Origin of the sequence: Hydrogenobacter sp. (assembly GCA_041287335.1) — a bacterium.
Lineage (GTDB): Bacteria > Aquificota > Aquificia > Aquificales > Aquificaceae > Hydrogenobacter.
Window position 1 is genome coordinate 1 of sequence record JBEULM010000022.1, and the last position, 56,596, is coordinate 56,596.

Sequence of the window (56,596 nt, forward strand, 5' to 3'; positions counted from 1 at the left end):
TTCTGGAAGCTAAAACCACCGCTCACTCTCCAGAATTCCGCAAGTTCTCTGGAAAGTATGAGATCAAGCCCGGTCCTTGATACCGTGTAGGTAGTGTAGTCTATGCGCCTGTCATAGATAGAACCTGTAAGGTCCATAGGCTTATTCATAAACCACTTTCTCGTATAGGAGATTGAATTATCTTTGTAATTACTTCCGTAAGATACAGAAATACCCGCTATATCACCCGTTCCCAAGAAATTACCTTTTCTTATAGAAACAAAACCTGCAACCTTTGTTACTTGGTTGTATCCCAAACCTACTGAGAACTGTCCAGTAAATCTCTCCCTGACCTTCACCTCAAAGTCCCACCTTCTGCCTTCTGAAGGTATGGGTTCTATGGAAACATCTTCGTAGTAACCCAGATTGAATATCCTAGTCTTGGAACGTTCAATTTCCTTTTCATTGGCAAGCTCGCCTTCCTGAACTCTCATCTCTCTCCTTATCACGTAATCACGTGTTTCGTAGTTCCCTCTTATTTGCACCCTATTTATGTAAACAGGTTCTCCTTCATTGATCTTTAATGTAACGGTCACTCCCTTTTTCTCGCTATCTACCTTCTCATCCTTGATAATGGAAACGTTCATAAATCCTATGGAAGAATACTTCTTTTTTATGTTATCCATTACCGCATTTATCACCTCATCCCTATAGTATCCTCCCTTGTTCTTTTTTAGAAGCTTTTCAACAAGCTCATCATATGAGAAAAGCGTATTGCCCTCTATTTTGAGATTTTCTAACTTGTACCTCTTGCCCTCATTTATGTCTATTTCTATGCTGTATTTGGAGTCCTTCTTTGTGACTTTGTAAGATACCTTCACATCAAAAAAACCTTCCGATCTGTAAAAGTCCTCAAGCCTCGTTATATCATCCTTTAGAACATCTTCGCTAAAGGGTGGGTGCAGTCTAAGAGCAAAAAGACTCGGTGGTTTTGTCTCCATACGATCAAGGAGTCTTCCTGACCTGAAGGTTCTGTTGCCTTTAAAAGTTATCGATGATACGTATTCGGGACTTCCTTCGGATATGTGATAAACAAGCTTGGAAGCACCTTTTTTGGGAACAAGTTCGTAAGTGACTGTTACGTTTGGGTAACCTTCTTTGGCATAAGCTTCCATAATCTTCCTCTTTATGTACTCCATTTCCTCTCTGCTGAGGACCCTACCGAGCTTCAGCCTTCTTTGTATTTCCACCTTTTCCTCAATTGCGGGAGATGAGGTATAGCCCTTTGTAAGCTCTTCCACATCTATCTTTCCCACCTCTGTTTCTATGCCTATCTTCTTTTCCAAATCTTCTGACTTTATCTTCCTGTTTCCCGCAAACTCTATCTTGTATATGATGGGAAGGTCCACAACGTCGTAATAAAGGGTTACACTGTCATCTTGCCTCTCTTCATAAACTTCTATCTTGTCAAAAAATCCCGTCCTATAGAGCCTCCTTATATCCTCTCTGACGAGATCCGGTGTGTAGGTAACGCCCTCTTTTGCCTTTATAAGAGCCTTTATTACCTCGTCAGGTACGTACTTTGCACCCCTTATTTCTACCTTATGTATAACCTGGGAAAAGGAAAGACTCACAAACAGTGCTGAAGACAGGATAGCCTTTTTAAACAAGCAAGACATCTCTTTTGCCCTCCTCTATGTGTCCACATACAAAGGCGTCTTTGATAAGGTCTATTACTTTCTGCACCTCTCGTTCTTCCACAATTATCACAAAACCCATTCCCATATTGAAAGTTCTGTACATTTCCTCTTCCTCTATATTACCCAGCCTCCTAATCCAATCAAAGATCTCTTGCTTAGGTATTAAGGATTTTTTTACAATAGCCCTTTTACCTTCTGGTAGGATTCTTACCAGATTTCCTCTTATACCTCCTCCGGTTATGTGTGCCATTCCCTTTATTCTGACTTTGGTTTTAAGCTTTTTCACATCCTCCACGTATATACGCGTAGGCTCAAGTAAAAGTTCGTAAACGCGTTTTCCAAATTCACTCAGCCTATCATCGTAACCTATACCTTTTTGGGTAAGAACTTTTCTTATTAGAGAATAACCGTTTGAGTGAAATCCAGATGAGGGAAGTCCTATGAGCAGATCCCCCTCTTTTATCTCCTCACCTGTTAAGAGATGACTTTTTTCGCATACCCCGACACAAAAACCTGCAAGGTCGTAAACACCATCGGGATAAAAATCTGGCATCTGCGCAGTTTCTCCACCTACCAGAGGTACACCTGCCCTTTTGCACCCTTCTACTATGCCATCAATTACATTTTTGAGCACATCAAGATCTATCATGCCGGTAGCTATGTAATCAAGAAAGGCTATTGGATCAGCACCGGAGGTTAGCACATCGTTTACATTCATGGCGACAAGATCAATACCAATGGTGTCATGAATTCCTACAGCTTGCGCCACTTTGAGTTTTGTACCTACGCCATCTGTGGACATCATGATGACAGGATCTTTATATCCCTCTATCTTCAAACCGCTTGAAAATCCTCCCCAAAGTAATACGCCACTTGAAAGTCCTTTCACCTTTTCCTTTATGTAGTTTACGAATTCTTCGGCTTTTTGCAGATCCACACCTGCATCTCTGTACGTGATCTTATCCATGAAAGTAAAACTCCTCCAAAATAGTGTACACTGGACCTACAGAACTTAGCGAGCTTTTAACTAAAGCTATGCGATCCACCGTATCCTCTCCGAAGTTAGTACTTTCGTATTGCTTCAAAAGATCTTTGAGCTTTCTGCGATCAAAATCCTTTATCCTGCACACGGTTACATGTGGATGAAAGGGTTTACCCTCCTCCTTTATACCTGATCTCTTGTTAGCCTTAGTTATCTCCTTAGCGAGATTCTTTAAGTTGTTAGCACCATCACTCACACCTATCCACAGTACTCTCGCCCTTTCCAGAGAAGGGAAAACGCCCAAAGACTTGTACTTTACCTTTACAGGTTTGTATCTTTGTGCGATCTCCTGTATATTCTTGACTATGTCTATGAGTTTTCCCTCTTCAACGTCACCCAGAAATTGGAAAGTCATGTGAAGATTTTGAGGTTCTACCCATTTGCCTCTTAAGAAGTGTTCCGTTTGTTTTTCAAGTTTTTCTACCTGCTCTTGCAACCTCTTTGTGGTAAAAAAACCTACGAAGGCTCTGATCATTTAGAGGATGATTATAAACCAAAAGGGTTTGCCTTTTCCACTCTTTTGTTCTATCATTATTTGATGTGAGGATAAGTGAGCTTACACAAAAGCAGAGGAAATTCTTAAGAGAAGTGCTTGGTTTTGAAAATCTCCCCGAAGATGAACATCTGGATCCTTTTCTCGGTTCAAGAGGCTTTATGCTTTACAGATGTAACTCCTGCGGAAAGCTTATCATTCATGATGGCTACGAATTTTGGAATTTGAGTGAGTGTTGTGATGACAATTCCAAATTAATGCCCGAAGGCGTTCTCTGTGAAGTATGCTATGCCAGGAGTTTTGAAAACCTTAAAGACTGGATACTTTTTAGACCCTCTTGGGTCAAAGATGTGGATTTTGGTAAAGGAGTGTAGAGTATGCCTCTAATAAAGAACATAGAGGAGGTGAAGGAGTTCATAAAAGGCACATCTGAAAAGACAGCAATTTATGTAGGTTGCGATTCAAGGCAGGTAAGGGAAAAAACGGTTTTTGTTACTGTTGTGGTGGTACATATAGATTCGTGTAAAGGTGCAAAGATCTTTTGGCGTGTGGAAAGGGTGAGCAGGATAAGATCTTTAAGGCAGAGACTTATGGAAGAAGTAAGCAGGGCTGTGTTTATGGCTCTTGAGATATCTGAGGTTATAGGAAACAGACCCTTTGAGGTGCATCTGGACATAAATCCCAACCCCGAGCACAACTCAAGCGTCATACTGAAGGAAGCCATAGGTTACGTGTTAGCTCAAGGGTTAAAGCCCGTAGTTAAACCAAAATCCGTCGCAGCAACTACTGTTGCCGACTACATAACGGGAATGAGCGCCATAGGATAGTCTATACTATAATTATTAGAAAGCCGGAGTGGCGGAACTGGCAGACGCAGGGGATTCAAAATCCCCCGCCCGAAAGGGCGTGCGGGTTCAACTCCCGCCTCCGGCATAAATTAAAGATAATGAAAGGTATAATAGTGCTTCTCTCTGGAGGAATGGATAGTGCTACACTCCTGTGGTTATCAAAGAAAGAGTTTAATAAAGTTTACGCTATCTCTTTTGATTACGGACAGAGGCATAAGGTAGAGCTAAAATACGCCAAAGAACTTGCCAAATTGGCAGAAGTTGAAGAACACTTTTTGGTTGAAGTGCCTCATTATAAGAGCGTAAAAGGTTGTGCTTTACTTGACAATGCTTTGTCAATACCAAAGGGTGATTATCCCGTAAATGAGCCGCCCGTGACGACTGTTCCTATGAGAAATCTCACCTTCCTTTCTATAGCAGCTGCCTTTGCGGATACCTTAGAACTGGAGTATATCGGTATAGGTGTTCACGCCCTTGACACCCCTTACCCTGATTGCAGACCCGAGTTTGTAACTTCCGCAGAGGCTGCTATAAATGCCTCCTCCATCTTCGTAGCAAAAAGCAAGAGTAGAATACATATCTATACACCTTTTTTAGGTATGTCCAAAAGGGATATAGCTCTTCTGGGTAAGAGTTTGGGAGTACCCTTTGAAAAGACTTACTCGTGTTATATGGGAACAGAGCCACCTTGCGGTGAGTGTCCCACCTGCTTACAAAGAAAAGAAGCCCTCTCTTTTTTGTAGAGATCACCTTGTTGTGATGTGTGAAAGGTATTATTATTACTTCCATTATGGTTAAGGAGACATTAGATCAGAAGGAGCTACAGTTTCAGTTTGCCAAAAGATACTTTGAAGAGTTCATTGCCAAAAGGGAAAGTATTTCCTCCTACCTTAGACCAAAGGAGACTCCTTTACTCGTTATGGATCTTGACGGGATAAGGGAAAGATACGCAAATATAGAAAGGCATATGCCCAACTTCAGGATATACTATGCTGTAAAGGCAAACGATGATATAAACATAATAAAGACTTTAGCTCAAAGGGGTTCAGGCTTTGAGGTAGCTTCTTGTGAAGAACTCAAAAAAGTTCTGAGTGCACAAGTACAGCCTGAGAGGATCATATCAAGCAATCCTATAAAGCCTGAGGAGTTTATAGATTACGCCTATTCAGTAGGTGTAAATCGCTTTTCTGTTGATTCTTTTACTGAGGTGGAAAAGATAGCTAAGGTAGCAAATAGGGCCAGGGTTTATGTAAGGCTCGCTGTTCCTAACGAAGGTAGTGACTGGCCACTATCTAAAAAGTTCGGTGTTGATGTGGATACTGCACTTGAGATTCTTGAGTATGCAAGAGAAAAAGGGCTAGTACCTTACGGTATTACCTTCCACGTAGGCTCTCAGTGTAACAATTACAGGAACTGGTTTATAGCCATAAGGAAGTCAGCCGAACTATGGGAAAAGGCGAGGTATAGAGGTTTCAGGCTTCAGATGCTCAACGTAGGCGGTGGTATACCAGTCAAATATACTTACGAAGCGCTAAGGATAGAGGATATAGCTTACTACATAAAGGGTCTTTTGCAAAAATTTTTCCCCAATCCACCTCACGAGCTACAGATAGAACCAGGTAGAGGGCTCGTAGGTGACCAAGGTATTATGATAACGAGGATCATAGGCAAGGCAAAGAGAAACGACGAAAATTGGCTGTACATAGATGTTGGGGTATTCAACGGTTTGGCTGAAGCTCTCGGGGGCATAAGGTATCCCTTTTACTTAGAGAGGGAAGGAGAGCTAAAAGAGTGGATCGTGGGAGGTGTGTCCTGTGACAGCATGGATGTGATCGCCAGGATGGTAGCTCTTCCAGAACCACAGGTAGGAGACTACCTTTATATTCTCTCAACGGGTGCGTATACAACCGTCTACGCTTCAAACTTCAACGGTTTTCCGAAACCTAAGATAGTGTATTTGTGATAATCACGTGAAGTTTTTCCTCTGGGGCTTGTTCCACTTTTATAACAGCTTTGACAATTCTTTTGTGCTTTTCAAAGCTCTTAAATACAGCCTCCTCATTCATGTAAGGAGAGTAAAATATTACTAAGGTGTTGAGTTGTGCCACCTTAACTATGTGAAATACATCTTCATCAGGTAGGATCTCTCCGTATGCAACGTATACTATATCGGGATTTATATAAGCTACATCCTTCAAGCCTTCCTCAAATGTCGGCGTATCTATGCCTACCTCTCTCTGTATTATTACAGACTTGTCGTGCCTCAAAAGGAAGGAAAGAGGTTTTTCAAGGATAAGTATGACTTTTTGATAGTTTCTGGATACGTACTGAAGGGCTGAATATACGAAAGTGCTTACCCTTACAGGATTTGTGCCAAACACAAGTAGTATACCACAAAAGTGTATTCTTACAAGCTGATCCAGATGCTGAACAGTTTTTGGATCGCTACACAACTTCTCTAAGGATGGTACCTCATAGGGTGTCTTTACTATTTTTACCACATAACTACCCCTTTGGGTTATGTAACTCACTCTCAACCTTCCTACGTTATGTATTCCAAAAGAAAAGGTACCTTCGCTACCTAAAGGTCCTAAGGTGGGAGAGGTATAACTTCTCAAAGCCAAAAGTGTATCCCTTACATCTTCAGAAGTAAGCACAGCATCCATAATTCTAATAAGCTTCCCATTTTTCCTATCAAGGGGCGGAGCCTTAGGAACGAGGTATATCTCCGTTATGTCAGGTGTGCCACTTATGTAGCTCAGGATCTGGGATACATAATTCATAGCCTTCCCCCGGCTAATTTGATTATGCTCATATCAACATCCACAGAATAAATTATATTTCAAAAAAGGAGGACAGCATGGCGGTAAAGGACATAATAGATGCACTAAAAGGCATAAGCATAGATAATACCAAGCTTTCGGATCTCATAAAGGATATTAAACTCATAGGTTCATCTCTTGAAGTGGTGTATAGACTTCCCAAAAAGGGTTTAGAAGAGGATATAAAGCAAAAAACGTACCAAGCCCTTGAGAGTGTGCCGGATGTAAAAAGTGTAAATATAAGGTTCATAGAGGGATCACCAGAACCTCCAACTGCCTTTGGACAGCCTGCCTTTACAAGAAGGCGAGTTGAAGGCGTTAAATACCTAATCGCAGTTGGCAGTGGAAAGGGTGGTGTTGGTAAATCAACCGTTGCTGCCAACTTGGCTGTAGCTCTTTTAAAGTCCGGTTACAGGGTTGGTCTCTTGGATGCGGACATATATGGTCCGAGCGTACCTACTCTTTTGGGCGTAAAGGGGGAGAGAATACATGTTGACGAAAGAAACAGGTTAATACCTGTGGAAAAGTACGGTTTGAAGGTACTTTCAATAGGCTTTTTGCTTCCCTCCGAAGACACACCTGTCATCTGGAGAGGTCCCATGCTTATGAAGGCTCTCACCCAATTTCTCTTTGATGTGAATTGGGGAGAGCTTGATTTTCTAATATTGGACCTTCCACCCGGTACGGGAGATGTCCAGCTTACCCTCGCTCAAAACGTTCACATGACTGGAGCGATTATCGTTACCACACCTCAGGATGTAGCCTTAGCCGATGTAAAAAAGGCAACAGCCATGTTTAAAGAAGTTGATGTACCTGTACTTGGTGTGATAGAAAACATGGCATATTTTGTATGTCCAGAAAGCGGTAAAAAATACTACGTGTTTGGTAAAGGTAAAGTCATGGAATTTGCAAGGGCTTATAACCTTCAGGTACTCGGTTCCATCCCCATGGATCCGGAGGTGGCTGAAACTTCCGACGTTGGTATGCCTGTGACACTTGCTCATCCGGAGTCAGAGGTATCCAAAGCGTTCTTTAGTATAGCCAAACTTATATCTGAGAGAATTTTAAGGAGGTAAGGTATGTTTATAAAAAAGGTAGGTCAAAGGGTTGTTTATCTGGATCACATAGCTACTACGCCGGTTGCGCAGGAAGTTCTGGAGGCTATGCTTCCCTACTTTAGGGAGCACTTCGGAAATCCCACATCTCTGCACAGTTTTGGTCAAGTTACAAAAAAAGCCATAAACTCAGCGAGAGAAAAAATAGCTACCCTCATAAACGCTAACTCTCCTGAAGAGTTGATCTTCACTTCTGGCGGTATAGAGGCTAACAATCTGGCGATAAAAGGTATAGCGGAAGCGTATGAGAAAAAAGGTAGACATATAGTTTCAACAGAGATAGAGCATCACTCCATACTTCACCCTCTCAAAACTCTGGAAAGAAAAGGCTGGGAAGTTACCTACCTAAAGCCAGATAGGTATGGTCTAATACATCCAGATCAGGTCAGTGAGGCAGTAAGGCAGGATACTGTCCTTGTGAGCATAGGTCATTCAAACAGGGAGGTAGGTACCATTCAAGACATAAAAGGCTTGGTTCAGGCTGCAAAGGCAAAGAATCCCAAGGTTATATTCCATACAGATGCCGCACCAACGTTAGGTCACTACCCAGTTGATGTAAAAGATTGGGGTGTGGATGCCGCATCTTTCACCGCACACCTCATGTATGGACCTAAAGGTGTGGGCGCTCTGTGGACCAAGAAGGGTGTCAAGATAAGACCTCTCATAGAAGGTGGCACTCAAGAAAGGGGGGTAAGAGCGGGAACGGAAAATGTACCGGGCATTGTGGGTTTTGGTGCTGCAGCTGAACTCACTATAAAGGAGATTCAGGACAGGATGACGAGACTCTCTCATTACAGAGATAAGCTCAGAAAAGCTCTTGAGGAAAGGCTTGATTATATAGAGTTTACTGGACATCCCACTCAGAGGCTACCTCATCACCTTTCGCTTATAGTACATCTGATTGAAGGTGAAGCTATGCTTTTGAGACTTGATCTCATGGGGATAGAAACTGCTTCCGGTTCCGCATGTGTTTCTCTCGCTCTTAAACAATCCCACGTGCTTTTTGCCATAGGTGTACCAAAAGAGGTGGCTAACGGTTCTCTGGTCTTTAGCTTTGGCAGAGACAACACCGAGGAAGATGTGGATTATGTTATAGAGGAGTTTCCCAAGATCATAAAGCTTCTCAGGCAGATATCACCCTTCACCCCGGAAAACTGGGAGCAATACGTAAAGAGTAAGAAGTGATACAAGCATAAGGTTTGAGATTATTTTTTAGCTTACCTGCAAAGAGCTTTATAGGCTGTTCCAGTATCGGATGCATAAGGTTTTCGTCCAGCTCAAGGAGAGGAAAAAGCACGAAGTCCCTTTCAAGCATGTGCTGATGTGGAATTCTTAAGAAACTGAGCATTACTATGCATCGATCGTATAATAAAATATCCAGATCTATCTCTCTGGGACCCCAGCGATAGCGTTCCTTTCTTCCCACACGCCTTTCTATGTCCTTTATTACCTTCAAAAGTTTCAAGGGATCAAGTTCGGTATTAAACTTGAGAACTCCGTTTAAGAAGGTAGGTTGATCCTCAACCCCCCACGGGAGACTTTCGTATAAGGTGGATACAGCTTCTAAGTTCCCCCAATCTGCGAGTAGAGTTAAAGCCTTAAGTATGTTTTCTATTCTATCACCCCAATTACTTCCGAAGGATACGTAACAGACAGACATAGGGTAAAAGATAAACCCCTTTTCTCCGCAGTATAATAATCAGTATGAGGTATTACGTAGTTCTTATCACTACACCGATTGATAAAGCTAAGGATATAGCCGAACACCTAATAAGTGAAAAATTGGGAGCGTGCATAAATATTGTCAATGAGGTAAATTCCATATACTGGTGGAAAGGTAATGTAGAAAAGGATAGAGAAGCCCTGCTTATAATTAAAACAGCTAAGGAAAAACTTCCTCATCTCATAACCAGCGTAAAATCTATACATCCTTACACAGTACCAGAAATAATAGCCTTACCCATAGAATCAGGTAACGATGATTATCTCAGATGGATTGACGAATCCCTTGGGATATCTCAAGGAAGTTCCTAAGTATATCCATACCCGCTTCTGAAAGCACCGATTCGGGATGAAACTGCACACCAAAGACTGGGTATTCCCTATGTTCAACACCCATGATCTCACCATCGTCAGATTCTGCGGTTATCTTCAGTACAGATGGAAGGCTTTCTCTATCAATGACTAAGGAGTGGTATCTCACAGCCACAAAGGGGTTCTTTATACCCTTAAATATCCCCTCGCTCGTGTGGTATATTATGGATGTTTTGCCATGCATGAGATTTTTTGCTCTTACTATCTTTGCACCAAAGGCGTAACCTATGGCTTGATGTCCCAAGCATACACCCAGTATGGGAATCTCGTTGTAGAAGCGCCGTATCACGTCTACGGATATACCAGCTTCTTTCGGACTGCAAGGTCCGGGTGATATCACCACTGCGTCGGGTTTTGATTTCTCTATATCTTCAACTGTGATCTCATCGTTTCTTCTAACAGCTACACTACAGCCAAGAATCTCAAAATACTGCACTAAATTGTAGGTGAAAGAGTCATAGTTATCAATAACAAGAAGTTTCATCCTTATATTATAATTTCCTTTTTCACGTTTCTATTGTATGATAAAAATCATATAATTTTAAAAAATCAACAACTTCAGAAGAAAGCATTTAAAGTAAAAAGTCGGTGTTTTTGAATTTATGTCTTATCCATGAAAAATAAAGTTTTTTAGAATTATAAAGGAATAATCAGTATGATATGTATTATAAAAATTTAGAATTACATTGCAAAAATCGGGAGTTTAATTTATATTTTCAAAAAACTACCTGAAGGAGGTCTAAAGATGGTGGAAGAGAGATCCGAAACATTATTAAAGGTTGAGGAGAAGTATATGCCTCCGCAATCCATAGTAGAATCGGCATGGGTGAGGGATTACGAATCCCTATATCAGGAATCCATTAAGGATAAGGAATCCTTTTGGGCAAATGTAGCTGAGGAACTCCACTGGTTTAAAAAGTGGGATAAGGTGCTTGAATGGAACTATCCGTACGCTAAATGGTTCGTAGGTGGGAAGATCAATATAACTTATAACTGCCTTGACAGACATGTAAAAAACGGCAAAAGGAATAAGGTAGCGTATATTGCTCTTGATGAGGACAACAGGGAAAAGAAGATAACTTATGGAGAGCTTCTTGAACTCGTAAACCGTATAGCCAACGGGCTTAGATCTCTCGGAGTCAGAAAAGGGGACAGGGTGTCCATATACATGCCCAATACCATAGAAGCAGTTGCCTGCATGTTGGCATGTGCAAGGATAGGGGCTATACACAGTCTTGTCTTTGCAGGTTTTAGTGAGGGAGCTTTGAAACTCAGGATAGAAGATGCAAAAGCAAAAGTTCTTATAACCGCAAGTTATACAAAAAGAAGAGGCAGGAAGATAGACCTCCTTGCAACCGCACAAAGAGCTATAGACGGACTTGAATTTGTAGAGAAAGTCATAGTTTGGGACAGAGACGGAGATGTTCTAAATGGGGATAGTAAATTCTTTGTGAGTCTTGATCAGCTAATAAGTTCAGGCTCACCCAACTGTGATCCTGAGGTTATGGATGCCGAAGATCCTTTATACATACTCTACACATCTGGAACAACAGGTAAGCCAAAAGGTGTGCTTCACACTACTGGCGGTTACATGGTCGGTACATACTACACTACCAAGGTAGTTTTTGACGCAAAAGAGAACGATATATATTGGTGTACCGCAGATATAGGCTGGGTAACAGGACATAGCTATATAGTTTACGGTCCGCTTGCTGTAGGTCTAACTTCGCTGATCGTTGAGGGAGCGCCAGATTATCCGGATCCTGGAAGGTGGTGGAGCTATGTGGAAAAATATAGAGTCAACGTATTCTATACAGCGCCTACAGCTGTTAGGATGTTTATGAAGTACGGTGAGCAGTGGCCTGCCAAATATGATCTATCCTCTTTGAGAATCTTAGGATCTGTGGGCGAACCTATAAATCCGGAAGCATGGCACTGGTACTTTAAAAATATAGGAAGGGAAAGATGTGTAATAGTAGATACTTGGTGGCAAACGGAAACGGGTATGCACATGATAACCACCATACCGTCATATCCTTCAAAGCCCGGAAAGGCAGGCAAGCCTTTCTTCGGTATAGAAGCTCTCATCGTGGACAGACACGGTAATGTTCTCCCACCCAACACCATAGGCAATCTCGTCATAAAAACTCCTTGGCCAGCTATGCTCAGAACGTGCTGGGGCGAACCCGAAAGATACGAAAAATACTGGAACACGATACCTGGCTATTATCTGACGGGTGATTTGGCATCTTACGATGAAGAAGGGTATATAATGATCTTAGGTAGGGCTGATGATGTATTGAACGTAGCAGGACACAGGATAGGAACTATGGAAGTGGAAAGTGCCATAGTGGATTATCCGGCGGTTGCGGAAGCTGCTGTCATAGGCAAACCTCACGAGGTGAAAGGTGAATCCATAAAGGCTTTTGTCATACTCAAAAAGGGTTATGCACCTTCTGAAAAGCTCATTGAGGAGATAAAGCACCACGTAAAGCAAGTTTTGGGAGCTATAGCTGTACCTGACGAGATAGAGTTTGTAGAAAAACTTCCCAAAACGAGAAGCGGTAAGATAATGAGGAGGGTACTGAAAGCTCAAGAACTTGGACTTCCAGTTGGAGATATATCCACACTTGAGGATTGAACTTCTTTGGGGGGTGACCCCCCTTCCATCTTACACTCACCATTATAAACAGCCCCTCTCTCTATTACAAGCTCTTCTACATGTATATTCCCGTCAACCCTGCTTCCCGATTTTAGTTCAAGACTTTGTGCGCTTATATTACCCTGGACTCTTCCATACACGATCACTTTTTCAAGGCTTATGTCTCCTTTCACGATCCCCCGCTCTCCGAGTATAAGCCCTCCTTTACCGCTTATGTTGCCCCTTATCTCACCATCTATCCTCATAAGTCCTTCTGACACCGTCAGATTGCCGTCGAACAAACATCCTAAGCCTATGAGCGTTTTTATCTCCTGATTGGTAACCCTTACCTCTTCCCTTTTACCAAACATGTTTAGTATTATAACGCTAAAAAGGGAGAACCCTCCTTTGGAGGGTTCGGAAGTGACACCATGTCGGGCTTTTAAAAGCTGTAAGAGGCATTCACGTAAATAGTCCTTCCCGGTTCTGGCACCTTCACACCACTTCTGAAAGGATCCCTTTGATAGGACAGATAATCATAATATTTCTTGTCCAGAATATTGTCAACTCCTGCTGTGACTGTAAAGCCTTTGTAGTTTAGTCCGGCTTTGAGGTTTACGATCCCGTATCCCGATGTTCTCTGTTCATTGAGATCCTTATCAACCCTGTACTGAGTTGCAGACAAAAGAGACTCTATCTCTCCAAAGTATGTACCTCTATCGTATCTTAGGGCGAGCCTCACTTTAAGGGGTGGTATCTCCGCAACCCTTGAGCTGGTTATGTTCTTGTCCGGTTTTGTGTCTTTCCTCGCCTGTACGTAAGATAACCCCCCAAAGAAAAATATGCTGTCAGTCAGGGCAAGCCTTGAATCAAGCTCACCGCCGAAAAACTGCGCATTTACGTTTTCGTATGAGCGTGCGGTGTTATTCATAACACTCATAACCATATTGACTCTATTCTGATTATGAACCGTTATATAATCCTGGACATAGCTGTAAAATATGGTTGCCTTGGTGAGTAACTTACCTGTAGCGTGTTTTACTCCAAGATCAATCTCCGTGTTTCTTGAAGGCTTCAAGTTAGGGTTTCCCACCCAATCAGTACCTGTCATTCTTTTCATGGCGAAGTATCTCTCCTGAGGATCAGGTACTCTGACTGAGTGACCAAGCCCCGCAAAAAGTTCCGTAGTTTTTGAAAGCTCATAAAAGAGCTGTATATTGCCCGATGGGTATGTATCCGTCCTTGATGTGCTCCTGGTGTTCTTATAGGCGTAGTAAAGGTCCGTATTTGCCTTAGAAGGTTCCGCCTCAGTTTTTGTACTGTCAAGCCTGACACCTGCTATCAATCTTAGCTTGCCTGATAACCTTTTTCTATATTCACCGTAAGCTCCAAAACTGTCAGTATCTACATCGGGTATGATGAACTGAGTGCTTACACCACTCATCATCTTCATGTAATTGATCGCATCCCAATTCCTTTTGTAGGCTTCAAAACCCAAAGTAAAATCTCCGAGATCACTTTCTATCTTGCCTCCGTAAGTTTTTGTTTTTGCATCCGTTGCCATAGACCAGGACATCATACCAGAGCTTATCCTGTAGCGATCATCCATCCAGTGACTCACCTTTGTATAGTAAAACTGAAAGTTTAGACTTCTGAGAAGATCGGATATATGGTCTATCTTGTAATTGAAGTTGAACCTATCCGTTTTGTCGTAAATAGCATCCATCAGAAGGTAAGGGTAAAGCACGTGCCTTGCGTCCTGTTTGGTATAAGAAAATTCTATCTCGTGATTTTCCAAAGGTCTAAAGCCGAACTTTGTCCAGTAAGTGTTTATCTCAAAGGCTTTTGAGTTTATAAATTGGGGTTTGTACCGGTTGGGGCTGGTTGAAGGGTAAACTTCGGTAAACCTCTTACCATCACCATCTTTGTAAGGTTTTGAGTACTTATAAGAATAACCCGCAAGCCCGTAGAACTTCTCATCGGCATATGAGACAACTGGAGAGAGATTTGTGAAGTTGAAAGAACCCAGTCCAGCGTTTAGCTTTAGATGAAAGCCTTTTTCAGGTTTCTTTGTGATGATATTTATAAGCCCAGCCATAGAACCTTGATGTTTTACGTCAAAGGGTCCTTTAATGATCTCTATCTTTTCTACTTCAGAAAAATCCACATGGAAGGCAGGCGGATCCATTCTGTTCGGGCAAGCACCGTACACCCTTTCTCCATCTATAAGTACATTTATGTTATCTCTGTAAAAGCCTCTAAGGACTATATCGTTTGCTATACCACCCTTCCTTATTTTCCAGATACCTTCTATCTTCTGCAAGGCTTCACCTACGTCTTTTGCAGAGCTTTCTCTAACTTCCCTTATATCAAGACTCTCCTGAAAAGGTTCCCTTTTTGCCTTGACTTCTATTTCTTTTAGTAAAAGCTCCTGAGCGTAGCCTACAGATACTATAGCTGATATAAGAAATAGCCCTTTCATAGCTCACCCCCCTTTAGAATGAGATCACTCTCGCCCTATCTTGGGATATGAGTGAAAATATGATGTCTGGGTTTGCCCACTGAGCGCCTTTTATAAGTTCCCTAACTCCCAGTTTCTTTGCGCATATAGGACACACGTAAACCTTTCCACCCTTTGACAAAAACTCTTTGAGCATTTTAACAGCCTGTACCTCTTTTGCTTTTGCATCCGCAAGTTTTACACCCTCGGAATTGATCCACACAACTGTTTCGTATCCCTTTCCCAAGGATATGTTGGCAAAATTAAGAGCCATCTCAGTGCTTATACCTCTGCCGTGTGTCAAATTCACCACAATAACAACTTCCTTCTGATGTGATTGGTTGTGGGAGCTTTCTTCATGCGCCTTTAAGGTATGGGGAAGAAAAAGTAAAAGGGTTGTCAATATTAGCGCTATTAGTCTCATAATTTCACCTCCTTTTAACGTTCATATTAAAATAATATAACAAAATATGATAAAAGTCAATTATTTTATGGAAAAGGGAAAGTTCTCACTCCCCTTTGAATATGTAAGCGTAATCCTCCCTTTCCCTTATCACCCTGTAAGTTCCCTTTTCTACAAGTACTTCACAGGATCTGGGTCTTGCATTGTAATGGGATGACATAGCAAAGCCATAAGCTCCTGCAGAAAGCACTGCCAAGTAATCTCCTCTCTCCACCTTTTGTATCTCCCTGTCTAAAGCCAGAAAGTCCCCCGTTTCGCATACGGGACCTACCACATCCGTCTTTATGTAAGGAGCGTTCTTCTTTAGTACAGGCAGTATATGATGATATGCGTCGTACATAGCGGGTCGCACAAGGTCATTCATTCCAGCATCAACTATTACAAAGTGTTTGTGTCTCTTGTCTTTGAGAAACTGAACGCTTGTAAGAAGGATGCCTGCATTTCCCACAATGGATCTCCCAGGTTCCAGGATGAGCTTAGCCTGTACATCTCTAAGTACAGGAAGGATCGCATCTGCGAGATCTTGTGGTTCAGGACTTGATTGTTCAGGTTTGTACTTTATGCCAAGCCCTCCTCCTATATCCAGATACTTTATCTCAAAGCCAGACTTAATAAGCTGAATATAGAGATCAACCACCTTCTCTACAGCCTCTATGTATGGGGAAACATCAAGTATCTGAGATCCTATATGACAGTGTATGCCTACAATTTCAAGGTTTTTCAGCTTTCTTGCGTACTCGTATTCATCCTTCGCGTGCTTTATATCTATACCAAACTTGCTCTTTTTCATACCTGTAGATATATATGGATGTGTTTTGGGATCTACATCAGGATTTACCCTTATGGCTATTCTGATCTTTTTTCCAAGATCCTTTGCAAGATCGTTTAGGACTTCAAGTTCCATTCTGGACTCTACATTAAACATAAGTATATCTGACCTTATAGCGTACTCAAGTTCTTTGATGGTTTTGCCTACACCTGCGTAAACTATCTTATTTGGATCCACTCCCGCAAGCAGTGAAGCGTAAAGTTCACCTCCCGATACTATGTCCGCGCCTGCTCCTTCTTCCTTTGTAATCTTTATGATCTTTGGGTTGAAGTTGGCTTTCACTGCATAACACACAAGAGCATCAGGAAAAGCCTTTCTGTATGCTCTGATCCTGTCCCTTATGTAAGAAGCGCTGTAAACGTAAAGGGGTGTACCAAACTCCTCCGCAAGGGCTTTTAAAGAGATGCCTTCAAGAAAAAGCTCTCCTTCCACGTATTCAAGATAAGGGTTGTACTCGTGAAGCATTTTATAATTATAACCCGAAGGATGATTATTTTAATATTGCTTATGTTAGCGAATCTCGGTTATGCCTTTTATGAATGCTTTTTTGATGCAGGAAAAAGATACAACGTAGATCCTTATCTTCTTGCCTCAATAGCCAAAGTGGAAAGCGATTTTAATCCTTATGCTGTCAATAGAAACAGGAACGGAACTTTTGACTTTGGCATCATGCAGATAAACTCCTACTGGGTATACTACTACGGTATACCTATGAACTGGATAAAAAACCCGTGCTACAACATACACTTTGGTGCTATGGTTCTGAGAAAGTGTATGGATACATACGAGAGGGATCTTAAGCTTGCTATAGACTGCTATAACAGAGGCTCAAGAGCCACAGGAAACAGCGATTACGTAATAAAAGTTTACAAAAGTTACAGCAGGATAAAGGCTATAGTAAGATAAAATTTCTCACAAAGTTATAAACTTTGAACCCTTATGGCAAAAGCTTGACAAAGTAAGATATATTGGCTTGAAGGTCCTTTGAGGCATTATTAAAATTCCAAACATGGGTGATTTTGTGCATCTGCACCTCCATACCCAGTACTCTTTACTGGATGGAGCTATAAAAGTAAAGGATCTGGCGCTTAAAGCTAGGGAGTTGGGATACAGAGCAGTTGCCATAACGGATCATGGAAACCTTTTCGGTATTTTAGACTTTTACAAAAGTATGAAAAAAGAAGGGATTAAGCCCATCATAGGTATGGAAGCTTACTTCACAACGGGATCGCGTCACGACAGAAAGGGAAAAGGATCTGAGGACAACATAACAGACAGATATAATCACCATCTCATTCTCATAGCTATGAACGATCGTGGACTTAAGAACCTCATGGAACTCTCAAGTATATCTTATAAAGAAGGTTTTTACTATAAGCCGAGAATAGATTACGAGGTTTTGAGTAATTATTGTGATGGACTTATAGCTATAACGGCGTGTCTCAAAGGTGTACCTACCTATTATGCCTCAATGGGTGATGAAGAAAAAGCGTCTGAGTGGGTCAAAAAATTCAAAGATATATTCGGAGAAAATCTCTACCTTGAGATCCAATCCAACTCACTGCCAGAGCAAGAGGTAGCCAACAGAGTACTTATAAAAATAGCAAAACGTCTAAACGTTAAACTCGTAGCCACAAATGATTCTCACTACCTAAATCCAGATGACAGACTGGCTCACCAGGTACTCATGGCTATACAGATGAAGAGAACGCTCATGGAGATACAACAAGGAAATGGTATAAAGTGTGCTAACGAAGGTCTGCATTTTGCAACTCCTCAGGAGGTATGGAAAAAGTTTGATGGTAAGTTTGATGGTTGGGAAGAAGCGCTTTTGAACACACTTGAAGTATCTGAAAAGACTCAAGATAGCTTTGAGCTTTTAGAAAATAGAGGATACCTATTCCCAAAGTATGAAACTGGAGACAAAACTACCGGTGAATTTCTGAAGGATCTTGCTATAAAGGGTTTAAGACAGAGAATCTCTCAAGGGCTTGCTAAAGACACAAAGGAATACTGGGATAGACTTGAGTACGAGATTGAGACAGTCTCAGGAATGGGTTTTGAAGGTTATTTCCTAATAGTTCAGGATTTTATAAACTGGGCAAAGTCCCAGAACATACCGGTGGGACCGGGAAGAGGATCAGCGGCAGGTTCCCTGCTTGCCTTTGCCTTAGGTATAACCGACGTTGATCCCATAAAGCACGGGCTTCTATTTGAGAGGTTTTTAAATCCTGAAAGGATATCTATGCCGGATATAGATGTAGATTTTTGCATGGAGAACCGCGACAGAGTGATAGAGTATGTGAAAGGGAAGTACGGTGAGGAAAATGTAGCTCAGATCATTACCTACAACGTCATGAAGGCAAAGCAAACACTCAGGGATGTGGCGAGGGCTTTGGGGATACCTTACCAGACTGCCGATACCTTAGCAAAGCTAATACCACAAGGTGATGTACAAGGTACATGGCTCTCCCTTGAGGAGATGTATTCTGTACCTTTAAAAGAACTTCTGGACAAATATGGACATCACAGAAGGGATATAGAGGACAACGTAAGTAAGTTCAGAAGGATGTGTCAGGAAAATCCGGATATAAAGGCGCTTGTGGAGATAGCTTTAAAACTGGAGGGACTCACAAGGCATACATCTCTGCACGCTGCAGGAGTCGTTATTTCACCAGTAGCCCTTCGCGAACGCATACCTCTCTATTACGATAAGGAGAAAGTGCTTGCAACCCAGTTTGATATGGTGAACTTGGAAGAGTTGGGGCTCATAAAGATGGACTTTTTGGGTCTTAAGACCCTGACTGAGCTAAAGAAAATGAGACAGCTCGTAGAAGAAAGGCATAAAATCAGCATAAACTATCTCAATTTACCTCTTGATGATCCTTCTGTTTACGAGCTTCTCAGGAAAGGAAACACTACGGGAGTCTTTCAACTTGAAAGCGTAGGTATGAAAAACCTTCTCAAAAGACTAGAGCCTGATAACTTTGACGACATAGTGGCGGTTCTCGCACTTTACAGACCCGGACCTCTAAAAAGCGGTCTCGTAGATAGTTACATAAACAGAAAGCACGGAAGAGAACCCGTAGATTACGTATTCCCAGAACTTGAGCCGGTTTTGAAGGATACCTACGGTATCATAGTTTATCAAGAGCAGGTTATGAAAATATCTCAGATACTTTGTGGATTCACTCCAGGTGAAGCTGACACCCTCCGAAAAGCCATAGGTAAGAAGAAGAAGGAAGTTATGCAGGAGATGAAGGAAAAGTTCATAAAGGGAGCTATTGAGAGGGGTTACACAGAAGAAAAGATAGTTAAGCTATGGAACGATATAGAAGAGTTCGCAAGCTATTCTTTTAACAAATCTCACTCTGTTGCGTACGGCTATATATCCTATTGGACAGCATACATGAAGACTCATTATCCTGAAGAATTTTTTGCTGTTAAATTATCTACGGAAAAAAGTGACAAGAAGTTTATAAACCTGGTGAAGGATGCGAAAAGTCTTGGTTTTAACATACTCCAGCCGGACATAAATGAGAGCCACGTGGACTTTTCCATAACTCCAGAGGGACACATAAGATTTGGACTCGCCAGAATAAAGGGTGTTGGGGAAGATACAGCGAGATCAATAGTGGATGCAAGAAGAGGAAAGTGGAAAGGTGTGACAGACTTTTGGAAAAGCGTAGACCAAAGAAAGGTAAATAAGAGGGTGCTTGAGGCTCTTATAAAAGCTGGAGCTTTTGATTACACGGGAGAGAGTAGAGAAAAGCTTCTCTCCACAGTTGACCGGATATCAAAAGGCAGTATTTTACCTTCAGGTGATCTTTTCGGTACGAAAGAGTTTCATAAAGATGAAGCGGGAGACTCTCTCAAATACGAAAAAGAGGTTCTCGGCATATACATCTCCAAACATCCCATAGATCCAGTTGAGGAACTTCTTACCGGAAAAGTCAGATGGCTTGAGGAACTGGATGAGTTAGAGGAAGGTAGTTACAACTTTGCCGGTGTTGTAACCGAACTAAAAGTTAAAAAAACTAAAAATGGCACTTATATGGCAACTTTTAATCTTATTGATAAAACGGGTATAGCGCAAGCTGTAGCCTTTCCGGACGTTTATGAAAACTGTAAAGATCTTATAAAGGAAGACGCTCTTTTGGTTTTGAGATGTGATGTTGAGTATGACGAAATACTTGAGGAAACCAAGATTATCGTTAAAGAGGCATACAAGCCAGAAGATTTCATAAAAGGAGAGAGTATGAATATCACCCTCGTATTTACAAAGGAGCTTTCGGATGATGAACTTTTAAAGCTTAAAAAATGCCTTATGGAGAGTATAAATGATCTTGAGGGTAGAGAGGTAATACTTGATCTGCGAATAAACGGTTATAGAACGGTACTTCAAGCCGATCCCCAGATAAAGTTAATTCCCAATGCAAAGCTAATAGAGGATCTAAAGAGATTCGGTGTCAAGCTGGTAGTTTAACATAAGGTTCGGGAGAGTCTTTATCTCTTCCCCACTCTCTAAGCACTCTATGGAGGAATTCACGAAAGAGAGCATGTAAGCTATATTCACGTATCTGAAAGATCCTGAGCAACCTCCGAGCTGTTCTTTGACTTTTCTCAAAACTCTCAGCGCGCTATCCCTTCTTCCACAGGTGTAGTGGTGGTATGCTATAGCAAGCCTTATAAGTCCCTGATAGCAATTTCTTGCAAACTTATCTTCCTTAGGGAAAAGCCTCCATATGTCTTCAAGAACTTCGTGAGCTTCATAAAACTTCCCTTCATCCCAAAACTTCTTGGTTATAAGGAGCATATCTTCTTCTACACTCATCACATTTTAAATCCTAGATAAAAACCGCCTAAAAAAGCACTTGAGAAAGCTACCTGCCTTACGATTCCGTGAATAAAACTGCCGAAGCTCTCAAACATGCCTTTAAATACGTCCAGAAAGGCAAACCAATGTATATCTATAACTCCCTTGCTTTTTAACCAAAGTAGAGAAAGCACATAAAGACCCAAAAGCATAAGAAATATGTTAAGTACTCTCCTTACCGCAAAGCCTATAACAAAGCCGGCAAATCCTCCATAACCTAAATCAGCCACTAAACTTTCTGCATTCATTGGTATCTAAAAACGCTCGGATTTAGTATATCTGGGTAATTGGTAAGCATTTCGTAATCAAAAAGCTGTTTCCTTATCCTTTGAAGATCACTCCTTTCAGGCTTGAAGGGATAACTCTTTATATCGGTAACTGAACTATCACCGAAGGGTCTGTTACAAGCAACTTCCGTTGTCTTTCCTCTGCATCCTGAGGTCATAAAGGGTCTTCCACTCCAAAAGAGTTCTTCAAAGGTGTCATTGTCTATACCAAAGTCTATGACTTGACCCTTCTCGTTGAACTTCATGTCCTCATAGCGGGCGATCTGGTTGTCTATAAGATACCTTGCAAACTGGACTCTCCTGTATTGGGGTGCGGGGCAGGGCTTTTCCTTTTCCATCATAGAACCTTCCTCGGGCCAAAAGGAGAAAAGATGCGTTCTTGCTCCAAGGTCTCTAACCTTCTGTATAGTTTCTATCATTTCTTGCTCCGTCTCTCCAAGACCTACCACCAAATGACAACCCGCATATCCATCACCCATTACCTTACAAGCCCACTCAAGCACCTTCCAAAAAGTTTCCCACCTATGAGGGCTGTTCATGGGTCTTCCACGCAGTTTTTCAAAAACCTCCGGTGTAGCACAGTCTATAGCAATGGTAACCGTGTCTGCACCCAGCTTTTTGTAGTCCTCCATGTCTTCATAGGTAGTGCCGGTGGCATTTATAAGCAAAGAGACAAATATCTGGTCTCCAAGATCAGAAAGAACCCTTTTTAACACATACTTTGTGTCTCTTATTGCTCTTGGGTGGGTTATCTGAGCTATACAGAGCCTTTCCACATGCCCTACCTTCTTCGCCCTTCCTATGATTTCATCCAACTTTACTGTAGGCCACTCAACCCTTATGAAGTTCTTTTTTGAGTATTCCATGTCCCTTGCCTTTTGAAGACCACAGTAAGCACACGTAGCATGACATCCAGATGGGTAAGTAAGAAGCGTATTTATACAGCTAAGGCGTGTATTTCTATAAAATTGCCCAGGTACTATTCCCAGAGTCATGGCCGCTGCCATACTTATTTGCAAATACTCAGGACTTTCTTTTTGTTCTGTCAAGTTTTCAAGCAAAATCTTATTCATGTTAGACCTCCATTTTTTATTATACTCATAAGATTTCTGACAGCCTTTCCTCTGTGGGATAATAAATCCTTCTCTTCAGGAGTTAGCTCAGCCATGCTTTTTTCTGAACCTTCTGGTTGAAAAATGGGATCGTAACCAAATCCTCCCGATCCTTTGGGTTCTGTCAGAATAACTCCATTGCATTCACCCTTTGACCAATATCCGCTATAGCCTAAGTTAAGTACCAAAAAGGCTACAAAAGTTGCTCTTCTATCTTTTACCTCCTTCATGAGTCTCAAAACTTTTCTTATATTCGCATCATCTTTCGTAGCGATTACCTCTTCCTTTCCCCCATACTCGTGAGAATAAAATCTGCTTGAGAAAATTCCAGGATATCCACCAAGAGCTGGTACCACAAGTCCCGAATCATCAGCAAGTGTAGGTTTGCGGTATCTTTCCCAATAAGCTTGTGCCTTCAAATAAGCATTCTCTAAAAAGCTGGAACTTCCCTCCTCAATTCGCAGATCCTCATCAGGTACTTCCGCATCAATACCGTAGAAACCCAAAAGCCTTTTCATCTCTTTCACTTTGCCGGCGTTCGTAGTAGCCAAAAGAACCTTCTTTAACTTCATTGAAACATGAATACTGTAGAGCAGCAATTTTGAGAAATTACAGGTTTAAGTCCCATACTCCTTGCGTAGGAAAAAACCCCTTCCGCAGGGAAGGTTATACCGTTAACCCCCGCATAAAGCGCATATATATCCAGCTTCACCCTGTCTTCACCAGCTGGACGTGCACATCCTATTACCACATGAGTTGTGGGTAGCTTCTTTCTTGCATAAAGAATCACCTTTGCGCTTTCTTCAGCTTTGGGAGGGGGGAGCAACTGAAACTTAGCCTTTCCGTAATAAGGCATTATTACGACAAGCACAAGGGCTGAAGGTTCAAAACCCGATATTATGTCTATGGCTCTGTATTCGCCCAGTATCTTTCCGTAATGTAAACCTATGATGACGTGTGGAACCACGTTATGGTTGTGCTCTTTAAGATGTTTAAGAGACATTTCGTAATCTTTTACACCTTTGTGTGGCATCTTATAGACTTCTGCTACCGTCCTGTCATCACCTATAATATCAAGAAGTACAGCGTCAACCCCCGCTTCCTTTAAACCTAAAGCGAGCCTTTGGTCTACTAAACCCACATGACATGTAACAAGCATACCAAGTTCTTCTTTGAGATACTTCATTGCCTTCAAATAAGGCAATAGTTCTACTACTCCATCTTTGTTTGATCCGCCCGAGATAAGAATACCATCTATACCCTTCTTTTTTAGCTCTTGTCCCACCTTCACAAGTTCCTCGGGAGTAGTTGCAGGTATCATATGCCACAGGATCTTGGATGCACAGTGATCGCACATAAGTTCACACTGCCTTCCCGTTATAGATACATCAACAAACTTAGGAGCCGAATCTACTTTAAAGTCATCAACTTCATAATGCTTAAAACCCGGGCTATGGAAGTAAATGGTATTTCCAAAATTCCTCTTTCTTATCTCAAAGCCTTCGTAAAGCTCCTCAAGGAGGGTGCCATCCAGTATAACACCCTCCCAAGAAGCACCGTCTATCAACCGCACTTTATACCCTTCTCGTTTATGACTTTAGTAAGCGCATCAACAGCTGACTGCCCTTTGAGTAACTGGTTTACTTCCTCAGGATTTGAAGGTTTAATCTTAGCTATCCATCCTGCACCGTAAGGATCATCATTGACTAAAGCGGGATTTCCTTTCAGCGTTTCATTTATCTCTATTATTTCACCGCTCAGCGGAGAGGGGACAGGTCCTACCCATTTACCGCTCTCAATTGTAGCCACGCTTTTGCGTCTTTCCACGCTTTTGCCTACCTTTTTGGGAGTGTAGGCAACCAACCTGCCTGCCATGGCTGTTGCCACAGAAGTCAGCCCTATGGTGAAGGTTCCATCACCGTTATCCTTCGCCCATGTGAAGGCATTCGCCTCCGGATCAACGTCATAAAGCAGCTCCTCGGGTATGTTACACCCATTAACTAAAGCCATATCACTTACCTCCCGTATATAAAATTTTAAAAGGTTAGCACTTTATCGGCTTCCATAGCTCTGAGAGCAAATTCACTTGCTGGAACCACACCGTCAAGCTCCTTAATGAGGTCCTCCTCTGTGAGTCCCAGCGAGTCTACAGCTTGCTTGCATGAATAGAACTTGACCCCAGCCTGTTTTGCATCCTTCATAAAATCATAAACGGTTTTTGGCTTTTTACCGTTAGGTGATAGGCAGTTTGGTTCAGCTGGTACTATTCTTTGTGCCACACCTTTCCTTAGCAAGTTAGTACCGTCCATATTGAAAAATATCTCAACATCTGCCTCATTAGAAGCCATAAGTGCCGCTATGTAAAAGGGTGCGGCACATCTCCACGGGGTTTTAGGTCCGCTCGTCATCAAAATGATCACCTTCATGATTCTAACACCTTCCTGGCTTCCGCCTCATCAGGTACCCCTACGAAGGTAAGCTTGCCATCTATTATGGTGGAAGGTACCGACCTCACTATGAGCTTTTTTGCCCACATCTTACCTTCCGGCTGAGCAACATCAAGTACATCATACTTAAATCCATACTCACTCTGGAGCTTTCTCCAGAGCATATCAGCATCAGGACAAGTCGCACACCACTGAGACACTAAAAGTATTACATGCTTGTCCTTTGCACCCATCACGTGCACCTCATACAAACTATGTCCCATTCGTCTATATACTTCCTCATTTCTTCAATAGCTTTCTGACCGCTGACTAAATCTTTAATGTCTCTCTCCAGATTGGTGGGTTTTAACCTTGCCACCCAACCCTCTCCATAGGGGTCATAGTTTATTATATCAGGTTGTTCAAGTACCTTCTCGTTTCTTTCTATTACTTCACCTTCTATTACCGCATTGATAGGTCCAGCCCATTTGCCACTTTCAAGGGAAGCGACTGGCTTCCCCTTCTTTATAAGCTTTCCAGGCTCTTTTATCCTGGCATGCAACAATCTGCCTGCCCTTACCTGCCCCACATCCGTCAGTCCCATGGTAACTGTCCCATCTTCATTTATCTTAAACCACGTTTGTGTTTCTATATCGTAATATAAATCAAGGGGTACAACGCATCCGTTGTACTCCCATTCGTTACTTTCCTTTTCAGGAAGCCCTCCTAATGCCATTCCACCTCCTAAGCGAGACCTAATCTCTTGAGTACGGGAAGAGGATCAGAGAGATTATCTTTCAGTTTTACATCGTTGGCACTGTATCCGAAAGCTAACCCAAGAAGCTGAGTAAAGTACGCAGCAGGCACGTCCACGTCGGGTACTCCCTTCATCATGAGTCTATGTCTATACATTTCAACGGAAGCGTGGCACAGAGGACACTCTGTAGCTATTATGTCAGCACCGTTCCTTTTTGCGGTCTGAAGTATCATCATCACGAACTTCTCAGAAACCATTTCGTCCGAAAGTGAGTGAGGTCCTCCACAGCATTGAGTGTGCATAGGTTCAAATTCTACATTTGTAGCTCCGGCAGCTTCAAGTAAAGCATTCATATAGTAAGGATGTTCGTCATCATCCGCTGTGTCTCTCTTTCTGGGTCTTACCTCTTCTTCTTGTCCTCCTGCGTGAGCATAAGTCCTCGCATAAAAGTGGGGTCTTGTGTAAAGACAGCCATAATAATTAGCCACTTTTAATCCCCTCAAAGGTCTTTTCGTCTTCTCCTTTACTTTTTGAGGTCCCGCTTCGTGATAGAGCCATTCAAGTAAGTGGTAGGTGTGGGGTATCCTGTCAAGGGGATCAACTCCACCCTCTCTCAAAAGCGCATTCACCTTTTCATAAACGCTTCTATCTGTTTCCAAAAAGTATTCAGCTCTTTGAAGTGAGAAAGAACAACCGTTACACGGCGCTATTATAACTTCATGTCCCTGTTTTCTTGCCAAGGACATATTCCTCGCATTCAAGAGCATAGTTCCCATAAAAGTCACGTTCTTGGATTCCATAGCACCACAGCAGTTGTAATCCTCAAGATAGTCAAGCTCAAGACCAAGTTCCCTGGCAACGATCCTCGTTGAAACATCATAAGCCCGTGATGCACCTTCCAAAGAGCATCCGGGATAATAGGCTACTCTTTTACCTATCACACCCATTTTTTAACCTCCTTAATGCGCTAATGCTCCTTCTTCTTCCATAACTTTCCTGAGAACCTGCTTGAACCTGTTCCAGTTTTTAGTTCTTGGATGGAACAGCATATGTTTTGCGTTAAGCATGAGAAAACCTATATTCATGGACTTTATTGGTTTTAATGTAAGCTGTTTGAGCCATTCTGGTGTTTCTCCTACGAAGGGTATAGGTTTTTTGAGTATGGGATCTTTCACCACCTTGTAACCTTGCTTTTCTATCCACCCAAAGAGAAGCTCTCCATCCTCTATCCTTCCATACTCAAGTACCTGTTCAGTAAAGAACTTGTCAAACTTCTTGGATGGATACTCCTCAATGAGACCCTTCTTTGCCATAGTTCTCAGGATAACTTTTAAGACTTCTTCCACAAGTACGCCTTTGGGACATCTATGTGTACACTTATGACATGACACGCATCGCCACATAACGTCCGCACGCTTTTGTAGTTCGTCTATCATACCTAATCTTGCAAGGTATATGAAGTGTCTGGGGTTATACCTCTCATCCCAGTAATTGTGTACGGGACATGATGCTGTGCAGTAGGAACATTGATAACATTGGTTGATCGTTTTACCATCCGGAGAGTTTATTATCTCATTGGCAAAGTCAAGGTCATAATCGTTTATAACCCTTGGGAGTATTATAAGATTCCAATCCCCAGATACATCTATACCTTCAACTACAAGCCTTTCCTTCCTTAAAATTCTCTCCGGTTCTACAAGACTTCTTTCATGTATAGCCATACCTTACACCTCCAAAAGGTCCTCTTTTCTTATAATGCCTAAAAGCCTCCTCGCCATTATGCCTGCGGGCGGGAAAAATCCTTTTGCGCTGTGCATAGTGGAAAGGGTCATGTAGTCTACATAAGTGGCATATATCATGGCGAGGAATATGTCAACAAAAAGGTATCCCTTCACCTTTATACCAAAATCCGTTAACTTTTCCTGTATCTGTTTGTATATGCTTTCAAACTCTTCGTAAGTTTCTCCATACATGCTCTTTTTTGGAGGTTCTTCTTTGAGGAAAACAACAGCACCACTTTCGCTTTCTGGATCCCATATCCATCCAGTCCATAGGACATATTCTTCCGGAAAAGTAAAGTGGAGTATTTCGCTGGCTATATCCCTGGCAGAACTTTTGTCCACGCCTCTTATTTCCCTAACAAACCTTTCCACTCTCTCCTCCCAAGAGCCTGCCTTTCCATAGAGTAAGTCACTTATAGCCTTTTTTAATCTGTCAACACCCGTTTCTTCTATGATCTTTTTCCTCTTCCTTCTGCTCGCAAAGATCCTCTCAAGTATAGCGTTTAGTTCCTCTTCCGTGAGGGAAGGAAGCCTCTCTTTGCTCAAAAGTTGCTGAAAGAGGAGGGATTTGGCGAGAAGATCTTTATAAAGCTCTTGTACGAACTCCTCGCCTTCACCCAGTAACTTTATGAGGTAATCCCTAACTAAAAAATCGTCAAGAGTTGTGCCTTTGAATCTTTTCTCCATCATACACTAACCTTAGCTCCAAGAAAAGCTGCAGCTTCAGCTGCCGCCGCTTCACCTTCAGACAGTGAAGATTCTATGTCTATGGGACCTTTACAGGCACCTGCTATAAAGACACCCGGTTTGTTGGATATTATGTTAGAGCCAGATTCCTCCGAAGGTATGAGAAACTGACTGTCTGGGTCTTGCGAAAGTCCTAATATTTTTGCTACTTTCTTGGTGCCTTCTGAAGGCTCCATTCCAAGAACGAGAACAACCAGATCCATTGGTACTTCTGCTGGTCTTTGAACTATTGTATCTTCGTGCTTTACCCTTAATCTTCCGTCAGCGGGACTGTATGTGATCTCCGCTATCCTACCTCTCACATATCTGACACCGTATTTCTCCTGAGGTGCCCAGTAAAATGGGTATTCCCATGTGCCGTATGTCCTCACATCCATGTAGTAACAAAAAACGTCCACATCTGGATAATGCTCCCTTATTTCAGAGCCTTGAAGACCAGAAAGGGCACATCCGTATCTACAGCAGTGTACGTTGGTAACACCAAGTTGTCTGTCCCTTGATCCTACACAGAAGACAAAGGCTACCCTCTTAGGAAGCTGTCCGTTGGAAGGTCTGTAAAGTTTTCCCTCTCTGGCAAACATCTGCTCAAGTTCAAGGTTTGTTATCACATCAGGATAAAGTCCATAACCAAGCTCTCCTTTTCTTCTTGCGTCAAAGTGCTGAAACCCAGTAGCAACTACTATAGCCGCCACTTCATGAGTCTCGCCATTAGAAAGTCTCACTTTAAAGTTTCCCGGTTCCCCTTCGCAAGCTTCAAGTTCTGTTTTGAACTTGATCTGTACATTAGGGTTCTCTTCTACCTCCCTGATGTACGGACCCAATACCTGACTGGGTTTTAGCCTTCTGGGGATGAGTGTGTGGTAGTCCTCCAGTATGGGTCTACCGCCTAACTTTTCCTCCTTTTCAACGAGGATGGTAGGCACGCCAAGCCTACCGAGTACCCTCGCTGCACCAAGACCCGCCGGTCCACCACCGACCACTAACACGCTCTTAGCCATGAAAGACCTCCTCAATTTATTTAAGACTTAAACAGTGGCATAGCCGCAGTTGCTGAAGCTTTCGGTTTACCGGTAGATGTTCTGCTGTAAGGCTCATACAAGTCATAGGTCTTGAAGAACTCCATAAGCTCATCGTACTTTCCAGCCTTTTCAAGTTCAGCTATGTACTTGACATCCTCTTCCCACTCTTTTTTGAGTTCTCTCCAGTTGGTTATACCCATCTTCTCAAGGAGAGGCTCATAAGCTGAGCAGTTCCAGTAAAGTTGAACAACTTTGAAGGGATGCGCGCCGCATGCAAGAGCTGAGAACATTACATCAGACATAACTGCAACCGGATAATACATGCCATGTGCTTTTCCTATCCATTGGTTTTTCTCAAAGGTTGTAGTGCAACCAGTGTCGTGAGTGATTATTACGTCGGCTTTTACCTCTTCATATATAACCTTCAGCTTCCTTTGTATCGCAAAGGATCTTGTAAATTCTCTTTCCGTTAGTATATGTCTGAAACCAAATCCGCAGCAATCAAACCATGTGGAGTAATCCACCACTTGAGCGCCGAGAGCCTTTATTACAGCAGTAGATGCAGCAGGTCTTTGACCGTTAAACACTTCTGGGTCATAAGGATAGTCATCAGCTATCATCTTGTATGTATGGCAAGCGTTGTGTATGGCGACTCTTACGTTGGATACATCTATGCCCTTAGCTTTCCCTTCTTTCTCGTAAAGTTCTTTGATCTTATATCTCATGGCGTGTACCCATTCGGAATAGTGGACAACTTCCTGAGGTATTACTATCCTTCCGTCTTCTGTGAGCCTTCCCAGCTTTTTGAGGATGGGCTTTACAGCATCCCTGAGTTCCTTATTCATTATGAGCTGTTCCCTGGTTTCCTTATAAGAGCCGAAAGATGTACCACAGTGTATTAGTGGATAGTATCCTGTCTTCCAAGCTTGATGCATATTTCTGAGCCAAACAGCTGCCAAAGCTACGGGATTGGAAGTACCAGATCCGTGATAATTCCATGCGGTACAGGAGGTCTGATGAGGCTCATTCAGATAATCAAGACCGAACTTGTTCATTAGCCAAAAGACAGACGCAGGGTATCCGGGTATATTACCGCATTGACCGCAAGATTTGTGATGCCAGAGCTTGTTGGTGGGAATGACCTTTATTCTACCAGTTCTTGTGTACACATGCACCGGCTGGTTTTCTTCCGTTATCCTGTGTATGAGTATTTCTCCTTTAGCCTCTAACTCTTCCATCATCTCAAAGATGTGGTCATAGTGAGCGTGATACTCTTTGAGGGGAAAGGGTGGCTTCTCGGGGTACATAAGGATGCTTCCCTCTTTATGATGTCCGTGTGCCATGATTAACACCTCCTTAAAGTTTTTTGGGTATCAAACCCGTTCATAAGCTTACTCTTCTTCATACATCTCAGCGTATCTCTCTTCGTTTTCTTCTACTATATCCATTATGACGTTGTAAAGGTTCGGGTCTAACTTTTCAAGCATCTCAAAGATCCCCGTTTCTCTCCATATGGTATACATCTCTATAGCGGTTTCCAGAGATACTTCCCAAGCTGTTTTAACAGATTTACCCACATCAAAAGGTATAGCCATCCTCTTTGCTCTGAGGTTTTCCATATTATCCGCCATCTTGGGACCCCAGTCTGGGAAGAAGTCAGGCTGAAGCATATCAGCCGATAGCTGGTTTCCTGTTGTCATAACTTTGAGAAGAACCCTTCCGTAAGGCTTGAGAAGGTCTTTCGTTGCCTCAAAAGCGTTTCTTACCGCTACTTCTCTCATTATGGCAACAAGACCACCTGGGTTGTTCACAAAAGGACAGCGGATCCAACAGGTAAAGCACTGAGAACAAGCCCATATGTATTCGTGCATCATATCGTAGAGGACTTCCACATCCTCCTCAAGAAACCTCTGAACTATCTCACGCGGAGAGTAATCAAAGAACCTGTTGGAGGGACAAGATGCGGTGCACACACCGCAGTTGAGACAGCCAAAAATATACTCTTTAAAGCGAAAGTCTGATTTTACTTCCTCAATAACTCTGACCTTTTCCTCCCACGGTACGCTTTTTGTCTTCTCTGATATGGGGAGGTTGTATCCGTATATATGTCCATCCATAGCTTTTACCTCCTTAAGCAGTTCTACATAAAAAGATAAAGAGACCACACTTCAAGTCAATTAATTTTTGCTTATGGATATATAAGTATATACTTATAATACCCTTACAAAAGAGGGGGAGATCAAAGGGTGATAACAGCATATTCACCGCTCATAAGCTTATCAAGAAAAGCAGCACCGCCTATTATTCCGTCACAAAGTTCAGGATTTACGTCCTCTTTTTTGTATATTTCCGTAAGATCAAGGGAGGGTACACAGAGGTATATCTTTACACCCGCCTCCTTTGCCATCTTTATAAAGTCATAAACGGTTTGTTCAACACCAGGTCTAACCTTAACCTTTTTTGCGTTATCTCTCATAAGAAGAAAGCCAGCCTCGGAAGTTATGACCATTTCTACTTCGTAATCCATGGTGGTGGCAGCGGTAGCGAGGAAAAAGGGAGCACCAGCTTGCGGATTTATAAGTTCACCGGTAGCCGGTTCGGCCCTCTCAAAGAAAGGAACAGTAAGGATGTAAAATATCAGCTTTTCGTAACCTTGAGCAGCCATATTTATCCTCCTTATACGAAGATTATCATAGGTTTGTCCGCTTCAAGGACGTAATTCATAAAAGTCGCAGCTCCTGCAGGTGGTTCAAGACCATCTATAAGATCTTCGTATTTATAACCAAAGAGTTCCATAGTCATCTGACAAGGTATGAGCTTTACTTCAGCTTCCTTACACACTTCTATGAGTTCGGGTATGCTCGCAACACCGTGTTCCTTTATAGTCTTTTTCATCATAAAGCTCATAAGATCCGTCATACCGGGTATAATACCCATAATTTGGGGAGGTCCTGGGAATATAGATGAAATGGCATTTGTAACAGGATTTTGCATAGAAGGGGGGAAAGCCATAGGCATGGCTGGATTCCCTATGGGTGCGATTTTTAGCTCATTCATTTTTTTCTTATGAATAATGTTTAGCCCATAAAAAGTGAAAAATATTGCGGTTTCTATACCCAAAGAGGCTGCGGTGGAGGCAAGGATTAGAGGTGGATATGCCATGTCAAGTGTTCCCTTTGTAGCTATTATGGCAAGTCTTTCGGTAGCCATAGCTTTCCCTCCTTATTTTTTCTTAAGGTAGAAGATGATCTTACCTCCCTCTTCTACAGTCTCAAGAAGTTCGTGACCAGTTCTACTACAAAAGGCAGGTATGTCAGCTTTAGCACCCGGATCTGTGGTTATGACCTCAAGTATCTGACCCGATTGAAGTTCCTCAAGAGCTTTTTTAGTCTTCAAAACCGGCAAAGGACAGTTAAGACCCGAGGCATCAAGGACTTTGTCAGGTGTAATTGTAGCCATAATAAACACCTCCTACATGTTTAAATATATAGCAATAAGCATATAATATAGTAAGTCCTTTCCTTTTTCAATACTATAGTTTTTTTTTAAGTCAATATAAGATAACCTTATATCGCTTTAGGTAATGAGTTATAATTTTAAGTCCGTAAGGGGGTGTGGCGGAACTGGCAGACGCAGGGGACTTAAAATCCCCTGGGGCAACCCCCCGTGAGGGTTCGATTCCCTCCACCCCCATGTATAGAAACATGATACTTAGCGATGGTACTATAAAGGAGCTTCTGTTACGAGGTGAACTTGTCATAGAGCCTTATGAAGAATCTCATATACAGGCATCTTCTGTAGATCTCACTCTTGGAAAGGAGATACTCCTTTACAAAGCTGATTGGATAGATGTCAGAAGCGAAAACATACCAACCGAGAAGGTAACAATCTCTCAGGAAGGTTTTCTCATAGAGCCCAAAGCCTTTGTTCTTGCCACTACAAACGAGTATATAAAATTACCTGATAACATAACAGCGTTTGTAGAGGGGCGCTCATCTCTGGGAAGATTGGGACTGTTTATTGAAAATGCAGGTTGGGTGGATGCAGGCTTTGAAGGTCAGATAACCCTTGAACTGTATAATGCAAATTCCTGTCCTATAAGGTTGTACGCTGGTATGAGAATATGTCAGATAGTCTTGGCAAAGCTTGACAGAAGAGCGGAAAATCCATATCGTGGTAAATATCAAAAACAGGTTGGAGTAACTCCATCAAGAATATTTCTTGATTTCGGGAGATGATTATGCAACACAGAGCCAATAAACTTCTTGAGAACATGTACAGACTCGGAAGAGTGCCTTCATCACTCCTCTTTTACGGCAAGGAAGGTATAGGTAAAAGGACTACAGCTTTTGCGTTCGCTAAAGCCCTCTTGTGTATGAGAGGCACCCTTCCTGCGTGCGACAGTTGTCCGTCGTGTCTTCACATGAACGAGTTTAATAGAAAGCCAGTTGAAGATCTGAAAGTGTATTCGGAGAAAGAAACTGGCAAAAAAGTCTTCCTTTATCTTCAGGGAGATCACCCTGACTTTATTTACCTTCAACCTGAAAAGGATGAGATCAAAATAGATCAGGTAAGAGGTGCAAGGGACTTTGTAAACTTAAAGCCTGCCTTATCCTCAAAAAAGGTGGTGCTAATAGCACCCGCTGAGAGTATGAATCCCTATTCTCAGAATGCTTTATTAAAAACTCTTGAAGAACCTCCCGAGGATACGCACTTTATCTTAGTGACAAATATAATTGATAAGATATTACCCACTATAAGATCGCGCAGTTATCCGGTGGAGTTCGGAGAGCTTCCTCAAGAGGAAATTCAAAAGATAACTGGTGTGCAAGATAAGGTATTGCTTTCCCTATGTGGGGGAAGTATTACCAAAGCTAAGAAGCTATCTGAGAAGAGACATCTCCTAAATATGGCAGAGAGTGTACTTGCTGGCTCAACCCTTGAAGTTTACAAAGTTTCCCAAAAATTAGAAGAGTTGGATCACGAAGATCAGAAGCTTTTTATTTACATACTTGAGGTTCTATTGCACAGAAGACTCCTTGAAGATAAAGAGAATTACCAAGTTTACGAGTCCCTAATTGACAGAATCCTTCTCGTATCCGATAATTTAAAAAGAAGTGTAAAGTTGAGTTTATTCGTCTTTTATATAAATACGGTCTTAGCGGAGGTTAAAGCATGAAGATACAGACAGTTTTGCAAAAGCCGGAAGAAAGTCACAAAAGGCTGGAAGTTTTCCAAAATTGGGAAGAGCTTACTTATACAGTGAAGGTATTCCCTTACGGGGAGTGTTACTTAGCTCTCGTGGAGATACCCGAAGAGGACTTTGAGAAACTCATAGGCATATTCCAAAGCAAGGAAGAAGCTATGGGAGCTTTTCTGAGCAATGCATTTGAATACGGGTGGGAAACAGTTCCAGAAAGCTACGCCATATACCATGCTCAATTTGATGGTGACAAGCTTTTGGCAGGGCTTCTTCCTAAAGATGAAAATCCTTCCATCTTTGACCACCTACATCTTGAAAACATGATAAAGGAAATGACAAAGTATCCGAGAATAGTCGTTTATTCATATAACGTGGTAACATACATAAAGGATATTTATCCTGAGGTGGATAACAAACTTTACGTTATAGCGAGAGAAATTTCCAGAATTAAGGGTGAGTCACCCGAGCTTGAGGAACTTGCGAAGCTTTACGGTGTGAAGCTTCAAAGTCTTGAAGATAAGCTTAGATTCATAGGAGAATTGATCGCCAAACCTTTGAGACTTGCAGGTGAGGAAATAGATCTGCCACCAGTCAGCAAACCTACATTAATTTGTTGAAAAAGTCCATAATCTCCTCCCTCTTGTTTCTATAGCTCGCTTTGTTACAGACAAGTCTTGCTGTTGATGTGGTGACTTCCTCTATGACGATAAGCTTGTTCTCCTTTAGAGTTCTACCGGTTTGCACTATATCAAGTATGTAATCGGAAAGTCCTATGGTTGGCGCGAGTTCCACAGAACCGCTTAAATAGATTATCTTACTTCTTATACCCTTTTGGGAGAAGAACCTGCGTGCTATCCGTGGATACTTAGTTGCCACTTTTACATAAGTTTCCTTAAAGTACTTTTCCTTACTTTCTTGCCTACCCGCTACTACTATTCTGCAAAAGCCTATACCGAGGTCTAAGAGTGTGTAAAGATTTGGCTCCCTTTCCAATATAACATCGTAACCTACTATACCCAAATCTGCTACGCCGTTTTCAACGTATACAGTTACGTCAGCGGGTTTTACGAGAAGAAAGTTAAAGCCGTTAGCTTTAATGAGTAGTTTTCTTCCCTCTTCAAGATCTGCATGAAGGATCCCTTTCTCTTTTAAGAGCTTAATGCTCTCTTCAAAAAGCCTACCCTTTGGGATAGCTAATGTAAGGCTCAAGCGTGGACCTCTTTAGGTTTTACTTTCCTGAACATAACGTATATGGAATTTAGGATTATCAGCGACACAAGGGCAACGTATAAAGTGGCAAGAAAAGCGTTTACGTAATCGCCCCATATGACTCTGTAAGCTACCTGAAGAGAAGGTATGGTTGGTGGTAGAACACCTTGAGATGTCTTTTCCAGAAGCCAGTGAGCGTGCGCCAAAAAACCTATGTCTTTATCAGGATGAAACACCTTTAATATACCCGCGGTCAGCGTGTTTATTGACATAAGCACGGCGGGAAAGCCAGTAATCCATGCATACTTCGCTTTGCCAGCGTTCACCAAATAAACTGTTGCCACTGTGAGTGCTAAGGTGGCAAGCAATTGGTTAGCTATACCAAAGAGTGGCCAAAGAGTTTTTATACCTCCGTAAGGATCTACAACCCCGGCATACAGGAAGTATCCCCAACTTATAACAGTAAGCAAGCTGGTAAGTATATTTATTTTAAGATCACCGTAGTTTTTAAAAGCTGGAACAAAGATACCCACAAGGTCCTGAAGTATGTATCTACCTACCCTTGTACCCGCATCTATGGTGGTAAGTATGAAAACAGCTTCAAATAGTATAGCAAAGTGATACCAGAAGGCGAGAAGGGACTCACCCGTTATTTTGGCAAAGATAAGAGCCATACCTATGGCAAATGCGGGCGCACCTCCTGTCCTTGAGAGTATTGTTTTTTCTTCTACCATCTTGGCTAAGTGTTTTAGCTCCTCAGGTGTTATATAAAATCCCCACGACGATATCTTCTGAGAAGCTTCAAAAACAGTCTTCCCTATTTCACTTACGGGACTGTTTATGGCAAAATATATGCCGGGTTCCATAGAGACAGCGGCTATCATAGCCATAATGGCGACAAGGGACTCCCCTATCATACCACCGTAACCTACGAGTCTGACGTGACTCTCTTTATCTATAAGCTTGGGAGATGTACCCGAGGATATAAGAGAGTGAAAACCTGATACAGCTCCACATGCTATGGTTATGAAAAGAAAGGGAAAAAGATCCCCTTTAAGCACTGGTCCTGAGCCTGTGAGCGCAAACTGCGTAATAGCAGGCATTTTTATCTCAGGATTTACCAAAAACACACCTAAGGCTATAAGTATCACTGTACCAAGCTTTAAAAAAGTGCTTAAGTAATCCCTCGGTGCAAGTAAAAGCCAGACAGGAAGCACGGATGCGGAAAACCCATAAATTATAAGAGCTATTGCGAGTTGAGGCTCAGATAAAGTAAAAAACTTCGCTGTTGACGGATTTATCGCTATGAGCCTCCCAACATAAAGGGATAAAAGGAGTGTCATAACACCAAAAAGGGAAGCCTGAAGCACAGCACCTGGTCTTATTTGCCACATGTAAATACCCATGAACATAGCTATGGGTATGGTCATGAATACGGAGAAAGTCCCCCAGGGACTTTGAGCAAGAGCTTTTACCACAACAAGAGCTAAAACCGCCAAAAGTATAGTTAGTATGGTGTATATAACCATCAAAGCTACTACGCCACCCAGATTCCCAAGCTCTTCTTTTACGATCTGACCTAAACTTCTTCCACCTTTTCTCATAGAGATAATGAGTATGACCATGTCTTGAACGCATCCCGCTAATACAGCACCAATGAGTATCCACAGTGTTCCGGGAAGGTACCCCATCTGTGCTGCAAGGACAGGACCTACAAGCGGTCCAGCACCCGATATAGATGCAAAGTGATGACCAAAAAGCACCCACTTATTTGTCGGAACATAATCCACTTTGTTGTAATATCTGTGGGCTGGCGTAGGGTTGTGATCGCTTACCTGAAAAACCTTATAAGCTATGAAGTAGCTGTAAAACCTGTATCCTATGAAGTATATACTAAGCGCAGCTACAAGTATCCAAAGTGCTCCTATCTTTTCTCCTTTACTGATGGCTATGACCGCAAAGGCGAAAGCGCCTGTCAGAGAAAATAAAGCCAGCAAAAAGTAGTCTCTGATCTTCATGTTAGGTGTCTCTTCATAAACTCCACAGTTTTATTCCACACATCAACAGCGTACTCTTCGTGATAAACTTCCGGCCTGGTATCATTGAAAAAGGCGTGATCCACACCGCAGTATATCAAAAACTGTGCTTTAACTCCATGATTGTTACACTCTTCTATGGCTTTGGTAACTTCACTGATAGGTATGAAGGCATCTTTACCTGCATGCACCGCGAGGACCGGAGCTTTAATCTGGGAGAAGTCTATGGGGACTATGGAGTAAAGTCCGTAGTAAGGAACTAAAGCGTGGAATTCATCCGGAAATTTAGCTCCAAAGTACCACGTGCATGTACCACCACAGCAAAAACCAGTCATACCTATTCTGAAATCCTGAACCCTGCCAACGAAGCCTATGTCATTTTCCTTAAAGTAGTCTAAAGATGCCTTCAGCATAGCTTCAGCCTCAGAGAGTCTCTTACTGAAAAGCTCCTGCATAAGCTTTCCAGCATCCTCAGGATTGTTTGCTGTTCTCCCTTTGTAAAGATCTATTCCAAAGGCAAAAAAGCCCTCGCTCGCATATCTATCACACACGTCCTTTATGTGAGGTACTAATCCCCACCATTCGTGAATCACTATAACAAGCGGACCTTTTACAAACTCCGGCTCGGACAGGTAACCGCTTACTTCAATTCCATCTTTGGTAAATTTCAACTCTCTACCCATCCTTTTACCTCCTGATCTATATTATATGATCATGCAAAGGGTGGCTCTCAAAGAGAAGAGAAAGCTTGAGATTATAAGGGTTGCGTGCAAGCTCTTTTCCGAAAAAGGATATTACAACACTACAATTCCGGACATAGCACAAGCATTAGGCATGAGTGTAGGAAATCTTTACAACTACTTTGAGTCAAAGGAAGAGCTTGCAAAGGAGATAATGCTTACTGTATCAAGATGGGTGGGGGAAAAGCTCAAAAAAGTTAATGAGATGAAGGTATCAGTTAAAGAGAAGATCTATGAGTTTACAAAAGCCTTTTTCGAAACTGCTCTGAGTGAACCTGAGCTAATTAATTACTTCCTGAGGGTTTTTTTGGTAAACAGAGAGATATTTAAGGAGGGTTGTGAAGGTTTTGCATGTGTTGGTGAGGTGATAACCGAAGTTATGGTTCTCCTTTCCGATGGAGTGGAAAGGGGAGAACTCAGAAATCAGAACTTTTTCCCGGCATTTACCACAATTATGGGTCCCTTAGGAGGTATGGTTTTTCTTTACCATGAAGGTGTATTGGACAAACCACTTATGGAGTATACAGATGAGGTGGCTGAGAACATATGGAACGCCCTTAAGCTTTGAAGTTCAACCTTCTGTGTATAGCAAGGTATGGAGGTGTTCTGAAAGGTAGTATTCTCTTTACAAAGTAATAGCGTGCAATGTGGTAGCTCGTATCAAAACCGTAAAAGTTTAATCTCATTTTTTCAAGTTCTTCTTCTCTGTATGCGGATAAAGGTTTTTTAAGCTCCTCTTTGATCCTATCCGTCCTTTTCTTCTTTATAAACTCTTCGTAATCCGGTGAGGATACAAACTCATTCAACCACGCTTTTAGCCTTTCCCTGAACTCAGCGGGAGTCTTTCCAAAAACCCCGTCTATCAATCCTATTTTAAAAGCCATGCCTGAGCTTATAGGCATTCTGTTTTCCATTATTTCCTTACCCTTCTCCCAACCTACCCTTTTGGGTAAGGTGTATGTCCAAAACTCTGAACCGTAAAGATTCCCTATATTCTTGTAATGAGGATTTAAGACTACGCCTTCCCTTGCAAATACCAAGTCACATGTAAGAGCCAGAAAAACTCCTCCCGCACCAGCATTTCCCTGCATGCCTGCTACCGTCAGCTTGTCCTCAGTTCTGAGTATCTCCTCACATACATCATCCATAGCGTTTATGTTTCTCCAAGATTCGTCAGGAGGGCTTTCTGCTTCCTCTATGGTATTTAGGTTCATACCGTTGGAGAAAAAATCCTCATGTCCGAGAAGCACTAAAGCTTTTATATGTCTCTTTTTGGCGTATTTTAAGGTTTCCAAAAGCCTCTCACACTGTTCTGTGGACATAGCCCCATTATAGAAATTGAAAGTTATGTATCCTATACCTTTTTCCTCTTTGTAAATTATCTCCCTGTAGGTTTCAGCATCCACCTTTTCCCACGGTTTTAAAGGTTCTTCTCTGACACCGTCCAGAAGGTGAGGTATTACCCTCACCGCCGGTAATTTTATTGATCCTTTTTCCTTTTTTCTCATGTGAGTGATCCATACAGCTCCGTCGGTTGTACCAACGCATAAAGCTTCATCCCTAACAGCTAATATACTTCCCGCTTTCCCCTTCAAGTAACTTTCTGGATATGCATTGAACAGGTAATACTCCTCATCTTTAAATGTGGCTAAAGATCCCGGTTGACTATCGGATGCATGGATCTTTTTGAGTATTTCTTGGGTTGTATCTTTCCACCAATCTATTTTTCTAAGCTCCTGTTCCATAGGTGGGTTCCAAACTCCATGCTTCTGAGGTTCTTTTTTTATCTTCCCAATAGACAGGTTCTCAATAGCTTCAAATACGCACTCAACTGCTCCCTCTGTCACTTCATTCCTATAGATACTTGACTTTCTGGCGAATCTCATGGGAAAAGTTCTACAAGCCCAAATATCGCCAGCATCATACTCAGAACTTGCCTCCAGTAGAGTAACCCCCCACTGCTTGAAGTCTTTAAGTATAGCCCAATCAAGGGCTGAAGGTCCACGATCACCTGCAGGTCCGGGATGGATTATCAGGGTTAGGTAATTTTTCCAAACCTCTTCCGGCACCTTTCTTTTAAGGAAGGGCGCTATCACAAGGTCAGGTTTGTAAAGATCCACCGCTTCTATCATAAGTTCTGGATGCACATCAAGTTCAATAGAGACTTCGTGTCCTGATTGAGTAAGTTCGCAGTATAGTCTTTGGGAAAGCGAGTTAAATCTGTGACAAAAAAATAGCACCTTCATGACTTTCTCCTACATATTTTTATACTTAAAGTAAGCGGCGCAGGCACCTTCTGAGGATACCATACACGAACCTATTGGATTTGAGGGAGTACAGACATTTCCGAAGAGTTTACAGTCCGTTGGTAATGCCACACCTCTTATAACCTTTCCGCATATGCAGGCGGGATGCTCTTTAGGTTTTGGCAGATCAACACTGAATTTATTTTCCGCATCAAAATCTTTGTAAAACTTATTTATTTTCAAAGCGCTGTAGGGAACTATTCCCAGTCCTCTCCACTCAAATTCCTTTCTAAGTTCAAAAACTTCGGAGACAAGTTTTTGTGCTTTTAAATTACCTTCATAAGATACAAATCGCGTGTATTGGTTTTCCACAACCGCTCTCTTTTCAAGTATCTGCCTGATTATCATGTAAACCGACTGCATAACGTCAACTGGTTCAAAACCTGATATGACCACTGGCTTTTGAAATTCCTCGGCAAAATAGTGATAGGGTCTTGTGCCTATTATTACGCTGACGTGACCCGGACCTATAAAGGCATCTATTTTTACTTTGCCTATCTGCCTCATTTCAGGAGAATTAAGTATGTGTTGTATGGCTGCGGGCGTTATTACGTGATTAGAAACTACGGATAAGTTTTTCAATCCTAAAGCTTTCGCTTTCTTAATGAGTACTGCTGTCTGAGGAGTCGTGGTTTCAAAACCTATGGCAAAGAATATGACTTCTTTCTCAGGGTTTTCTTGAGCTATTTTGAGTGTATCAAGGCAAGAGTAAACCATTCGTACGTTGTAGCCTTCTGACCTTAAACTCAGTAAACTCTTCCTATTGGAACCTGGGACTCTCAGCAAATCACCGTAGGTACACAGTACAGTATTGGGAAGTTTTGCCAGCTCTATAGCTAAATCTATTCTCTGCATGGGCATCACGCATACTGGACAGCCTGGACCGTGAACGAACTTCACATACCCCTTTAAAAGCTCGTCTATACCGTACTTCATTATAGAATGGGTGTGTCCTCCGCAGAACTCCATTATGTAAACTTCGCTCCCGAACTTTTCTACATCCCTTTTTATCTTCAATTCAAGGACTTTAACCTTTTCTCCGTCTTTAAACTCACTCCTTATATCAACCTTCATAACTTTCATAGCTCTCCTCCATATTTAGTATCTCTTCAAACAGCTCAAGGCTTTTGAGAGCTTCATCTTCGTCAAGTTTCTGTATAGCAAAACCAACATGTATTAAGACCCAATCGTTTTCCTTGACGTCCTCCTGCATAAGCTCCAGAGATACAACCCTCTTTACGCCCATAGTATCAACGATCGCAGTCCCATCTTCTCTAACTTCAACTACCCTTGAAGGTATAGAAAGACACATTGCTAACCTCCTTAACGAATACTTATTCATAAATATAACCGGCTTGAACCCTTTGGCAAGATCACCTTTTTATCTCCTTAAAGCTGTAAAGGGCAGGTATCACAAAAAGCGCAGTTAAAAAAGCTGAAACTACTCCACCTACCATAGGAAGAGCTATTCGGGATATTATTTCTGAACCCGTTCCATGAAGGTATATAGCTGGCAATAGACTGGCTACTATAGCGAGCATAGTCATGCTTTTTGGTCTTATCCTCATAACAGCACCCTCGTATATGGCTTCTTTGAAAGCCTTTTCTTGTCTTCTCTCTAAAGTGTTCATTATATAGACTACCATTACTATACACATTTCTGAGGCTATACCCAAAAGAGCTAAAAATCCCGCTATACTTGCAAGGGACAGTCTGTAACCAAATACGTACATAAGTAGAAAACCACCAAGAAGTGAGGAGGGTAAGGTAAAAAGCACCAAAAGGGTTTCAAAAAGTTTCCCAAGACTCATATAAACCAGTAGTACTATGCTGAGAAGTACAAGAGGAATGATCACTTTTAAATCTTCCGTAGCTTTTTGCCAGTACTCAAACTCTCCACTCCACCTGTAGTAATAGCCAGGAGGTAAGTTTATATTCTCTTTTATTCTTTTATCACCCTCTTTAATGATCTTGCCTATGTCTGCATCCAGCTTAGGTGTTATATAAATGTAAGCTACCAAAAGACCGTTTTCCGACTTTATCTCCATAGGACTTTCAGTTTTTCTTACTTCAGCTACAGCTTTGAGAGGAACGAGCTTGTCTTTTATCGGAAGTAATAGGTTTTCAAGATCTTCTCTGTAATCCCTGGGAACTCCTAAGGTTATGCTGTAGCGTTCCCTACCTAAGATATAAAAAGAGATGGGACTGTTAGAAAGAAGCATCTCTACTGCGGAGGAAAGATCCTCAAGTGATAGACCGTAAAGTGCAAGCTTTTCCCTATCAGGAAGGATCTCCATATACGTTGCACTTGTAAGTCTCTCAGCGTATACACTCATAACATCTTCCATCCCTTTGAGTGCCGCCTCAAACTCAAGTGCTAAATGTGAAAGTTCTTGTATGTCACCTCCAAACACCTTTATGCCCAAAGGTGTCCTTATGCCTGTACTTATCATATCAATTCTTCCCTTTATTGGCATGGTCCAGCTATTTACGACACCAGGAAGCTGCAAGGATCTGTCAAGATCCGAGATGAGCTTTTCGTATGTGATCCCTTTTCGCCACTGACTTTCTGGCTTTAAAGTGATCGTTGTCTCTATCATAGAAAGGGGTGCGGGATCCGTTGGGGTGTTTGCTCTTCCAACCTTTCCAAAAACGCTTTCTACCTCTGGAAAGCTCTTTATTATCTTATCTTGAATTGTAAGTAGCTTTTGGGCTTCCTGCACCGAAATACTTGGTGCTGTAGTAGGCATGTAAAGAAGTGTACCCTCCCTAAGGTCCGGCATAAATTCCCTTCCGAGATTCTTGTAAAGTATGTAACCTGCGGGTATGGAAACAAGGGCAAGGAGCAAAAAAAGAAACCTGAATTTAATGGCTAATGAAAATAGAGGAGAGTACAGTTTTATAAGGGTTTTAACCAGAGGATTTTTCTCTTCAGGCAGAACTTTTCCCCTTCCTAAGTAATAAACCAGAAGTGGAAAAATCACAAGTGAGAGTAAGGAAGCTACGAGCATAGAAATAGTCTTCGTTATAACGAGAGGTCCAAAAAGTCTTCCAGCTTGCCCTTTCATGGCAAGCATAGGGACAAAAGAGACAGCAACTACAAGAAGAGCAAAGAAAATAGGTTTCCCTACTTCACTTGCCGATTCCACCAAAGAAGTTTTTACGTCCTTCCCCTCCTCCCTCTTTCTTGAGTAAGCCTCTACAAGCACTATGCCTGCGTCCACCATTGTACCTATAGCTATAGCGATACCTCCCAGTGACATGATGTTAGAGTTGACTCCCATGTGGTTCATGAGAATGAACGTACCAAGCAGGGAAAGGGCAAGAAAAACAACAACTGCCAAGCTTAGACCGGGATTGAGCAAGAAAAGACTTACAACCAAAATCACTATTGTGGATTCTTCTACGAGAACCCTCCACAGATGATTTATAGCCCTCTGTATCAATTCGGATCTATCGTAAACCGGTACTATCTTTACATCCTCTGGAAGACCATTTTTAATCTCTTCTAACTTTTCTTTTACTTCCTGTATGGTTTTATAAGCATCAGCACCGTAGCGCATAATCACTATACCACCTACAGTATTTCCAAGACCGTTGTAATCTGCCGTTCCCATCCTCAAGGCGGGCGTCTCCACCACAGTAGCTATGTCTTTTATTCTTATGGGTACACCATTTACTTCTTTCACTATAGAGTTCTCTATCTCTTTTTTGTCTTTCACATATCCCTTTACTCTTACGAGAAATTCTCTTCCGTTTATCTCTACATACTTGCCTCCCATCTCAAGATTTGAACCTTTTACAGCCTTTGCAACATCCTCAAGGGAGATACCATAATGCATGAGATGTTCAGGTCTTATAATAACTCTATACTCTTTTTCAAAGCCTCCTACAGAAGCCACTTCAGCCACGTTTGGCACGGAAAGTAAGGCATACCTTATGTAGAAGTTCTGAAGGCTCCAAAGCTCGTCAAGGCTTCTCCTTTCTGAATAGAGTACATACTGATAGACCCAGCCAAGACCGGTAGCGTCAGGACCAAGCTCTATCTTTGCCTGAGCTGGAAGCTGGCTCCTTATAGAAGAGAGCTTTTCTAAGACCCTTGAGCGAGCCCAGTATATATCCGTGCCATCCTCAAATATGACATAGACCAGAGAGTAGTTAGGCATTGAGTAGCCCCTTACCGCCTTGACCCTTGGAAGACCCAGCATGGCGGAAGTCAGGGGATAGGTAAGTTGATCCTCTATAACTTGAGGTACTTGCCCCATCCATTCAGAGTAGATTATTACCTGCGTGTCAGTTAGGTCTGGTAGGGCATCTATGGGCACCTTCTTTAAAGAGTAAAAGCCATACAGTAGAAGGAAGGCCGAAAGAATAATAACCACAAACCTGTATCTTAAAATGCTTTCCGTGAGCCTTTTCATTCTAAGAACCTCTTCATGAGCATGGCATTTATTGCAACAATTAAAGTGCTTGCACTCATGAAAAGGGCACCTATTGCTGGCTTTAGGATTATGCCCCATGGAAAGGCTATGCCTGCGGCAAGGGGTATAGCCAATACGTTGTAGCCTACAGCCCAAAATAGGTTTTGAACCATCTTGCTAACTGTAATGCTTGATGTCTTTATCACCTTTACCACATCCCTTAGGTCACTTTTAACAAGCACAATGTCAGCACTTTCTATGGCTACATCTGTGCCAGAACCTATGGCTATACCTACATCGGCTTGGACGAGGGCTGGTGCATCGTTTATGCCATCTCCCACCATCGCTACCCTCATACCCTTTGATTGAAGCTCTTTTATCTTTTGAGCCTTTTGATGGGGAAGTACCCTTGCGATATATTCTTCTATACCAAGCTCCTTAGCTAAGTGTCGTGCAACCACTTCAGAATCACCCGTTATCATCATAACCTTTTTACCCATGTTTTTAAGCTCTCTAACAGCCTCGTAGGCTTCAGGTCTTGGTTTGTCGGACAGAGCAATTGCTCCTATTAGCCTTCCATCTAATGCAACCAATACGGAAGATTTTCCTTGTGCCTCAAACTCATCAACCCTTTTTAAAACCTCCATATCTTTTACTATCCCTAATTCCTCCATAAGCAAGAGCGTTCCAACTGCCACAGCTTTACCTTCGACTTCACCTAAGACCCCCTTGCCAGATACAGCCTTAAAGCCCTTTACCTCTGGTATGGAAATGCCTTCTCTTTGTGCAAACTCTCTTATAGCCTTGCCTATAACATGCTCCGAATACTTTTCAACAGCAGATGTTAGCCTTATAAGTTCCTTCTCTGACATATTTACACAAAACAGCTCGGAGACGCCAAAAACACCTTCTGTCAGCGTGCCGGTTTTATCAAAGACTACCACATCAACCTTCCTGAGTAGCTCAAGGGCAATCCTTTTTCTTATCAATATGCCATTTTTTGCTAAGTAAGAAGTGGACATGGCAACCACAAGGGGTATGGCAAGCCCAAGGGCATGCGGGCAGGCTATTACCATAACGGAAACAGCTCTTTCAACGGCAAAGGATAAGTCTTTTGCTAAATAGACCCAAAGAGAGAAGGATATAAAGCCTACAAATACAGCTATCAGGGTGAGATAGAAGGCAACTTTGTCTGCCATATCTTGAAGTCTTGTTTTTGATTCTTGTGTTTCCTTCACAAGCTTTATGACTTGACCTACATAAGCTTCTTCTCCAGTCTTTTCAACCTTAACCTTGAGAGAACCTTCCATGTTTAAGGAACCGCCTATTACCTTATCCCCTAAACTTTTATAAACAGGCTTTGATTCTCCTGTGAGCATAGCTTCGTTTAGATAACTTGAGCCTTCCACTACAACGCCATCAACGGGTACTTTTTCACCGGGTTTTACAAGGACTATATCCCCGGGTGTAAGCTCGGAAACAGGAACTTCAATTATTTTATCCCCTTTCACAAGGTTTGCCTTTGTAGGCATAAGCCTCATAAGCTCCTCAAGAGCCTTTGAAGCCCCGAGTGTTGACCGCATCTCTATCCAATGTCCCCATAGCATCACTACAATAAGCGTAGAAAGCTCCCAGAAGAAGTCCATCTTCATCTGCAAGGTTGCATATAGGCTGTAAAGGAAAGCAACGCTTATTGCAAGAGCTACAAGACTGAACATTCCCGGCTTTTTCTTTTTAAGTTCCTCCAAAGAACCCTTTATAAAGAAGCTCCCTCCATAGACAAAGATAAAGGAAGAAAGTAAGAGAACAATTACCTTACTTCCGTAAAACTCAGGAATTTTGAAGCCTATAAGTCTTTGGAAACTTTCAGAAAAGGCAAGTATAGGTAAGGTCAGTATGCTTGAAACGATGGCTTTTTTCTTAATCTCCTCTATGTGGTCTTTGTGCCTAACAGGAACTTTATGATGGTGTGTATGCATAGTTTAACCTTTTAGCAAGTATTTAAGAAAGGCTCCTATGCCAAGAAGTAGAAAAAGCACCACAAGCAGGTATAAAAGACCCATACCCCATCCCATTCCATGCATATCCCACATCATATCTATCGCCTCCTTTTAATGCACATGCCCCATATCAAGGTGCTTTAAAAAGTCCTTAGTGATATCTTTAAGCTGATAAACCTTTCCCTTACCGGCAAACTTTTGGGCGGATAGCCTGCTTCTAAAAGGAGCAAGGTCCGGACCCATAGGACCCTCCTTTATAGGCACATAAAAAGCTTTTGTGCCATCTATCCACTTACCGCTTTCATAGTCCTTTACCCAAAGCTCTGCCACTCTGTTTTTATTTTCAAGGTAAAACTGCAAAATATGCTTTGGAGACTCCGCATACTTGTAAGAACCATCCTTGAGCTTTACCTGAGAGGTGAGCTTTGGGTCAAAATTTACATCCATACCGCAGACCACGCACCGCTCACCCCTGGGTGGTTCTTTAGGCTGAGCCAGTGCAAAAATAAAGCTAAATAGGAAAATTAATATGAGCCTCATTTTGCTACCTCCACTGGTACACCTACTGAATATTCATAAACCAGCTTACCACCTAAGCTTCCTTGATACACTACACCTGCACACAAGAGAAGATAAATACCTATGAAAACATACCGGAACACATTGCTATATCTTACGTGATACAACACCTTAAAGAGAAAACCCAAGGAAGAAAGAAAAAGGAGAACGAAGCCTATATTCTGATGAAGATGTATAAGCTCCATAGCTCCTCTTTTAGGGATCATTTCCTCTATACTCTGATGTGCGGTGTAGCCTGTTACAACGGATAGAGATAGTACGAGAAGTGTCAGAAAGCTAAATAAAAGTACCAAGTACTCCGTTCCTTTCTTCTTTATTGTGTAGTATACCTCCGCAAGTAAGGTTGCGAATGGAAGGGATATGCCAAAATGAACGATAGGTGGATGAAACTTTACAACAGCTGGATAAACCAAAGTTTGAAGATTCGCATATTCATTAGCTTGATGCGGTTCGTGAGCCAAAACAAGGTAAAAAGAAGATAGTAAAAGAACCATCAAAAGTCGCTTCATTTAAAAAGCTCCTCCATCTGCTTTTTCATCTGAGGGATATTTTCCAAAACCTTTTTCATAGTTTCCCTGTGCTGTAGCATCATGGACATAAGCCTTTCCATAAACCTTGGGTTTTCCATGAGTGTGTTCATCATCTGCTGTCTGCATTTCTGCATATGTTCCATCATAGCTTTACGCATCTCGGGGTCTTCCATCATCATCTGCATCATCATAGGCATCATGGGCATCATATCCTGCTGTAGGCTCTCACCCTCGTGTTTATGCTCCTGCTGTGCAAAAACCCCTGAAAACACACCCACCGTCAAAAGGGCTGATGCAAGTAGCTTCTTCATATCAAACCTCCTTTATTAGAATTTTTTTTATGGACGTACTTTTTTACTTCCTTGGGCTTTTTGTATTCACAGGTGGTGTGCTTTACCTCCTTTTTGCTTACGGCAGGTTTATGAGCAGAAGGTAGCTCAGTGGTGATGTTCATAGGTCTTTACCTCCTCTTCATAGATCCCCTTAATCTGGGCTTCTGAGTCTAAAAGGAAGGTTCCCTTTACAACCACCCTTTCCCCTTCCTTCAAACCTTCAAGCACCTCGTAGTAGCCTTCTGCCCTTCTCCCAAGCCTTACAGCTCTTGGCTGATAAACGCCTGGCTCTAACTCCACAAAGACCACCTGCCTTTTGCCCGTATCTACCACCGCACTTTCTGGCACAGCAAGTACCTCTCCCAGCGGTTTTTCAAAGTAAACATCAACGAGCTGGTTTATCTTCAAAAAGGCATTTCTATTTGGAAGGCTTATTCTTACCTTCACCGTTCTTGCCATCTTATCAGCTTCAGGAAATACGTAATCTACTCTACCTGTATAGCTTTCCTGAATTCCCTCAGGGCTTATGAGAACCTCCATCCCTTTCTTTACAGCGTACGCATCTTCCTGAGGGATTTCTGCAATTACCCATACACTTGATACGTTGGCTATCTTGTATGCTACATCTCCGGCTTTCAAAAAACCTCCGGGAGATACCTTTCTTTCAAGAATTACGCCCGAGTAAGGAGATCTTATCACCTCTCCTTCTCTGAGGTAAGATAGTTTTTCAAGTACTGCCTTTTCAAGATCTTTTCTTCCCAACTCTTTTGCAAGCCGAAGTTCTTCCTTAGTTACTTCTACATCAGGACTTAAAATCTTCATAAGAGGCGTGCCTTTTGAGATAAGCTCACCTTCAAATCTACCAAAGGTGTCCAGCACCCACGCATCACTGCGCAAAGTGATATCATAGGTTTTTGAAAGGTCATAAGATATGTACCCAACAGCATGGAAACTCTCCATAAGATCCTGCCTTCCTACTTCAACCGTCTGGATCCCTATCATTTGAAGCTTTTGTGGATCTACGCTTATGCCTTCAGTCCTTTTCCCCTCAGCCTGACTACCTTTGAAAGGAACGGAAAGTTCCTTTTTCAATACGTTTCCCTCAACCTCCGCCACCACCTGCCATGAACCTGCCATACTAATATTCACAACACCTTCATACCTACCCTTTTTTACCTCATTTAACACTACATCTTCTCTCATTTCACCCATCCCCGGCATAGGAGGCATGTAAAAGTAAAGGTTTGTAAGCTTCCTTTCAGGATTTATAAGTATGTAGAGTTTATTTTTACCTACTTTTAACTCCCCACCTTGAGAATAGAAACTAACATCAAGATTACGTTCTTTTAAGGAAAATAGGTAAGAGTATCCGGTGGGTATAGATGAGATTTCTTTCCCTTTATACGTGTAATAGATTATTCCTACTAAGGCAAGAAGCGCCGTAAGGAATATTAGAATAAATATAAATCTTTTCATAACAGCGCCTCCAACTGAGGTAGTATCTTTTTAGTAGCAAGTTCAAGATCAAGTTCGTTTATCTCAAGATCCCATATTTCTCTGTACAATCTCAAAAGTTCTCTAAAATCAACTTTTTTATATTTGTAAGAGAGTTTGAGAGCTTCAAGCTCCTGCCTTTTTTCCTTTATAAGTTCATCAGTAAGTTTCAATAGTTCCTTTTTGCTCTCATATTCTATCCTCAGAGTGTTTAAGTTTTTTTTAAGATTCAGCAATATATCGTTAAGTTCCTGCTTTTTAGCTTCCATTTCTTCAACTTTCTCTAAAACTGCCATGTCTTCTTTATTTTTCTTCCATATAGGAAGAGTGAAACCAAGCCTCACGCTAAACATATCGCTCATTGAGGGTCTTGCCATGTATTCAACCATAAGCTCAATGTCGGGAAGGTATTCAACACTCCTTTTACGCATTTGTAACTCAAGGCTTTTTAATTGCGCTCGCACTCTCTTTACGTATGGACTTTTTTCTATATCCACTTTTTCAAAATCCGGCTCTTGAAAATGGACTTCCTCCCCCTTTAGCGTAAAATTTTTTCCTACAAGGTAGTTTATCTCTTCCTTTAATTTATCCCTTTCCTCTTTTAAAACTTCCATTTCTTTATGCACTTTTAACCTTTCGCCCGTTAGAGAGAGGATGTCAGAAAGTGTCGCATTGCCGTACCTGTAATTTTCCTTAGCTATACTTTCTAAGCTTTCTACTTCTCGCTCTATGGAACTTAAAACTTTCTCCTTTTTAAGGGTATAAAACCACTCTAAGTACTTGACCTTTATATCTCTGATTATCTCTTTTTTGAGCAGATTTTCATCCTCCAACACCACTTCCCTTTCACCTGCTATAGCTCTCTTTTCAAGTTCCCTCTTTATTGGTAATATGTACATCTGTGAAAAACCCACAGTGAAACTGCTCATAGGCTCTTTTGAATTAGGATAAGGTCTATTGAGTGGTAGATTACTAAAACCTACAAAAACGGTAGGATTGGGAAGAGAAGAAGAGTAAGCCTCTCTGTACTTAAAAGACTCCTTTATATTTTTGTACTCTTTTATTCTTGGAGAATTTTCAAGAGCATAGGAAATCAGTGTCTCAAGCTCCCCGCCCCAAGAAAAACTGAAGATCAGTAGGCAGATGAAAAGGAACATATAAAAATGATACGCGTATTCATTATGTTATTTCAAGAAGTTAATTTCACAACACTTTTGTATATATATAACAGCACTTTTTTGTTAACATTATCCTCTTTTATAACACAAATGTGCGTTACTCCATCGCAAGGCTTGTCGTTTACTTCACCGGAAAGCCTGTTTATGTAATACACCTTGTCCTCTCTGTGAGCTTCTTCGGAAAAGCTCCCTATATCTTTAATGGAGAGTTCAAAGTTTGCACCTCTGTACCCATAAATCAATCCTAACACGAAGGATAATGCTCTGTTGCCTTTGGTTTCTATCTTTATCACAGCTTTCTCTTCCTCCTTAAGTAAGCTGGAATGTCCTCTATTTCGGGCTGTACAGGTTCTATGATGACTTCTGGGACTACCTTCTTTACATCCTTAGGTTCGGGCTTCTTTATCACTTTAAACTGGGTTTGTGACTGCACATTTTCAAAATCCGTAGCCACTACAGCGACACGCATAAAATTTTCTTTCCCCTCTTCTAAGACCGCACCGAATATGATAAGAGCATCATCGTGAGCCGATTCTCTGACTCTGCCTATGGCTTCTTCAACATCCCTGAAAGGTATATCTTCACTCACCCAGAGTGTTATGAGAAGCCTTCTTGCACCTTCTACAGTGTTACCCTCAAGGAGAGGACTTGATATGGCTTGCTCTACAGCGTAATCTCTCCTTCCATCCCCTTTCCCTTCTCCCATACCTATGAGGGCTAATCCACCCTTTTCCATGACAGTTCTAACATCCGCAAAGTCTACATTTATAAGAGCTGGCGTTACCACTATGCTGGTTATACCTCTTACAGCCTTTGATAATACATCGTCTACCATTTTAAAAGCGTCCCTTATGCTGAAGTTCCTGTCTGCCATCTCAGCGAGCTTTTGGTTATTTATCACTATATACGTATCAACCACTTCTTTTAGCCTTTCCAGACCTTCAAGAGCGACCTGCATCCTTCTTGGACCTTCAAAAAGGAAGGGTTTTGTAACAACAGCTACAGTCAAAATTCCCATCTCCTTCGCTGTTTCGGCTATTATAGGAGCTGCTCCTGTTCCCGTACCTCCTCCAAGACCTACCGCAAGAAACAGCATGTCTGTGTTTCTGAGAACATCCTTTACTTTATCTATATCTTCAAGGGCAGCTTGCTCTCCTATCTCCGGTTTGGCTCCTGCCCCCAGTCCTTTGGTTACTTTCTCCCCTATCTGTATCTTGTTGGGAACCGAAAGAGAAGTAAGATGCTGTATGTCTGTATTTAGCGCAAAGAGATCAACACCCTCTATGCCATCTTTATACATGCGATTTACAGCGTTGGAGCCTCCTCCACCTATACCAAAAACCTTGATACGCGTAGGATTAAAACTTTCCATACTTTACCTCCTACATTACATCTTTAAAAAAAGCTTTTATTCTTGTCAATATAGACAAGAGATCTATCCCTCCCTTGTCCGTATTCTTATCCTGCGTATGGTGTAAGATCTTTGCGTTTAAGAGTTGTTCCTGATAAGCGAGTTTTAAAAGACCTACCGATGTAGAATAAGCTGGATCTTGGACCTTTTCTTTGAGTCCTATGATGCCTGTAGGGTAACCTACCCTTACGGGAAGGTCAAAGTACCTTTCCAAAAACTCCCTTATGCCTGCCAGTTTTGCGCACCCTCCTGTAACCACCACACCCGCATTTGCAGAATCCAAATTTGCACCATACGAGTTTATAAGCTCCATCACCTTATCCATAATTTCTTCCAGTCTTATCTGTATAACTTCGGCTAACTGCTTTTTGCCTACCATGGCCTCTTTATCTTCTCCTCTGGGTTTTATTTTAATCCTCTCCGTTTCGTTAACAAGGTCAGCTATAGCAAAACCATACTCTATCTTTATCTTTTCAGCTTGTTCGCTCGTGATCTTCATAAAGTGTGCTATATCTTTAGTTATGTTTATACCACCCATGGGAACGCTTCCTGTTATAATAGGCGAACCATCCGTATACAGCACAAAGTCGGTGAGACCTGCGCCTATATCCATGAGAAGTACACCCTCCTCCTTCTCTTCTGCGGTCAGTACAGCTTCCGATGATGCCATAGAAGATAAAAATCTGCCCGTAATTTTTAGTCCACTTGAAGCTATAGCTTTTTCAAGATTTCTAAGCATACCGCTACCGACCTTTACCACGTGAACCTCAGCAGAAAGCCTAGAACCTAAAAGCCCAACCGGATCTATAACACCTTCCTGATCATCCAGCAGAAACCTTCTTGGAATAGCGCTTATGACCTCGTATCCTTCCTCTTTGGCTCTGGTGAGCGCTCTCTCTATGAGCCTCTCTATATGTGTCTGATCTATCTCGGTAGGTTGTGGTGCTACGCTTACAGTGTCTTTTTCATTTTGGCTTTTTACATTAGGGCCGGATATGCCCATAACCACGGTATCTATATGTATACCAGACATTTCCTGAGCTTCTTTGAGAGCTGTGAGTATAGTGTGAACCGCAAGGTCAAGTCTCGTTATGTATCCTCTGTCTATACCTTTTGAAGGCACCTCCCCTATGCCTATTATCTGTATGTCCCCGTAACTGTCTATCTCACCTACAAGTACGGTAACCTTACCCGTTCCCACATCAAGAGAAGTTAACACTTTCATATTCACTCCCCGCTTTTTATTATCGCCATACCTTCCGTTGTCAGATCAATTTCTTTCGCCTCCATACTTATATTATAGATACTTTCAAATCTTTTTAAAGCTACGTCATCTATTTGCTGTAAGGGAGGAAGGAGTATTTTACTGCCATTAGTGGTATATATGAGTGTGTTCATATCCGTCAGATAAATGCTGTTTACCTGCGAGGTTTTACATATATCAACGAGCTTCTTTAATGCCGAAAAGTAATTTTTTATAAGGTTCTGATTAGCATAAATATAAGGCTTTTGAGGTGCGTAGTATTGGGACAGGAAAGGCACCCCTTTATCATCAAAAAAGAGTATTTTTTTGTCCTCAATTACTGTTAAAAAGGGTTTTCTTTCCTTTACGCGTATTTTTAAGATTACTCCTTGTGTTTGAAAGTACCTATCTATCTTTACTTCCTCTACAGAATTACCTGTAAGAGCATTCAGCACTGTAAGGAGTCTTTTTTCGTTCACGAAAAGCCAGTTGTTTTTAAGCTCACCTACAGCTTTAGAAAACACATAGGTCGGTATGGCTACGTTCCCTTCTACTTGTATAGCCTTTATCTTAAAGTAGGGTAGAGTGTCTATTAAAACAGGCATAAAAAAACCCCCTAATGCCATGGAGGATATCCAGACGAATGCAAGGACATAACCTATTCCGGCGTGCCTTCTCCCCGCCTTTTTCCCCTCTTTTTTCATCGCATTAAGATAATAACATATGTATCATCTCCTTAAAATCAATACCTTTTTTCCTGCATGCCATAGGAAAGAGGCTAAGTTCTGTCATGCCAGGTATGGTGTTAGCTTCTAAAACGTATGGTTTACCATCTTCCGATACTCTGAAATCTATTCGCGATATGTCTTTGAGTTCCAAATATCTGTGTACAGCAAGGGCTAAATCTTGAAGTTTTTTGGCAAGTTCTTCTTCCTCAATGAAGATATACTCGGACATACCCTTTGTATATTTACTTTCATAGTCGTAAAGTCCCTTTCTGGAACGCACCTCTATGGGAGGAAGCGCCTCATTTTTCAATATACCCACCGTTACATCTCTACCCTTTATATACTCTTCTATGAGGACTTTTTCGGAAATACTTAACACCTCATCAACTGCCTTTTCAAGTTCATGTCTCTCCTTAACAAGAAAAAGCCCAACGCTAGAGCCTTGATCGGCAGGTTTTACTACAGCGGGAAAAGTGTTCCAGTTGATACTTTCCCCACTGCGTACAGTCACCCATCTGGGTACAGGTATGCCATGAAAGGTGAGTATTTTTTTTGTAAGGTCTTTGTCCATAGCTACGGCGCTACCTAATACGCCTGAGCCTACGTAGGGTATTCCCAGAATGTCTAAAAAACCTTGAATCCTTCCATCCTCTCCGTAAGTACCATGAAGAGCTATGAAAACTTTGTCAGGTCTTAATTCAAGGAGCTTTGTACAGAGTTCTCCATCAATATCAAGCGCGATGGCTTCATATCCGAGTTCCTTAAGAGCGTTCAAAACAGCTTCTCCTGAACGCAATGATATCTCTCTCTCTTGGGATTTACCTCCCATGAGTACTACAACTCTCAATTACCTTTACCTCCTCTTGAAGTTCTATACCGAACTCTTCATAAACCCTTCTTTTTGCTTCATGCAATATTTTAATCACATCACCAACTTTACCGTTGCCAAGGTTCACCAGAAAATTGGCATGGACCTGAGAAAAGGCTACGTCTCCTATCTTGTAACCTTTCATGCCTACCTTTTCAAGAAGTTCACCTGCGTAAGCTTTAGGTGGATTTTTAAACGTAGAGCCTGAAGTCGGCATGTTTATAGGTTGCGTAAGCTTTCTCTTTTCCTTTATGAGGTTATACTCAGCCTTCACATCAAAATTCGCTTTAAAAAACTCAAACTCTACCTTCAAAACTACACCCATCTCGGGAAAAGGAGAACTTCTGTAAGAAAAGCTAACGTCTTTTATATCGATCTTATGCAGTCGCCCTTCCCAATCCATAACCAGAACACTTTTTATATAATGGGACATCTCACATCCAAAAGCTCCTGCATTCATAGCTACAGCGCCACCTACAGTAGCAGGAAAGCCTACAAGTCTGTATATACCATCAAGATTTAGATCTAAAGCTACTTTGACAAGTTCAGAAAGAGGTAAACCGCACCCAGCTTCTACAAGAACCTTATTATCCTCCTGGTAGATCTTTATATCCCTAAAGTTTTTTGTGCTTATTACAAACCCTTCGAAGTTCCCAAATATTGTGTTAGAACCTCTTCCAAGAATAAATATGGGAAGCCCTTTATCTTGAGCCATTTTCACCGCAAGGACTAACTCGCTATATGTGTTGGGAAAACACAAAAAACCTGCCCTACCTCCTATTTTTAT

The 56,596-nt window shown here is 41.9% G+C and carries 61 protein-coding genes and 2 tRNA genes (1 of these 63 cut by a window edge); 16 read left to right on the forward strand and 47 right to left on the reverse strand.

From position 1 onward, the window contains the following. The 3 genes from bamA to thpR form a co-directional block, all read right to left on the reverse strand. Window positions 1-1,658: outer membrane protein assembly factor BamA (gene bamA, locus ABWK04_02870; GenBank protein ID MEZ0360830.1), on the reverse strand; the 1,658-nt coding region annotated here is incomplete at its 3' end. After that, a complete protein-coding gene (gene purM, locus ABWK04_02875) occupies window positions 1,642-2,646 on the reverse strand; it encodes a phosphoribosylformylglycinamidine cyclo-ligase (protein ID MEZ0360831.1) in 1,005 nt (334 codons plus the stop codon). The genes purM and bamA, both read right to left, overlap by 17 nt. Next, a complete protein-coding gene (thpR, locus tag ABWK04_02880) occupies window positions 2,639-3,196 on the reverse strand; it encodes an RNA 2',3'-cyclic phosphodiesterase (GenBank protein ID MEZ0360832.1) in 558 nt (185 codons plus the stop codon). Before thpR ends, purM begins: the two co-directional genes overlap by 8 nt. 65 nt (window positions 3,197-3,261) lie before the next feature. Between thpR and ABWK04_02885 the strand changes: the two genes are divergently transcribed. The 5 genes from ABWK04_02885 to ABWK04_02905 all read left to right on the forward strand — a co-directional run bounded on the left by ABWK04_02885 (window position 3,262) and on the right by ABWK04_02905 (window position 6,025). After that, window positions 3,262-3,588: a hypothetical protein gene (locus tag ABWK04_02885; protein ID MEZ0360833.1), complete on the forward strand. Its 327-nt coding sequence runs from the start codon at window positions 3,262-3,264 to the stop codon at window positions 3,586-3,588. Between the two features lie 3 nt (window positions 3,589-3,591). Continuing rightward, on the forward strand, window positions 3,592-4,041 hold the full coding sequence (locus tag ABWK04_02890; protein ID MEZ0360834.1) for a ribonuclease H-like YkuK family protein: 450 nt from the start codon (window positions 3,592-3,594) through the stop codon (window positions 4,039-4,041). 22 nt (window positions 4,042-4,063) lie between these two features. Further along, window positions 4,064-4,147 (forward strand) — tRNA-Leu (locus ABWK04_02895). Between the two features lie 13 nt (window positions 4,148-4,160). Next, a complete protein-coding gene (queC, locus tag ABWK04_02900) occupies window positions 4,161-4,805 on the forward strand; it encodes a 7-cyano-7-deazaguanine synthase QueC (GenBank protein ID MEZ0360835.1) in 645 nt (214 codons plus the stop codon). Between the two features lie 47 nt (window positions 4,806-4,852). After that, complete coding sequence (locus tag ABWK04_02905) at window positions 4,853-6,025, forward strand: type III PLP-dependent enzyme (GenBank protein ID MEZ0360836.1); 1,173 nt, start codon at window positions 4,853-4,855, stop codon at window positions 6,023-6,025. On the opposite strand, the gene ABWK04_02910 is transcribed toward ABWK04_02905, so the two are convergent. Next, the gene (locus tag ABWK04_02910) at window positions 6,006-6,845 is read right to left on the reverse strand and encodes an ATPase, T2SS/T4P/T4SS family (protein MEZ0360837.1); all 840 of its coding nucleotides are present in this window, start codon (window positions 6,843-6,845) and stop codon (window positions 6,006-6,008) included. The two genes, ABWK04_02905 and ABWK04_02910, sit on opposite strands and share 20 nt — an antisense overlap. A 77-nt stretch (window positions 6,846-6,922) precedes the next feature. Between ABWK04_02910 and ABWK04_02915 the strand changes: the two genes are divergently transcribed. Together ABWK04_02915 and ABWK04_02920 are read left to right on the forward strand one after the other, a co-directional pair. Next, a complete protein-coding gene (locus ABWK04_02915; protein MEZ0360838.1) occupies window positions 6,923-7,960 on the forward strand; it encodes an Mrp/NBP35 family ATP-binding protein in 1,038 nt (345 codons plus the stop codon). 3 nt (window positions 7,961-7,963) lie between these two features. Then, window positions 7,964-9,184: a cysteine desulfurase family protein gene (locus ABWK04_02920; protein MEZ0360839.1), complete on the forward strand. Its 1,221-nt coding sequence runs from the start codon at window positions 7,964-7,966 to the stop codon at window positions 9,182-9,184. Here the strand turns inward: ABWK04_02920 and folK are convergent. Beyond that, on the reverse strand, window positions 9,141-9,659 hold the full coding sequence (folK, locus tag ABWK04_02925; protein MEZ0360840.1) for a 2-amino-4-hydroxy-6-hydroxymethyldihydropteridine diphosphokinase: 519 nt from the start codon (window positions 9,657-9,659) through the stop codon (window positions 9,141-9,143). The two genes, ABWK04_02920 and folK, sit on opposite strands and share 44 nt — an antisense overlap. A gap of 44 nt (window positions 9,660-9,703) precedes the next feature. On the opposite strand from folK, the gene cutA reads away from it, so the two are divergent. Next, window positions 9,704-10,033, forward strand: a complete 330-nt coding sequence (gene cutA, locus ABWK04_02930; GenBank protein ID MEZ0360841.1) for a divalent-cation tolerance protein CutA — start codon at window positions 9,704-9,706, stop codon at window positions 10,031-10,033. Here cutA and ABWK04_02935 read toward each other — a convergent pair. After that, window positions 9,987-10,577, reverse strand: coding sequence for an aminodeoxychorismate/anthranilate synthase component II (locus tag ABWK04_02935; protein ID MEZ0360842.1), 591 nt, complete (start codon window positions 10,575-10,577; stop codon window positions 9,987-9,989). The two genes, cutA and ABWK04_02935, sit on opposite strands and share 47 nt — an antisense overlap. Window positions 10,578-10,838: 261 nt before the next feature. On the opposite strand from ABWK04_02935, the gene acs reads away from it, so the two are divergent. Further along, window positions 10,839-12,734, forward strand: coding sequence for an acetate--CoA ligase (gene acs / locus ABWK04_02940; GenBank protein MEZ0360843.1), 1,896 nt, complete (start codon window positions 10,839-10,841; stop codon window positions 12,732-12,734). Here acs and ABWK04_02945 read toward each other — a convergent pair. The 4 genes from ABWK04_02945 to lysA all read right to left on the reverse strand — a co-directional run bounded on the left by ABWK04_02945 (window position 12,686) and on the right by lysA (window position 16,991). Then, window positions 12,686-13,105, reverse strand: a complete 420-nt coding sequence (locus ABWK04_02945) for a polymer-forming cytoskeletal protein (protein MEZ0360844.1) — start codon at window positions 13,103-13,105, stop codon at window positions 12,686-12,688. The genes acs and ABWK04_02945 overlap by 49 nt on opposite strands. Window positions 13,106-13,176: 71 nt before the next feature. Then, complete coding sequence (locus ABWK04_02950) at window positions 13,177-15,216, reverse strand: TonB-dependent receptor (GenBank protein ID MEZ0360845.1); 2,040 nt, start codon at window positions 15,214-15,216, stop codon at window positions 13,177-13,179. Window positions 15,217-15,229: 13 nt separating this feature from the next. Further along, complete coding sequence (locus tag ABWK04_02955; GenBank protein ID MEZ0360846.1) at window positions 15,230-15,658, reverse strand: DsrE family protein; 429 nt, start codon at window positions 15,656-15,658, stop codon at window positions 15,230-15,232. An 85-nt stretch (window positions 15,659-15,743) separates the two neighbouring features. Next, window positions 15,744-16,991, reverse strand: coding sequence for a diaminopimelate decarboxylase (lysA, locus tag ABWK04_02960; GenBank protein MEZ0360847.1), 1,248 nt, complete (start codon window positions 16,989-16,991; stop codon window positions 15,744-15,746). A gap of 21 nt (window positions 16,992-17,012) precedes the next feature. On the opposite strand from lysA, the gene ABWK04_02965 reads away from it, so the two are divergent. Next, on the forward strand, window positions 17,013-17,432 hold the full coding sequence (locus ABWK04_02965; GenBank protein MEZ0360848.1) for a lytic transglycosylase domain-containing protein: 420 nt from the start codon (window positions 17,013-17,015) through the stop codon (window positions 17,430-17,432). A gap of 103 nt (window positions 17,433-17,535) precedes the next feature. Next, window positions 17,536-21,012, forward strand: a complete 3,477-nt coding sequence (gene dnaE / locus ABWK04_02970) for a DNA polymerase III subunit alpha (protein MEZ0360849.1) — start codon at window positions 17,536-17,538, stop codon at window positions 21,010-21,012. Here the strand turns inward: dnaE and ABWK04_02975 are convergent. The 18 genes from ABWK04_02975 to ABWK04_03060 all read right to left on the reverse strand — a co-directional run bounded on the left by ABWK04_02975 (window position 20,980) and on the right by ABWK04_03060 (window position 32,990). Beyond that, window positions 20,980-21,360, reverse strand: coding sequence for a DUF309 domain-containing protein (locus tag ABWK04_02975; GenBank protein ID MEZ0360850.1), 381 nt, complete (start codon window positions 21,358-21,360; stop codon window positions 20,980-20,982). The two genes, dnaE and ABWK04_02975, sit on opposite strands and share 33 nt — an antisense overlap. Beyond that, window positions 21,360-21,632: an FUN14 domain-containing protein gene (locus tag ABWK04_02980; GenBank protein ID MEZ0360851.1), complete on the reverse strand. Its 273-nt coding sequence runs from the start codon at window positions 21,630-21,632 to the stop codon at window positions 21,360-21,362. The genes ABWK04_02975 and ABWK04_02980 overlap by 1 nt, the downstream gene beginning before the upstream one ends. Window positions 21,633-21,646: 14 nt before the next feature. Then, window positions 21,647-22,762, reverse strand: coding sequence for a radical SAM protein (locus tag ABWK04_02985; GenBank protein ID MEZ0360852.1), 1,116 nt, complete (start codon window positions 22,760-22,762; stop codon window positions 21,647-21,649). Next, window positions 22,759-23,373, reverse strand: a complete 615-nt coding sequence (rdgB, locus tag ABWK04_02990; protein MEZ0360853.1) for an RdgB/HAM1 family non-canonical purine NTP pyrophosphatase — start codon at window positions 23,371-23,373, stop codon at window positions 22,759-22,761. The genes ABWK04_02985 and rdgB overlap by 4 nt, the downstream gene beginning before the upstream one ends. Continuing rightward, on the reverse strand, window positions 23,370-24,374 hold the full coding sequence (locus tag ABWK04_02995; protein MEZ0360854.1) for a radical SAM protein: 1,005 nt from the start codon (window positions 24,372-24,374) through the stop codon (window positions 23,370-23,372). The genes rdgB and ABWK04_02995 overlap by 4 nt, the downstream gene beginning before the upstream one ends. Continuing rightward, window positions 24,365-24,811 carry a glycine cleavage system protein H gene (locus tag ABWK04_03000; GenBank protein ID MEZ0360855.1) on the reverse strand — a complete coding sequence of 149 codons (447 nt, stop codon included), beginning with the start codon at window positions 24,809-24,811 and terminating at the stop codon, window positions 24,365-24,367. Before ABWK04_03000 ends, ABWK04_02995 begins: the two co-directional genes overlap by 10 nt. Window positions 24,812-24,837: 26 nt before the next feature. Beyond that, complete coding sequence (locus ABWK04_03005) at window positions 24,838-25,227, reverse strand: DsrE family protein (GenBank protein MEZ0360856.1); 390 nt, start codon at window positions 25,225-25,227, stop codon at window positions 24,838-24,840. Beyond that, window positions 25,224-25,481 (reverse strand): thioredoxin family protein, encoded by a 258-nt coding sequence (locus ABWK04_03010; protein MEZ0360857.1) that lies wholly within the window; start codon window positions 25,479-25,481, stop codon window positions 25,224-25,226. Before ABWK04_03010 ends, ABWK04_03005 begins: the two co-directional genes overlap by 4 nt. Beyond that, a complete protein-coding gene (locus ABWK04_03015) occupies window positions 25,481-25,963 on the reverse strand; it encodes a glycine cleavage system protein H (protein ID MEZ0360858.1) in 483 nt (160 codons plus the stop codon). The genes ABWK04_03010 and ABWK04_03015 overlap by 1 nt, the downstream gene beginning before the upstream one ends. Before the next feature lie 8 nt (window positions 25,964-25,971). Then, entirely contained in the window at window positions 25,972-26,931 is a 960-nt protein-coding gene (locus ABWK04_03020) for a CoB--CoM heterodisulfide reductase iron-sulfur subunit B family protein (GenBank protein MEZ0360859.1), read from the reverse strand. A gap of 12 nt (window positions 26,932-26,943) precedes the next feature. Then, on the reverse strand, window positions 26,944-27,705 hold the full coding sequence (locus ABWK04_03025) for a 4Fe-4S dicluster domain-containing protein (protein ID MEZ0360860.1): 762 nt from the start codon (window positions 27,703-27,705) through the stop codon (window positions 26,944-26,946). Between the two features lie 3 nt (window positions 27,706-27,708). Further along, window positions 27,709-28,455 (reverse strand): hypothetical protein, encoded by a 747-nt coding sequence (locus ABWK04_03030; GenBank protein MEZ0360861.1) that lies wholly within the window; start codon window positions 28,453-28,455, stop codon window positions 27,709-27,711. Beyond that, the gene (locus ABWK04_03035) at window positions 28,452-29,510 is read right to left on the reverse strand and encodes an FAD-dependent oxidoreductase (GenBank protein ID MEZ0360862.1); all 1,059 of its coding nucleotides are present in this window, start codon (window positions 29,508-29,510) and stop codon (window positions 28,452-28,454) included. Before ABWK04_03035 ends, ABWK04_03030 begins: the two co-directional genes overlap by 4 nt. Before the next feature lie 20 nt (window positions 29,511-29,530). Next, window positions 29,531-30,874, reverse strand: a complete 1,344-nt coding sequence (locus ABWK04_03040; protein ID MEZ0360863.1) for a heterodisulfide reductase-related iron-sulfur binding cluster — start codon at window positions 30,872-30,874, stop codon at window positions 29,531-29,533. 48 nt (window positions 30,875-30,922) lie between these two features. Then, window positions 30,923-31,648, reverse strand: a complete 726-nt coding sequence (locus ABWK04_03045; protein ID MEZ0360864.1) for a 4Fe-4S dicluster domain-containing protein — start codon at window positions 31,646-31,648, stop codon at window positions 30,923-30,925. A 122-nt stretch (window positions 31,649-31,770) separates the two neighbouring features. Further along, window positions 31,771-32,196: a DsrE family protein gene (locus tag ABWK04_03050; GenBank protein MEZ0360865.1), complete on the reverse strand. Its 426-nt coding sequence runs from the start codon at window positions 32,194-32,196 to the stop codon at window positions 31,771-31,773. 11 nt (window positions 32,197-32,207) lie between these two features. After that, the gene (locus tag ABWK04_03055; protein ID MEZ0360866.1) at window positions 32,208-32,741 is read right to left on the reverse strand and encodes a DsrE/DsrF/DrsH-like family protein; all 534 of its coding nucleotides are present in this window, start codon (window positions 32,739-32,741) and stop codon (window positions 32,208-32,210) included. Between the two features lie 12 nt (window positions 32,742-32,753). Continuing rightward, window positions 32,754-32,990, reverse strand: coding sequence for a sulfurtransferase TusA family protein (locus ABWK04_03060; protein ID MEZ0360867.1), 237 nt, complete (start codon window positions 32,988-32,990; stop codon window positions 32,754-32,756). 149 nt (window positions 32,991-33,139) lie between these two features. Here ABWK04_03060 and ABWK04_03065 point away from each other — a divergent pair. From ABWK04_03065 to ABWK04_03080, 4 genes are all read left to right on the forward strand, one after another. Continuing rightward, window positions 33,140-33,224 (forward strand) — tRNA-Leu (locus tag ABWK04_03065). 11 nt (window positions 33,225-33,235) lie between these two features. Next, a complete protein-coding gene (dcd, locus tag ABWK04_03070; protein ID MEZ0360868.1) occupies window positions 33,236-33,769 on the forward strand; it encodes a dCTP deaminase in 534 nt (177 codons plus the stop codon). 2 nt (window positions 33,770-33,771) lie between these two features. Further along, window positions 33,772-34,710 (forward strand): DNA polymerase III subunit, encoded by a 939-nt coding sequence (locus ABWK04_03075; GenBank protein MEZ0360869.1) that lies wholly within the window; start codon window positions 33,772-33,774, stop codon window positions 34,708-34,710. Further along, on the forward strand, window positions 34,707-35,351 hold the full coding sequence (locus ABWK04_03080) for a hypothetical protein (protein MEZ0360870.1): 645 nt from the start codon (window positions 34,707-34,709) through the stop codon (window positions 35,349-35,351). The genes ABWK04_03075 and ABWK04_03080 overlap by 4 nt, the downstream gene beginning before the upstream one ends. On the opposite strand, the gene hisG is transcribed toward ABWK04_03080, so the two are convergent. The 3 genes from hisG to ABWK04_03095 are packed head-to-tail and all read right to left on the reverse strand — an operon-like array spanning window position 35,335 to window position 38,662. After that, window positions 35,335-35,943 carry an ATP phosphoribosyltransferase gene (gene hisG, locus ABWK04_03085; protein ID MEZ0360871.1) on the reverse strand — a complete coding sequence of 203 codons (609 nt, stop codon included), beginning with the start codon at window positions 35,941-35,943 and terminating at the stop codon, window positions 35,335-35,337. The two genes, ABWK04_03080 and hisG, sit on opposite strands and share 17 nt — an antisense overlap. Beyond that, window positions 35,940-37,961, reverse strand: a complete 2,022-nt coding sequence (locus tag ABWK04_03090) for a carbon starvation CstA family protein (GenBank protein MEZ0360872.1) — start codon at window positions 37,959-37,961, stop codon at window positions 35,940-35,942. Before ABWK04_03090 ends, hisG begins: the two co-directional genes overlap by 4 nt. Further along, window positions 37,958-38,662, reverse strand: a complete 705-nt coding sequence (locus ABWK04_03095) for a dienelactone hydrolase family protein (protein MEZ0360873.1) — start codon at window positions 38,660-38,662, stop codon at window positions 37,958-37,960. Before ABWK04_03095 ends, ABWK04_03090 begins: the two co-directional genes overlap by 4 nt. Before the next feature lie 31 nt (window positions 38,663-38,693). Here ABWK04_03095 and ABWK04_03100 point away from each other — a divergent pair, with 31 nt between their 5' ends. Further along, window positions 38,694-39,287 (forward strand): TetR/AcrR family transcriptional regulator, encoded by a 594-nt coding sequence (locus ABWK04_03100; protein ID MEZ0360874.1) that lies wholly within the window; start codon window positions 38,694-38,696, stop codon window positions 39,285-39,287. On the opposite strand, the gene ABWK04_03105 is transcribed toward ABWK04_03100, so the two are convergent. The 16 genes from ABWK04_03105 to murB all read right to left on the reverse strand — a co-directional run. Then, complete coding sequence (locus ABWK04_03105) at window positions 39,277-40,965, reverse strand: hydrogenase maturation protein (GenBank protein ID MEZ0360875.1); 1,689 nt, start codon at window positions 40,963-40,965, stop codon at window positions 39,277-39,279. The genes ABWK04_03100 and ABWK04_03105 overlap by 11 nt on opposite strands. A gap of 9 nt (window positions 40,966-40,974) precedes the next feature. After that, window positions 40,975-42,108, reverse strand: a complete 1,134-nt coding sequence (gene hypD, locus ABWK04_03110) for a hydrogenase formation protein HypD (GenBank protein ID MEZ0360876.1) — start codon at window positions 42,106-42,108, stop codon at window positions 40,975-40,977. Continuing rightward, the gene (locus tag ABWK04_03115; GenBank protein MEZ0360877.1) at window positions 42,089-42,337 is read right to left on the reverse strand and encodes a HypC/HybG/HupF family hydrogenase formation chaperone; all 249 of its coding nucleotides are present in this window, start codon (window positions 42,335-42,337) and stop codon (window positions 42,089-42,091) included. The genes hypD and ABWK04_03115 overlap by 20 nt, the downstream gene beginning before the upstream one ends. A 61-nt stretch (window positions 42,338-42,398) precedes the next feature. After that, complete coding sequence (locus ABWK04_03120; protein MEZ0360878.1) at window positions 42,399-45,446, reverse strand: CusA/CzcA family heavy metal efflux RND transporter; 3,048 nt, start codon at window positions 45,444-45,446, stop codon at window positions 42,399-42,401. Then, the gene (locus tag ABWK04_03125) at window positions 45,443-47,425 is read right to left on the reverse strand and encodes a heavy metal translocating P-type ATPase (protein MEZ0360879.1); all 1,983 of its coding nucleotides are present in this window, start codon (window positions 47,423-47,425) and stop codon (window positions 45,443-45,445) included. The genes ABWK04_03120 and ABWK04_03125 overlap by 4 nt, the downstream gene beginning before the upstream one ends. 132 nt (window positions 47,426-47,557) lie before the next feature. Beyond that, entirely contained in the window at window positions 47,558-47,986 is a 429-nt protein-coding gene (locus ABWK04_03130; protein ID MEZ0360880.1) for a nitrous oxide reductase accessory protein NosL, read from the reverse strand. After that, window positions 47,983-48,534 (reverse strand): DUF2231 domain-containing protein, encoded by a 552-nt coding sequence (locus ABWK04_03135; GenBank protein ID MEZ0360881.1) that lies wholly within the window; start codon window positions 48,532-48,534, stop codon window positions 47,983-47,985. Before ABWK04_03135 ends, ABWK04_03130 begins: the two co-directional genes overlap by 4 nt. After that, on the reverse strand, window positions 48,531-48,866 hold the full coding sequence (locus tag ABWK04_03140; GenBank protein MEZ0360882.1) for a hypothetical protein: 336 nt from the start codon (window positions 48,864-48,866) through the stop codon (window positions 48,531-48,533). Before ABWK04_03140 ends, ABWK04_03135 begins: the two co-directional genes overlap by 4 nt. A gap of 126 nt (window positions 48,867-48,992) precedes the next feature. Beyond that, a complete protein-coding gene (locus ABWK04_03145) occupies window positions 48,993-50,363 on the reverse strand; it encodes an efflux RND transporter periplasmic adaptor subunit (protein MEZ0360883.1) in 1,371 nt (456 codons plus the stop codon). Then, the gene (locus ABWK04_03150; protein ID MEZ0360884.1) at window positions 50,360-51,538 is read right to left on the reverse strand and encodes a TolC family protein; all 1,179 of its coding nucleotides are present in this window, start codon (window positions 51,536-51,538) and stop codon (window positions 50,360-50,362) included. The genes ABWK04_03145 and ABWK04_03150 overlap by 4 nt, the downstream gene beginning before the upstream one ends. A gap of 32 nt (window positions 51,539-51,570) precedes the next feature. Then, a complete protein-coding gene (locus ABWK04_03155) occupies window positions 51,571-51,852 on the reverse strand; it encodes a hypothetical protein (protein MEZ0360885.1) in 282 nt (93 codons plus the stop codon). Continuing rightward, a complete protein-coding gene (gene ftsZ, locus ABWK04_03160) occupies window positions 51,849-52,931 on the reverse strand; it encodes a cell division protein FtsZ (GenBank protein MEZ0360886.1) in 1,083 nt (360 codons plus the stop codon). The genes ABWK04_03155 and ftsZ overlap by 4 nt, the downstream gene beginning before the upstream one ends. A 10-nt stretch (window positions 52,932-52,941) precedes the next feature. Then, window positions 52,942-54,195, reverse strand: coding sequence for a cell division protein FtsA (gene ftsA / locus ABWK04_03165; GenBank protein ID MEZ0360887.1), 1,254 nt, complete (start codon window positions 54,193-54,195; stop codon window positions 52,942-52,944). Between the two features lie 2 nt (window positions 54,196-54,197). After that, window positions 54,198-54,818, reverse strand: a complete 621-nt coding sequence (locus ABWK04_03170; GenBank protein MEZ0360888.1) for a cell division protein FtsQ — start codon at window positions 54,816-54,818, stop codon at window positions 54,198-54,200. A 103-nt stretch (window positions 54,819-54,921) separates the two neighbouring features. Continuing rightward, window positions 54,922-55,788 carry a D-alanine--D-alanine ligase gene (locus ABWK04_03175; protein MEZ0360889.1) on the reverse strand — a complete coding sequence of 289 codons (867 nt, stop codon included), beginning with the start codon at window positions 55,786-55,788 and terminating at the stop codon, window positions 54,922-54,924. Further along, window positions 55,760-56,596 carry the 3' portion of a UDP-N-acetylmuramate dehydrogenase gene (murB, locus tag ABWK04_03180; GenBank protein ID MEZ0360890.1) on the reverse strand. Its footprint extends 42 nt past the window's final position, so the window shows 837 of its 879 coding nt (coding positions 43-879); its start codon lies off the right edge, out of view — the gene reads right to left on this strand; it ends in the stop codon at window positions 55,760-55,762. Before murB ends, ABWK04_03175 begins: the two co-directional genes overlap by 29 nt.

Coding starts and splice junctions, on each gene's coding strand:
- queC (MEZ0360835.1), top strand. CDS start 4,161: ATGAAAGGTATAATAGTGCTTCTCTCTGGAGGAATGGATAGTGCTACA.
- ABWK04_03015 (MEZ0360858.1), bottom strand. CDS start 25,963: ATGGCATTAGGAGGGCTTCCTGAAAAGGAAAGTAACGAATGGGAGTAC.
- ABWK04_03130 (MEZ0360880.1), bottom strand. CDS start 47,986: ATGAGGCTCATATTAATTTTCCTATTTAGCTTTATTTTTGCACTGGCT.
- ABWK04_03005 (MEZ0360856.1), bottom strand. CDS start 25,227: ATGAAGGTGATCATTTTGATGACGAGCGGACCTAAAACCCCGTGGAGA.
- purM (MEZ0360831.1), bottom strand. CDS start 2,646: ATGGATAAGATCACGTACAGAGATGCAGGTGTGGATCTGCAAAAAGCC.
- ABWK04_03080 (MEZ0360870.1), top strand. CDS start 34,707: ATGAAGATACAGACAGTTTTGCAAAAGCCGGAAGAAAGTCACAAAAGG.
- ABWK04_03105 (MEZ0360875.1), bottom strand. CDS start 40,965: ATGAAGGTGCTATTTTTTTGTCACAGATTTAACTCGCTTTCCCAAAGA.
- ABWK04_02890 (MEZ0360834.1), top strand. CDS start 3,592: ATGCCTCTAATAAAGAACATAGAGGAGGTGAAGGAGTTCATAAAAGGC.
- ABWK04_02975 (MEZ0360850.1), bottom strand. CDS start 21,360: ATGAGTGTAGAAGAAGATATGCTCCTTATAACCAAGAAGTTTTGGGAT.
- ABWK04_03030 (MEZ0360861.1), bottom strand. CDS start 28,455: ATGATGGAGAAAAGATTCAAAGGCACAACTCTTGACGATTTTTTAGTT.
- ABWK04_02985 (MEZ0360852.1), bottom strand. CDS start 22,762: ATGAATAAGATTTTGCTTGAAAACTTGACAGAACAAAAAGAAAGTCCT.
- ABWK04_03145 (MEZ0360883.1), bottom strand. CDS start 50,363: ATGAAAAGATTTATATTTATTCTAATATTCCTTACGGCGCTTCTTGCC.
- ABWK04_03140 (MEZ0360882.1), bottom strand. CDS start 48,866: ATGAAGAAGCTACTTGCATCAGCCCTTTTGACGGTGGGTGTGTTTTCA.
- folK (MEZ0360840.1), bottom strand. CDS start 9,659: ATGTCTGTCTGTTACGTATCCTTCGGAAGTAATTGGGGTGATAGAATA.
- ABWK04_03170 (MEZ0360888.1), bottom strand. CDS start 54,818: ATGCCTGTTTTAATAGACACTCTACCCTACTTTAAGATAAAGGCTATA.
- ftsZ (MEZ0360886.1), bottom strand. CDS start 52,931: ATGGAAAGTTTTAATCCTACGCGTATCAAGGTTTTTGGTATAGGTGGA.
- ABWK04_02955 (MEZ0360846.1), bottom strand. CDS start 15,658: ATGAGACTAATAGCGCTAATATTGACAACCCTTTTACTTTTTCTTCCC.
- ABWK04_02910 (MEZ0360837.1), bottom strand. CDS start 6,845: ATGAATTATGTATCCCAGATCCTGAGCTACATAAGTGGCACACCTGAC.
- ABWK04_03050 (MEZ0360865.1), bottom strand. CDS start 32,196: ATGGCTGCTCAAGGTTACGAAAAGCTGATATTTTACATCCTTACTGTT.
- ABWK04_03040 (MEZ0360863.1), bottom strand. CDS start 30,874: ATGGCACACGGACATCATAAAGAGGGAAGCATCCTTATGTACCCCGAG.
- ABWK04_03135 (MEZ0360881.1), bottom strand. CDS start 48,534: ATGAAGCGACTTTTGATGGTTCTTTTACTATCTTCTTTTTACCTTGTT.
- ABWK04_02920 (MEZ0360839.1), top strand. CDS start 7,964: ATGTTTATAAAAAAGGTAGGTCAAAGGGTTGTTTATCTGGATCACATA.
- lysA (MEZ0360847.1), bottom strand. CDS start 16,991: ATGCTTCACGAGTACAACCCTTATCTTGAATACGTGGAAGGAGAGCTT.
- ABWK04_02965 (MEZ0360848.1), top strand. CDS start 17,013: ATGATTATTTTAATATTGCTTATGTTAGCGAATCTCGGTTATGCCTTT.
- ABWK04_03060 (MEZ0360867.1), bottom strand. CDS start 32,990: ATGGCTACAATTACACCTGACAAAGTCCTTGATGCCTCGGGTCTTAAC.
- acs (MEZ0360843.1), top strand. CDS start 10,839: ATGGTGGAAGAGAGATCCGAAACATTATTAAAGGTTGAGGAGAAGTAT.
- ABWK04_03150 (MEZ0360884.1), bottom strand. CDS start 51,538: ATGTTCCTTTTCATCTGCCTACTGATCTTCAGTTTTTCTTGGGGCGGG.
- ABWK04_03045 (MEZ0360864.1), bottom strand. CDS start 31,648: ATGGATGGACATATATACGGATACAACCTCCCCATATCAGAGAAGACA.
- ABWK04_03035 (MEZ0360862.1), bottom strand. CDS start 29,510: ATGGCTAAGAGCGTGTTAGTGGTCGGTGGTGGACCGGCGGGTCTTGGT.
- ABWK04_03000 (MEZ0360855.1), bottom strand. CDS start 24,811: ATGGCTTTAGTTAATGGGTGTAACATACCCGAGGAGCTGCTTTATGAC.
- ABWK04_02950 (MEZ0360845.1), bottom strand. CDS start 15,216: ATGAAAGGGCTATTTCTTATATCAGCTATAGTATCTGTAGGCTACGCT.
- ABWK04_03100 (MEZ0360874.1), top strand. CDS start 38,694: ATGCAAAGGGTGGCTCTCAAAGAGAAGAGAAAGCTTGAGATTATAAGG.
- ABWK04_03020 (MEZ0360859.1), bottom strand. CDS start 26,931: ATGGGTGTGATAGGTAAAAGAGTAGCCTATTATCCCGGATGCTCTTTG.
- ABWK04_03055 (MEZ0360866.1), bottom strand. CDS start 32,741: ATGGCTACCGAAAGACTTGCCATAATAGCTACAAAGGGAACACTTGAC.
- rdgB (MEZ0360853.1), bottom strand. CDS start 23,373: ATGAAGTTAAAGAAGGTTCTTTTGGCTACTACGAACGCCGGCAAAGTG.
- ABWK04_03075 (MEZ0360869.1), top strand. CDS start 33,772: ATGCAACACAGAGCCAATAAACTTCTTGAGAACATGTACAGACTCGGA.
- thpR (MEZ0360832.1), bottom strand. CDS start 3,196: ATGATCAGAGCCTTCGTAGGTTTTTTTACCACAAAGAGGTTGCAAGAG.
- ABWK04_03125 (MEZ0360879.1), bottom strand. CDS start 47,425: ATGCATACACACCATCATAAAGTTCCTGTTAGGCACAAAGACCACATA.
- ABWK04_02935 (MEZ0360842.1), bottom strand. CDS start 10,577: ATGAAACTTCTTGTTATTGATAACTATGACTCTTTCACCTACAATTTA.
- ABWK04_02915 (MEZ0360838.1), top strand. CDS start 6,923: ATGGCGGTAAAGGACATAATAGATGCACTAAAAGGCATAAGCATAGAT.
- ABWK04_03095 (MEZ0360873.1), bottom strand. CDS start 38,662: ATGGGTAGAGAGTTGAAATTTACCAAAGATGGAATTGAAGTAAGCGGT.
- ABWK04_03025 (MEZ0360860.1), bottom strand. CDS start 27,705: ATGGCTATACATGAAAGAAGTCTTGTAGAACCGGAGAGAATTTTAAGG.
- ABWK04_03120 (MEZ0360878.1), bottom strand. CDS start 45,446: ATGAAAAGGCTCACGGAAAGCATTTTAAGATACAGGTTTGTGGTTATT.
- dnaE (MEZ0360849.1), top strand. CDS start 17,536: ATGGGTGATTTTGTGCATCTGCACCTCCATACCCAGTACTCTTTACTG.
- ABWK04_03010 (MEZ0360857.1), bottom strand. CDS start 25,481: ATGGGTGCAAAGGACAAGCATGTAATACTTTTAGTGTCTCAGTGGTGT.
- ABWK04_02905 (MEZ0360836.1), top strand. CDS start 4,853: ATGGTTAAGGAGACATTAGATCAGAAGGAGCTACAGTTTCAGTTTGCC.
- ABWK04_03115 (MEZ0360877.1), bottom strand. CDS start 42,337: ATGTGTCTTTCTATACCTTCAAGGGTAGTTGAAGTTAGAGAAGATGGG.
- ABWK04_03090 (MEZ0360872.1), bottom strand. CDS start 37,961: ATGAAGATCAGAGACTACTTTTTGCTGGCTTTATTTTCTCTGACAGGC.
- hypD (MEZ0360876.1), bottom strand. CDS start 42,108: ATGAAAGTTATGAAGGTTGATATAAGGAGTGAGTTTAAAGACGGAGAA.
- ftsA (MEZ0360887.1), bottom strand. CDS start 54,195: ATGAAAGTGTTAACTTCTCTTGATGTGGGAACGGGTAAGGTTACCGTA.
- cutA (MEZ0360841.1), top strand. CDS start 9,704: ATGAGGTATTACGTAGTTCTTATCACTACACCGATTGATAAAGCTAAG.
- ABWK04_02945 (MEZ0360844.1), bottom strand. CDS start 13,105: ATGTTTGGTAAAAGGGAAGAGGTAAGGGTTACCAATCAGGAGATAAAA.
- dcd (MEZ0360868.1), top strand. CDS start 33,236: ATGATACTTAGCGATGGTACTATAAAGGAGCTTCTGTTACGAGGTGAA.